Source organism: Nitrosomonas sp., from assembly GCF_019752415.1.
In the GTDB taxonomy this organism is placed as follows: Bacteria; Pseudomonadota; Gammaproteobacteria; order Burkholderiales; family Nitrosomonadaceae; genus Nitrosomonas.
In genome coordinates, this window is the sequence record NZ_JAIEME010000007.1 from 1 (window position 1) to 57,671 (window position 57,671).

45 protein-coding genes, 2 tRNA genes and 1 riboswitch (1 of these 48 running past the window's edge) are annotated in these 57,671 nt (G+C 44.6%); of the genes, 25 read left to right on the top strand and 22 right to left on the bottom strand.

What is annotated here, in order from left to right; genetic code table 11:
* Positions 1-419: 419 nt before the first annotated feature.
* Positions 420-1,448, bottom strand: a complete 1,029-nt coding sequence (gene lpxK / locus K2P83_RS01400) for a tetraacyldisaccharide 4'-kinase (RefSeq protein WP_292926086.1) — start codon at positions 1,446-1,448, stop codon at positions 420-422.
* 180 nt (positions 1,449-1,628) lie between these two features.
* Here lpxK and K2P83_RS01405 point away from each other — a divergent pair, with 180 nt between their 5' ends.
* The gene (locus K2P83_RS01405; RefSeq protein WP_292926087.1) at positions 1,629-2,519 is read left to right on the top strand and encodes an alpha/beta hydrolase; all 891 of its coding nucleotides are present in this window, start codon (positions 1,629-1,631) and stop codon (positions 2,517-2,519) included.
* A 631-nt stretch (positions 2,520-3,150) separates the two neighbouring features.
* On the opposite strand, the gene K2P83_RS01410 is transcribed toward K2P83_RS01405, so the two are convergent.
* The 3 genes from K2P83_RS01410 to gltX form a co-directional block, all read right to left on the bottom strand.
* Positions 3,151-3,226, bottom strand: a tRNA-Glu gene (locus K2P83_RS01410).
* Positions 3,227-3,267: 41 nt separating this feature from the next.
* Positions 3,268-3,343 (bottom strand) — tRNA-Ala (locus K2P83_RS01415).
* 53 nt (positions 3,344-3,396) lie between these two features.
* The gene (gene gltX, locus K2P83_RS01420) at positions 3,397-4,788 is read right to left on the bottom strand and encodes a glutamate--tRNA ligase (RefSeq protein ID WP_292926160.1); all 1,392 of its coding nucleotides are present in this window, start codon (positions 4,786-4,788) and stop codon (positions 3,397-3,399) included.
* A gap of 204 nt (positions 4,789-4,992) precedes the next feature.
* Here gltX and K2P83_RS01425 point away from each other — a divergent pair, with 204 nt between their 5' ends.
* From K2P83_RS01425 to K2P83_RS01450, 6 genes are all read left to right on the top strand, one after another.
* On the top strand, positions 4,993-6,579 hold the full coding sequence (locus tag K2P83_RS01425) for an acyl-CoA ligase (AMP-forming), exosortase A system-associated (protein WP_292926088.1): 1,587 nt from the start codon (positions 4,993-4,995) through the stop codon (positions 6,577-6,579).
* A complete protein-coding gene (locus K2P83_RS01430; protein WP_292926089.1) occupies positions 6,576-7,811 on the top strand; it encodes a pyridoxal-dependent decarboxylase, exosortase A system-associated in 1,236 nt (411 codons plus the stop codon). The genes K2P83_RS01425 and K2P83_RS01430 overlap by 4 nt, the downstream gene beginning before the upstream one ends.
* A gap of 446 nt (positions 7,812-8,257) precedes the next feature.
* Positions 8,258-9,007: a PEP-CTERM/exosortase system-associated acyltransferase gene (locus K2P83_RS01435; protein WP_292926090.1), complete on the top strand. Its 750-nt coding sequence runs from the start codon at positions 8,258-8,260 to the stop codon at positions 9,005-9,007.
* A 30-nt stretch (positions 9,008-9,037) separates the two neighbouring features.
* Positions 9,038-9,523: a substrate-binding domain-containing protein gene (locus tag K2P83_RS01440; RefSeq protein ID WP_292926091.1), complete on the top strand. Its 486-nt coding sequence runs from the start codon at positions 9,038-9,040 to the stop codon at positions 9,521-9,523.
* Positions 9,524-9,617: 94 nt separating this feature from the next.
* A complete protein-coding gene (locus K2P83_RS01445; protein WP_292926092.1) occupies positions 9,618-10,925 on the top strand; it encodes a hypothetical protein in 1,308 nt (435 codons plus the stop codon).
* A gap of 87 nt (positions 10,926-11,012) precedes the next feature.
* A complete protein-coding gene (locus K2P83_RS01450) occupies positions 11,013-13,853 on the top strand; it encodes an EAL domain-containing protein (RefSeq protein ID WP_292926093.1) in 2,841 nt (946 codons plus the stop codon).
* A 50-nt stretch (positions 13,854-13,903) separates the two neighbouring features.
* Here K2P83_RS01450 and K2P83_RS01455 read toward each other — a convergent pair whose 3' ends face one another.
* Positions 13,904-15,301, bottom strand: coding sequence for an MBL fold metallo-hydrolase (locus K2P83_RS01455; protein WP_292926094.1), 1,398 nt, complete (start codon positions 15,299-15,301; stop codon positions 13,904-13,906).
* Positions 15,302-15,324: 23 nt separating this feature from the next.
* The gene (gene bioA, locus K2P83_RS01460) at positions 15,325-16,659 is read right to left on the bottom strand and encodes an adenosylmethionine--8-amino-7-oxononanoate transaminase (protein ID WP_292926095.1); all 1,335 of its coding nucleotides are present in this window, start codon (positions 16,657-16,659) and stop codon (positions 15,325-15,327) included.
* 175 nt (positions 16,660-16,834) lie between these two features.
* Between bioA and K2P83_RS01465 the strand changes: the two genes are divergently transcribed.
* Entirely contained in the window at positions 16,835-18,169 is a 1,335-nt protein-coding gene (locus K2P83_RS01465) for a DUF3422 domain-containing protein (protein ID WP_292926096.1), read from the top strand.
* 94 nt (positions 18,170-18,263) lie between these two features.
* On the opposite strand, the gene K2P83_RS01470 is transcribed toward K2P83_RS01465, so the two are convergent.
* Positions 18,264-20,462: a cytochrome c peroxidase gene (locus K2P83_RS01470; RefSeq protein WP_292926097.1), complete on the bottom strand. Its 2,199-nt coding sequence runs from the start codon at positions 20,460-20,462 to the stop codon at positions 18,264-18,266.
* Between the two features lie 223 nt (positions 20,463-20,685).
* Positions 20,686-21,516 carry an FxDxF family PEP-CTERM protein gene (locus tag K2P83_RS01475; protein ID WP_292926098.1) on the bottom strand — a complete coding sequence of 277 codons (831 nt, stop codon included), beginning with the start codon at positions 21,514-21,516 and terminating at the stop codon, positions 20,686-20,688.
* Between the two features lie 314 nt (positions 21,517-21,830).
* A riboswitch (cyclic di-GMP riboswitch) is annotated at positions 21,831-21,909 on the bottom strand.
* Positions 21,910-22,248: 339 nt separating this feature from the next.
* Between K2P83_RS01475 and purB the strand changes: the two genes are divergently transcribed.
* From purB to dnaJ, 4 genes are all read left to right on the top strand, one after another.
* Complete coding sequence (gene purB, locus K2P83_RS01480) at positions 22,249-23,625, top strand: adenylosuccinate lyase (protein ID WP_292926099.1); 1,377 nt, start codon at positions 22,249-22,251, stop codon at positions 23,623-23,625.
* 139 nt (positions 23,626-23,764) lie between these two features.
* Positions 23,765-24,358: a nucleotide exchange factor GrpE gene (grpE, locus tag K2P83_RS01485; protein ID WP_292926161.1), complete on the top strand. Its 594-nt coding sequence runs from the start codon at positions 23,765-23,767 to the stop codon at positions 24,356-24,358.
* A gap of 68 nt (positions 24,359-24,426) precedes the next feature.
* Entirely contained in the window at positions 24,427-26,361 is a 1,935-nt protein-coding gene (gene dnaK, locus K2P83_RS01490; protein WP_292926100.1) for a molecular chaperone DnaK, read from the top strand.
* A gap of 151 nt (positions 26,362-26,512) precedes the next feature.
* Positions 26,513-27,628: a molecular chaperone DnaJ gene (gene dnaJ, locus K2P83_RS01495; protein ID WP_292926101.1), complete on the top strand. Its 1,116-nt coding sequence runs from the start codon at positions 26,513-26,515 to the stop codon at positions 27,626-27,628.
* A 284-nt stretch (positions 27,629-27,912) separates the two neighbouring features.
* Here dnaJ and K2P83_RS01500 read toward each other — a convergent pair whose 3' ends face one another.
* Positions 27,913-28,269 carry a hypothetical protein gene (locus tag K2P83_RS01500; protein WP_292926102.1) on the bottom strand — a complete coding sequence of 119 codons (357 nt, stop codon included), beginning with the start codon at positions 28,267-28,269 and terminating at the stop codon, positions 27,913-27,915.
* A gap of 131 nt (positions 28,270-28,400) precedes the next feature.
* Positions 28,401-30,206 carry a hypothetical protein gene (locus tag K2P83_RS01505; RefSeq protein ID WP_292926103.1) on the bottom strand — a complete coding sequence of 602 codons (1,806 nt, stop codon included), beginning with the start codon at positions 30,204-30,206 and terminating at the stop codon, positions 28,401-28,403.
* A 708-nt stretch (positions 30,207-30,914) separates the two neighbouring features.
* Here K2P83_RS01505 and K2P83_RS01510 point away from each other — a divergent pair.
* On the top strand, positions 30,915-31,538 hold the full coding sequence (locus K2P83_RS01510) for an FxDxF family PEP-CTERM protein (protein ID WP_292926104.1): 624 nt from the start codon (positions 30,915-30,917) through the stop codon (positions 31,536-31,538).
* 86 nt (positions 31,539-31,624) lie between these two features.
* Here K2P83_RS01510 and K2P83_RS01515 read toward each other — a convergent pair whose 3' ends face one another.
* Positions 31,625-32,278, bottom strand: a complete 654-nt coding sequence (locus tag K2P83_RS01515) for a hypothetical protein (protein WP_292926105.1) — start codon at positions 32,276-32,278, stop codon at positions 31,625-31,627.
* Between the two features lie 121 nt (positions 32,279-32,399).
* The gene (locus K2P83_RS01520) at positions 32,400-33,401 is read right to left on the bottom strand and encodes a LysR family transcriptional regulator (protein ID WP_292926106.1); all 1,002 of its coding nucleotides are present in this window, start codon (positions 33,399-33,401) and stop codon (positions 32,400-32,402) included.
* A gap of 129 nt (positions 33,402-33,530) precedes the next feature.
* Between K2P83_RS01520 and K2P83_RS01525 the strand changes: the two genes are divergently transcribed.
* The 5 genes from K2P83_RS01525 (at position 33,531) to sdhA (ending at position 37,478) form a co-directional block, all read left to right on the top strand.
* Entirely contained in the window at positions 33,531-34,400 is an 870-nt protein-coding gene (locus K2P83_RS01525) for a pirin family protein (RefSeq protein ID WP_292926107.1), read from the top strand.
* 33 nt (positions 34,401-34,433) lie between these two features.
* Positions 34,434-34,814, top strand: coding sequence for a DoxX family protein (locus K2P83_RS01530; RefSeq protein ID WP_292926108.1), 381 nt, complete (start codon positions 34,434-34,436; stop codon positions 34,812-34,814).
* A gap of 162 nt (positions 34,815-34,976) precedes the next feature.
* A complete protein-coding gene (gene sdhC / locus K2P83_RS01535; protein ID WP_292926109.1) occupies positions 34,977-35,366 on the top strand; it encodes a succinate dehydrogenase, cytochrome b556 subunit in 390 nt (129 codons plus the stop codon).
* Positions 35,360-35,713 carry a succinate dehydrogenase, hydrophobic membrane anchor protein gene (sdhD, locus tag K2P83_RS01540; protein WP_292926110.1) on the top strand — a complete coding sequence of 118 codons (354 nt, stop codon included), beginning with the start codon at positions 35,360-35,362 and terminating at the stop codon, positions 35,711-35,713. The genes sdhC and sdhD overlap by 7 nt, the downstream gene beginning before the upstream one ends.
* A 1-nt stretch (position 35,714) precedes the next feature.
* Positions 35,715-37,478, top strand: coding sequence for a succinate dehydrogenase flavoprotein subunit (gene sdhA / locus K2P83_RS01545; RefSeq protein ID WP_292926111.1), 1,764 nt, complete (start codon positions 35,715-35,717; stop codon positions 37,476-37,478).
* A 201-nt stretch (positions 37,479-37,679) separates the two neighbouring features.
* On the opposite strand, the gene K2P83_RS01550 is transcribed toward sdhA, so the two are convergent.
* The 5 genes from K2P83_RS01550 to K2P83_RS01570 all read right to left on the bottom strand — a co-directional run bounded on the left by K2P83_RS01550 (position 37,680) and on the right by K2P83_RS01570 (position 40,985).
* A complete protein-coding gene (locus K2P83_RS01550; RefSeq protein ID WP_292926112.1) occupies positions 37,680-37,838 on the bottom strand; it encodes a hypothetical protein in 159 nt (52 codons plus the stop codon).
* 59 nt (positions 37,839-37,897) lie between these two features.
* Entirely contained in the window at positions 37,898-38,734 is an 837-nt protein-coding gene (locus tag K2P83_RS01555; protein WP_292926113.1) for a BPSS1780 family membrane protein, read from the bottom strand.
* Between the two features lie 44 nt (positions 38,735-38,778).
* Entirely contained in the window at positions 38,779-39,729 is a 951-nt protein-coding gene (locus K2P83_RS01560) for a homoserine kinase (protein WP_292926114.1), read from the bottom strand.
* 83 nt (positions 39,730-39,812) lie between these two features.
* Positions 39,813-40,208, bottom strand: a complete 396-nt coding sequence (locus tag K2P83_RS01565) for a DUF2782 domain-containing protein (protein ID WP_292926115.1) — start codon at positions 40,206-40,208, stop codon at positions 39,813-39,815.
* 57 nt (positions 40,209-40,265) lie between these two features.
* Entirely contained in the window at positions 40,266-40,985 is a 720-nt protein-coding gene (locus K2P83_RS01570) for a TIGR00730 family Rossman fold protein (protein ID WP_292926116.1), read from the bottom strand.
* A gap of 13 nt (positions 40,986-40,998) precedes the next feature.
* On the opposite strand from K2P83_RS01570, the gene polA reads away from it, so the two are divergent.
* A complete protein-coding gene (gene polA / locus K2P83_RS01575; protein WP_292926117.1) occupies positions 40,999-43,746 on the top strand; it encodes a DNA polymerase I in 2,748 nt (915 codons plus the stop codon).
* A gap of 35 nt (positions 43,747-43,781) precedes the next feature.
* Here the strand turns inward: polA and K2P83_RS01580 are convergent, their stop codons facing one another.
* Positions 43,782-46,322 (bottom strand): Rne/Rng family ribonuclease, encoded by a 2,541-nt coding sequence (locus tag K2P83_RS01580; protein WP_292926118.1) that lies wholly within the window; start codon positions 46,320-46,322, stop codon positions 43,782-43,784.
* Positions 46,323-46,797: 475 nt separating this feature from the next.
* Between K2P83_RS01580 and K2P83_RS01585 the strand changes: the two genes are divergently transcribed.
* Entirely contained in the window at positions 46,798-47,811 is a 1,014-nt protein-coding gene (locus K2P83_RS01585; protein WP_292926119.1) for an RluA family pseudouridine synthase, read from the top strand.
* Between the two features lie 46 nt (positions 47,812-47,857).
* Here K2P83_RS01585 and K2P83_RS01590 read toward each other — a convergent pair whose 3' ends face one another.
* The gene (locus K2P83_RS01590; RefSeq protein ID WP_292926120.1) at positions 47,858-48,502 is read right to left on the bottom strand and encodes an arylesterase; all 645 of its coding nucleotides are present in this window, start codon (positions 48,500-48,502) and stop codon (positions 47,858-47,860) included.
* Between K2P83_RS01590 and K2P83_RS01595 the strand changes: the two genes are divergently transcribed.
* From K2P83_RS01595 to K2P83_RS01615, 5 genes are all read left to right on the top strand, one after another.
* The gene (locus tag K2P83_RS01595) at positions 48,501-49,187 is read left to right on the top strand and encodes an ABC transporter ATP-binding protein (protein ID WP_292926121.1); all 687 of its coding nucleotides are present in this window, start codon (positions 48,501-48,503) and stop codon (positions 49,185-49,187) included. The genes K2P83_RS01590 and K2P83_RS01595 overlap by 2 nt on opposite strands.
* Positions 49,188-49,250: 63 nt before the next feature.
* On the top strand, positions 49,251-51,749 hold the full coding sequence (locus K2P83_RS01600) for an FtsX-like permease family protein (protein WP_292926122.1): 2,499 nt from the start codon (positions 49,251-49,253) through the stop codon (positions 51,747-51,749).
* Between the two features lie 18 nt (positions 51,750-51,767).
* On the top strand, positions 51,768-52,979 hold the full coding sequence (gene hemW, locus K2P83_RS01605; protein WP_292926162.1) for a radical SAM family heme chaperone HemW: 1,212 nt from the start codon (positions 51,768-51,770) through the stop codon (positions 52,977-52,979).
* Positions 52,980-53,060: 81 nt separating this feature from the next.
* Entirely contained in the window at positions 53,061-53,864 is an 804-nt protein-coding gene (locus K2P83_RS01610) for a formate/nitrite transporter family protein (protein ID WP_292926123.1), read from the top strand.
* 613 nt (positions 53,865-54,477) lie between these two features.
* Positions 54,478-54,882 (top strand): hemerythrin domain-containing protein, encoded by a 405-nt coding sequence (locus K2P83_RS01615; protein ID WP_292926124.1) that lies wholly within the window; start codon positions 54,478-54,480, stop codon positions 54,880-54,882.
* A gap of 178 nt (positions 54,883-55,060) precedes the next feature.
* Here K2P83_RS01615 and K2P83_RS01620 read toward each other — a convergent pair whose 3' ends face one another.
* From K2P83_RS01620 to K2P83_RS01630, 3 genes are all read right to left on the bottom strand, one after another.
* On the bottom strand, positions 55,061-55,453 hold the full coding sequence (locus K2P83_RS01620) for a surface-adhesin E family protein (protein WP_292926125.1): 393 nt from the start codon (positions 55,451-55,453) through the stop codon (positions 55,061-55,063).
* Between the two features lie 370 nt (positions 55,454-55,823).
* Positions 55,824-56,813, bottom strand: coding sequence for a hopanoid-associated sugar epimerase (gene hpnA / locus K2P83_RS01625; protein WP_292926126.1), 990 nt, complete (start codon positions 56,811-56,813; stop codon positions 55,824-55,826).
* 73 nt (positions 56,814-56,886) lie between these two features.
* Positions 56,887-57,671 carry the 3' portion of a phytoene/squalene synthase family protein gene (locus tag K2P83_RS01630; protein ID WP_292926127.1) on the bottom strand. 289 nt of this gene lie beyond the right edge of the window, so 785 of the gene's 1,074 nt are visible here — the last part of the coding sequence; the start codon falls outside the window, past its right edge; it ends in the stop codon at positions 56,887-56,889.

Consider the following 57,671-nt stretch of genomic DNA (forward strand, 5'->3'; position numbering starts at 1 on the left):
AATTTTCTGACTTAAATTTATCTTGAATTTCAGATTGCTTCATTTGAATCGCCCCTGAGTGACAAAGTTAAACCAGTATAGAAGGCTCACAAAATAAGAGAATAAGCAAAATGCTTATTTTTTATTTAAAAGCAGTGATTCAGGGATTTCTTAGGTGAGAATCGGATCAGTTTGATCGACTGATATTACATGAATTCGCACAATGATCACGCATGGCATTGGTGCGTATAGGAAAAATAGACGCCCTTAATTGCTAAAGTTCAATTATATGCCAACCGGATGTTTAGGCAAATATGCTGTTGAACAAGATGGGCTTGGGAAAGCAAAACAAAATGAGTGGTCGGTGCCACCTGCATGATGCCCTGAACTAGGGTTGACGCCGGTCGAAAATTGACCAGAAAAGCCTGATTGGATCGGATTTATAGTCGACTTTGCAGCGTCGAATTATTCCCAAGTTTCTTCAATATGATGGACTGCAATTCGCTATTTACCCAAGCTTTTTTGGGCGACGCCCAAAGCTTGCTGTCTGCAAAACCCTGGCACTGTAAAGCATTTTCTTCTGGCATGAGTACAACATCTGCTTCAGAAAAATAAATCTCTGGTTGAGTAAACCGGTGATTCTCTACATACGAGTGTAATTCTGCATTTAGGCCTATTCTCTGTATAAAATCAAAAAACCAAGAAGAATTATCCGTGTCTGCAATGGCGTGCACGCGTTTGTTTTTGAAATCTGAAACCAATTGATGGACTAACGGGTTTCGTACATTATAGGCAATTTCATTGATCAGCTTCATATTGTAGGTTTTCCCCCATTTGCTCGTATTAGTATGATGATTTTGTTTTTCATTTGTTACGATAATGCTGGAATTCCCCAAATACTTAAGGTTCATCCGTAATGGGCCGGCAGGCAAGAGCAATCCGTTGCCGAAGCTCTGCTCGCTAAAATCAACGACAACCAGATCAATATCCCGCTCAAGGCGATAATATTGCATGCCATCATTGCAGATGATGACATTGCAAGTTGGATGTGCATTCAGAAGTCTTTTTGCAACTTCGGCTCTGTCATTTCCAACCCAGACAGGACATGATTCTCCACAATGCTGCACGAGTAAAAATGTTTTTCCACCGACACGATGAGGATCACTGTTGGTGGTTACAGCGTCAGGTGGCCCAGGATTATCATAGTTACCCCGTGTGATGATTCCGGGTGAAAAACCATGCGCCAGTAAGCAATCAACAAGCCAGAGCAGCAGAGGCGTTTTGCCACCATCATCAATACTGATACTATCGATCATAATGACAGGCACTGGTAACTTGATCGAAGGCAAAATATCCAGCCAATAGCACAATTTCTTTAGTACTAAGAAGAAACTATAGAAAACACTTAAAGGCCATAACAGAAAGTGTAATGGAGTGATGCGATGCCAATAGAGTTCTGACAATTTCATATTTCTCTTCTATTCAAGTTATAGTTATGGATTTGCATTTTCATTTTAAGCGGTAATCGATTTGGGATTTAAAAAATTTTATATACCGTATATCCGATAGACCAGGTTTATGTGAAGATTGGGCAACATGAGCATTACGCTTCGTTTTAACCTATTTTGTTATAAGCGCAAAAATAAACAATGAAAATATCAATCAATCGATTGCTTGTCCCCACATTATCGGCAGATGGTACGAAAAAAGTTCCACATCATCTTGCGTATACCGATTGGGGTGATGCGCAAAATCCGCATGTTGTCATCTGCGTCCATGGATTAACTCGTAATTGCCGTGATTTCGATTATCTTGCACAGGCTTTGCAATCGGACTGCAGGGTAATTTCCGTGGATGTCGTGGGGAGAGGTCAGAGCGACTGGTTAGAGCATGCACATGACTATGATTATTACCCGCTTTACCTTTCCGACGCGATGGCTTTAGTGGCTCATATTCAGGCGCAATACCAATCAAAGATTACGTTGGATTGGGTGGGTATTTCGATGGGAGGATTGATCGGAATGATTCTAGCGATACAACCGAATCTGCCTTTTACAATCAATAAATTGGTACTGAGTGACATTGGTCCGTTGATTCCTGCGGTTGCTCTGAAAAGAATTGCCGATTATGTGGGTAAAGATCCGCGCTTTTCTAGTTTTGAAGAATTTAAACAGTATATGAAAATGATTTCTGCGTCTTTTGGTCCATTAACTGAGGATCAGTGGAATCATATGGCGATTCACAGTGCACGCGAATATGCAGATGGATCCTTTGGTTTTCGCTATGACCCGAGGATTGCAGTCAGCTTTAAAGATCGTGAAATCAAGGATATTGATTTATGGACGCAATGGGATAAGTTAGCTAATCCAACTTTGGTTTTGCGTGGAATTGAATCGGATATATTAACGGCTGGAACTGCTGTACAGATGCAAGTACGTGGCGCAAAAGCCAAAATTGTCGAGTTGCCCGGTATCGGCCATGCTCCAATGCTGATGGACGACAATCAGATTAGAATCGTCCGGGATTTTATTTTAAAATAGCATGTTGATATGTTTTGAACTTCCAATAACGAATTCTTAGCAATTCCATAAAAAACCAACAAAATTTATTTCCGTCTTTTCAGTGTTCTTTCATTCCTGCCTGTGCTGGAAGATAGTTGATATTCGTGGTGATCTCCCCGCCGTCACCTACCAGGGCGTGAGAATGTGAACATGAAAGAGCCATTGGCACTTCAGTTGCGATGGGATCCCCCACTGCCATCACGGGTACTGTTGGCTACATGAGTGGTGGCTGATCTATAATATTGAGCGATTCCTATACCCTTGGATTCATTTATGTGCCAGCATATTGGGCATATCGATTGCTTGCTCTGTTGCGGTTTCCTATGGCGCTCACCGCTTTCATAGTTTGCCTGAAGCTTGTTTTGAAAAAGATATTCGCCTTAATCTCGCTGATTTTGAGTATAAAGGTGCCAATCCAGTTTGTTTAATTTTGAGCGAAGAGTACGAGTATTCTTTGAGGGTATTTTAATTTAATGTGACCACCCTTGTGACGGAAATTCGACAGACACAATTCCTCTAGGATGTCTAAAGATTCAGATCCCATGTATTACGAACAGATTTTGTGCGGAGAAGAAAAAATTTCAGAATTTATACTACTATCAGTTTTATTTGGCGTCCCCAACGAGATTCGAACTCGTGTTACCGCCGTGAAAGGGCGATGTCCTAGGCCTCTAGACGATGGGGACAAATTTTATGTCGCTATAGCGTTGTTCTATCAGTGATGAACTGGTGGAGATAAGCGGGATCGAACCGCTGACCTCTTGCATGCCATGCAAGCGCTCTCCCAGCTGAGCTATACCCCCTGATCAAAGGAAGGGGGATTATACTGATGCCTTGATTCATTGTAAAGAAAAGATCAATCAGCAAAACTGCTCAGACAATTGTTCATGCGGACGAGCGTTTCTTCACGACCAAGCAATTCCAATACCGCATCTATGGAAGGCGTGTGAACTTCACCGGTCACCATAATCCGAAGTGGCATCGCGATTTTAGGCAATTTGACATCATGATCTTTGGCTGCTGTTTTTATTTCAGCGTGAATAGATTCGCGCGTCCATTCAATATGGTTAAATTTTTCTATCAGAGCGGCTAGAATGGGTTTTGCTTCTGCGGTCAGATGTTGCGTTTTCAGTTCATCGGCGGGCTCCAATGGCCTGTAAAAGTAAACGGCAGCGTCCGCAAGTTCTTCGATGGTATTTACTCTTTCCTTTAGTAAATCGACAACAAGTGCTAAATCAGGACCGCCGGTAACGTGGCAATCATCTTTTGCCAGGAAAGGAATGACCAATTCAGCCAAACGCGCATTATCGGTTTTTTTAAGATACTGCTGATTGATCCAATGTAGTTTCTCCGGATTGAATTTGGCTGGGGAGCGGCTAATCGCCGATAAGTCAAACCACTCAACCAGTTGCTCGCGGCTGAATATTTCTTCATCGCCATGCGACCATCCAAGTCTTGCCAGATAGTTCGTTAGAGCTTCTGGCAAATAACCGTTTTCACGATATTGAATAACTGAGACAGCGCCATGTCGTTTGGATAAACGCTCGCCATTGGCACCCAATATCATGGGGACATGCGCATATTCTGGTAACGGCGCGTTCAGAGCTTTAAGAATATTGATTTGGCGCGGCGTGTTATTCACGTGATCATCGCCGCGAATGACATGGCTGATGTTCATATCCAGATCGTCAATCACTACACTGAAATTATAAGTCGGCACGCCGTCACCGCGTAACAACACCAAATCATCCAATTCACTATTGGCGACAGTAATGCGTCCCTTGATTTGGTCATTAATTGTGACATGGCCTTGCATTGGATTTTTGAATCGAAGCACTGGTTTGACACCGGCGGGCGGCGTTTTTTTGGAATCACGCCAGCGACCATCGTAGCGTGGTTTTAGGCCGGCCGCCAATTGCTGCTCACGCATTTCTTCCAATTCTTCTTTGGTGGCGTAGCAATAATAGGCTTGGTTATTCTGTAACAATTGTTCGGCAACTTCATGGTAACGTGCTAATCGCTGCATCTGATAGAACGGTCCTTCATCATAATCCAGTCCTAGCCATGCCATGCCATCGAGGATTGCTTGTATCGACTGCTGGGTCGAACGTTCTAGATCAGTATCTTCAATGCGCAGAATGAATTTACCGCCATGTTTTCGTGCATAGGCCCAGGAAAAAAGAGCGGTGCGTGCGCCACCAATGTGGAGATAACCGGTCGGGCTCGGTGCAAATCGTGTACGTACCATCATGATTGTTGTGTCTACTGTTATGCTAACTAAGTATAAGGATTCGATAGTTTACGCGATTCCGCAAAGACGGTGTTTCTTTTGCCCAGACTTTGGCCAGTTTGATGCATGTTGATAACAACTTGTGAGCTAAAGCCGATTATAATATTAACAATCTAATTCAATTGATTTTTTCTGCCTGTATGACAATAAAGAATTTGATAAATGACTGACTTAATTCATGATCTGATTTTTCAAGCGGCTGATCGTATACCCGATGCTGAGGCATTATTGTACCGAAATCAAACAATGAGTTATTCCTTTCTGGCCGGAGAAATAGAAACAAAAGCAAATGGTTTGCGTGCAATAGGCTTAAGCCGCGGTGAGCGCGTCGCTGTTTATCTTGAGAAACGCCTGGAAACAGTTGTGGCATTATTTGCTGCCTCTGCGGCAAGTGGTGTATTTGTTCCAGTGAATCCGATATTAAAACCCGAACAGGTGGTTTACATTCTGGTCGATTGTAATGTTCGAGTACTAGTCACTTCATTGGAACGCTTGAAATTACTGCAAGCGGTTTTGTTGTCTTGTCATGATTTGCATACAGTCGTTGTGGTAGATGCTCAGGATGAACTTCCGGTTATTGCCGGACTTCTCGTTATGAGTTGGGAAGCATTGCACGCTGTAAACCGGAATTACACTGCATTCCCCACGATCGATAGTGATATGGCAGCGATTCTCTATACTTCAGGTAGCACCGGTAAACCCAAGGGAGTCGTACTTTCACATCGTAACCTGATGGCGGGTGCAAAAAGTGTAACGCAATATTTAGGAAATCAACGCGATGACCGGATTCTGACCGTGTTGCCGCTGAGTTTCGATTATGGATTGAGTCAGCTCACTACCGCATTTTATGCCGGTGCGACAAATGTTTTGATGAATTATCTGTTGCCACGTGACATTATCCAGATTATCAGAGAACAACAGATCACTGGCCTTGCAGCGGTTCCGCCGCTGTGGATTCAACTGGCTCAGTTGGATTGGGGGCAAGTGTCTTCATTGCGTTATATCACCAGTTCAGGTGGCGCCATGCCGCGCATGGCATTGGAACGATTACGTAAAGCTTTGCCGGTTACGCAAATATTCTTGATGTATGGCTTTACTGAAGCCTTCCGCTCAACTTGTCTGGCGCCGGAGGAGCTGGATCGGCGTCCAAATTCTATCGGAAAAGCAATACCAAATGTTGAAGTACTGGTGTTGCGCGAGGATGGCTCACACTGTGTGCCGGGTGAACCTGGAGAATTGGTGCATCGGGGTGTCTTGGTCGCGATGGGCTATTGGAATGATATGGAAAAAACAGCGATGTGTTTTAAACCGGTTAAACCGCGTCAGTCTGGCCTACCGCTTGCGGAAATTGCCGCTTGGTCGGGTGATACCGTGCAGATGGATGAGGAAGGATTTCTTTATTTCATTGAGCGTCGCGATGCGATGATTAAAACTTCGGGTTACCGGGTCAGCCCGACGGAAGTGGAGGAAGTCATCTGCGCTACAGAATGTGTCGCAGAAGCCATTGCCATCGGTGTTCCACATCCAGTGCTGGGGCAGGCGATTGTGGTGATTGTGACAGCACGGAAAGCTATTCCGTTGAATACAGATAATTTGTTGGCGGCGTGCAAGCTGCATTTGCCCGCTTATATGCAGCCGAAGCATATTGAAGTGCGTGAAGGGAATTTGCCGCGTAATCCGAACGGTAAGATAGACCGCAAATTCCTTTTCTACGAAGTGCAGCATTTATTTATGGGAGACGCGCAATGAACAACTCACCTCCGGAGCATGCGCCGCTTGTGCAGTTTCCTGTGTTGGATGACTGTCTGCAAATAGGCGGTATTGCACTGACTCGGTTGGTGCAACGTGTTGGGTCAACTCCGTTTTATGCGTATGACCGGCAAAAAATAACAGAGCGGATTGTCTTGTTGCGTCAGCATTTACCAGAAGAAATTTTGCTGCATTACGCGATGAAGGCGAATCCTATGCCTGCAGTGGTACAACATTTAGCGGGATTGGTTGATGGAATGGACGTCGCTTCCGCTGGCGAAATGAGAATGGCATTGGATACAACGCTATCGCCTGAGCAAATCAGCTTCGCTGGACCGGGAAAAAAAGAGCATGAACTGCGCAGCGCTATTGCTGCCGGTGTCGTTCTCAATCTGGAATCCGAGCAGGAAATGGAATTGGTCGCGCAATTGGGTCAATATTTAAGCATTATTCCAAATGTGGCCATTCGAGTAAATCCGGATTTTGAGCTCAAATCTTCCGGAATGAAAATGAGTGGTGGATCCAAACCATTTGGCGTAGATGCTGAACGTGTGCCTGATATGCTGATCCGGTTAGGTATGCATCGATTAAATTTTGTTGGCTTTCATATTTTCAGTGGCTCACAGAATTTGAATGCAACAGCGATTCAGGAAATGCATGCAAAAACTTTTCAATTGGGTATTCTGCTTGCAGAGCATGCACCATCACCCGTGCGATTGTTCAATATTGGCGGTGGTTTTGGTGTTCCTTATTTTCCCGGTGATCAGACATTGAATATTGCTGCCATTGGTGAAAATTTACAGCGCCTGATGCCCCAAGTAAAACGGCAATTGCCTGATGCTCGGATCGTGATCGAACTAGGCCGATACATGGTGGCAGAAGCGGGGGTTTATGTCTGCCGGGTTTTGGAACGGAAGGTATCGCGAGGACAAGTTTTTCTAGTGACTGATGGAGGATTACATCATCATTTGGCGGCTTCCGGTAATTTTGGTCAAGTAATCCGCAAGAATTATCCAGTCGCAATCGGAAATAAGGTTCAGGGCGCTGAAAAGGAGGTTGTTTCGGTTGTGGGGCCGCTTTGCACGCCCTTAGATCTGTTGGCCGATCAAATGCTAATGGCAAAAGCATCGGTTGGTGATTTGGTAGTAATATTGCAGTCGGGCGCCTATGGTCTGTCTGCCAGTCCGACAGCATTTCTTAGTCATCCTATACCGATCGAAGTGCTGGTTTAACTTCGAATCACTCACGAGGCGGATTGTTTTATTCGCTTTAGCGCAAAATTAAATCATGCCGTTAAATACATCGAGATTCCACGTATTGCAACGATATGTTGTTTATTGTGCACAGGCTTACATCTTTGTGGCAATTCTTCTGCTAAATAATAAAGATTTATTGAATATTCACTTTAAATATACTTAAATGATTGCTGCAATTAGCATATATTACTTATTGAATGAGAAAGTATTTGCTTTATGCGATTGAAGATAGAAAATGCACTGTAGTTCCCTCGTTTATTCGAATATGACATTGTGCAAATACGGTTTACTATTTTTACTCATTGCCTAGACTAGACAAATTTACTACTACTACTAATTCTTAGTTGAATGATTAAGATTTAAGCTCAATAATCTTTGAATGTGGGTATAGCCGACCACTTATAACTCAACTGGGTAACTTTATGAGTGATATGTATAATAACTTTCAGAAGTATTTTGAAATTGTAGAAGCTAATACAAATGAACTGCTTGAGATTGTTTATCGAATCCGTTATCAGGTATTTTGTGTAGAGCACGACTTTCTTGACGCTTCACTTTACCCAGACAAACTGGAAAAAGACAATTACGATAATCATTCTTCTCATGTTCTTTTACGATTCCGCTCATCTGGAGATTTTATTGGCGCAGTCCGTTTAATCTTATTCGACCCGTTGCAACCTGAAAAATTATTTCCAGTCGAATTATATACGCAACTTGATCCAACGCTTTGTAATATCAAAGCCTTGCCCCGTCAGCATATTGCTGAGATCTCACGCTCTGTTGTTGTGAAACAGTTTGATCGGCGTAGAGGAGAGCGTCGTGAACCTAGAGCAGAAATAACCAATGAAAGTGTTGCCGAAAGAGACCGGCGAGCTTCGGATAGACGTTCTACTCCACACTTAAGTTTATTGCTAATGGCTGCTGTCATGCGTATGTCAGTCAAACATAATATTAGATATTGGATATCCGCTAAGGATCCTGCTCTTAATAGGTTGCTTGGATATAACGGCTTGAGTTTTAATCCAATTGGCCCACCTGTAAATTATCATGGTATGCGTAGGCCTTATTATGCAAATATAGATGATGTATTGACTAGAATGTATAAAGAGCATCATGATGCTTGGGAGGTCCTAACCGATTGCGGTAAATATAGCCCCACTCATATTAACTAGTGGAATTGTATTGAATCAGGAATCCAGTTCTTGAGTTTATTTCATTTCTCTATACGAATAAAATCTTCAAGGCTTTGTTTGTTAAATATTAAAGTCTACTTTTGTTTCGCTCTAGCAATATGTCTTTTAGGCATAAAGGCTGAGGTCAGGGCAAATGATCGCTATGAAATTGTGATTAATACAGGGGTCAGCGAGAAAGCACTCTCAGTCAACTCGTTGCGCTCTATATTTAGCATGCATTTGAAGACTTGGTCTGACGGTACCAAGATTAGAGTCTTTGTATTTTCCGATGATGATCAACTGCATCAAAATTTTTCTAAGGAAAAATTAAACGTATTTCCTTACCAATTAAGATCCACATGGGATCGGTTAGTCTATTCAGGAACTGGCCAAGCACCCATCAAAGTAAACTCAACTGAAGAAATGCTTACTAAAGTAGCTACTACACCTGGTGCAATAGGGTATTTATGGAGAGCGGATATTAATGAAAAAGTTAACGTGCTCGAGATTAAGTAGCCAATTTTTAGGTGCTTTCCCGGGGATAGCGAGACGATGGGTCTTGTTATTTTGTGTCAGCTGTTTTTCGGCGTATGCGCAAGAATCCGTTCAAGTGCAAAAGCAAATTGAATCTATAAAATCACCCGTTAAATGGCTGCAAACATCGGAGTTACCTACAGAAGCAACTGAATCAGCTAGCACGAAGGAAAAGCCCGGATTGGTCAGTACGGCGGTAAATTGGTTTCGAAGAACAGATCTTCCCGCCGATCTGCAGATCCATGGATTCGCCAGCCAGGCTTATATTACGACTTCAGATAACGATGTTTTTGGAAATAGTGATAACGGTGGAAGCTTTGGACTCACAGAATCAGGGCTTAATGCTTCCGTGCGGCCATTGCCGAGAGTATTGCTATCCGCGCAAGTGTTGTCACGCAGAGCAGGCGAGGGCAACACGGGCATGCCACGTCTTGACTTTGGATTTTTGGATTATCGAATATACTCGCATGAGGCCAATCAGTTTGGTATACGCGTTGGCAGATTGAAAAATCCATTCGGTTTTTATAACGACACGCGTGATGTACCGTTTACGCGTCCTAGCATCATGTTGCCGCAATCGATTTATTTTGATAGGGTACGTAATATAAGTCTTTCAGGAGATTCTGTGCAATTGTACGGCGAAGCAGCTGTTTCCAATTGGGGTACAGTTTCGACTCAATTTGGTGTATTTCTACCCATAGTGAGTGACAAGGATACGGAACTTGCATTGATTGGAGCGCTGCAACCGGGTCATCTACAGAGAGATGTGTCGTATATTGGTCGAGGAATTTTTGAAACGAATGACAAACGACTTCGCCTGGGCGTCAGTGGAATATGGTTAAATACATCCTATGATCCTAGTAATAGGTTGGGTGACTTAATTGGCCCCGGTACATTATTACAAGCCGGTGCATTGCAGTTCTCGCCGGTCTACTTCTCAGCCCAATATAACGCAGAGCGCTGGACACTGACTTCTGAATATGCAATTCGTCACTTTAAGTATAATAATAATTTTAACGTTAAGCCGCTGGATGGTCTTGATTTCTTTGGTGAAAGTTATTACTTTCAAGGTGAATACCGCTTTACCCCGAAATGGGTTGGTCTTCTACGGTATGACGCTCTCTTTACTGATAGATCGGATCGGGACGGAAGTCATTGGGCTGCATTGAATCCGACTGCGCGCAATGGTTTAGAGCATTCTCGGTTTGCTAAGGATATCACTGTGGGGTTGCGTTGGAATGCTACGCCGCAATTTATGCTCCGTGCTGAATACCATTATGTCAATGGTACGGGTTGGCTCTCGAGATTAGACAATCCAACCGCTGAAGGTCCACTTAGTCAGCACTGGGATCTTTACGCGATCCAGGCTTCCTATCGTTTCTAAGCAGAAATTCTGATGGAAAATAATTCAGAGAATCAATTAGAAGAAGCACAGTTTACTCCTAATATTCAGGGGCGAAGGTACCGCAGCATGAGATGGAAGATCTCTCTGGGGAGCAGTTTAATACTGTTGGCTGTCGTGATGATGTTCTGCTTTATAAGTTATTTGGGTTTAATGGCCAATTTCGACAATCAGCGGGGTGTCGAATATAGACGGTATTCTCGAGAAATCAATGGCTTGATCAAGAATACTTCGCAGAATTTATATCAGTTGGCTGAAATGATTCCGTTTTTAGACGGGATGAAAAATGTTTTACTCAAAAGTGATGGCGAGGGTATTAGCAGAGCTTTTGATCAACACTGGGCATTGCTGCAATTTCATAATGGTGTTGAGTTTGTTCGTTTTTATACTATTGAGAATCAACTGAATGCAAGCTGGGATAGTTTGGATACGAATATTGATGGCAATAGCGAACTGGCGACCTGGGTAAGCCGAGTCAATCAGTCTGAACGGCCGATTAATCCGCTGCTTTGCAGGGAAAGCTGTATGCAGTATATCGTTGCACCGCTGTTAGTCGAAGGAAAAAAAGCGGGAGTAGTGGTGATGGGAATTTCTTTAGCCGATGTATTTCTGGCCTTCAAACGGATAGCGGGTGCTGATATTGGTTTGTTAATTAAAGAACAGGATAATCTACTACTTCAAAATGATCCCGATTCATTGCATTGGAATATTCATATCTCCGCGCTTACCAACAAAGAAAGAAATCTGGAAATTCTCAATAAGGCTGCCCAGTTTTATCCGGATATATCGTCACTCAATGACGGTATCCAGATCCGCTGGAATGATCAGTATCAACAACTAAAATTATTCTCCCTTAATTCATATGAGCCCGGCAAGGCCCATTTGGTTGTCATTACCGATGTGACGGCTGCAGTGAGTAACATCCATGACTCCATTTGGAAAATTGCATTAATCGGTTTGCTTGGTCTTGTCTTTTCTGAGATTTTATTATTCCTGATTTTTACACGGCTACTTGCAAAACTAAAAGATGTTGCTTTCGTGCTCCCGCTTCTTGCCAGCGGTCAATTTGAGAAATTTCGCCTGTCACTGACTTCAACAGATCGCGCGCCGCGTTTCAGAGACGAAGTAGACACATTGTCTGAAGCCGCCGTATCCTTATCACTCCAGCTGGAAAAACTCGAGCAGGAAGTATCGACCCGGACAACGATGCTGATTGAGCAGAAAAATGCTCTCAGTAAAGAAAGAGATTTTGTGGGGAATTTGCTAGATACGGCACAAGCCATAGTTCTGACACAGAATTCTGAAGGCGGAATCATTTCATTAAATGCGTATGGAGAGATGTTGACTCGCTATACAGAAAGTGAATTGCTGGGTAAATCTTTTCTAAATATTTTGATTCCGGAGTATGAATCACAAGATCTGCTTTCCCGCTTTAAAGAGATACAAGCCGGGCAAAGAATGCAATTACGCCATGAGGCTATTACCCACTGCAAAGATGGAACAACGCGCCATGTAGCTTGGCTACACTCACATCTGTCATGGCAATCTGCAGATGATCCGTCGATTTTGTCGGTGGGACTGGATGTTACCGAATATAAGCGAGTTGAGGGTCATCTGGCTTGGCTAGCCGATCATGATCCTTTGACAAACATGTTTAACCGGCGTCGCTTTAGTGACGAACTGGAGCAAGTGTTAAGCCGTGCAGAACGCTATCAGCATCCAGGTGCCTTACTATTCTTTGATCTGGATCGATTTAAATATATTAATGACACCAGCGGGCATCAGGCTGGTGATTCGTTGCTTAAAATGGTTGCTGGTATGTTGGCTCAGACCATTCGAACAGATGATATAACAGGCCGTTTGGGGGGAGACGAATTTGCTATTATCTTGCCGGAAATTAATGCCAGTGGGGCAATAGAAGTTGCCAAAAAAGTACTGGATCAATTGAGCTTGGCCCAATTAACCATTAGTAATCGTACCCATAAAATTTCAGCCAGTATCGGTATTGCATTATTTCCTGAACACGGTGCTAATATTCATGACTTGCTGGCTGCTGCAGATCTTGCCATGTATCAGGCAAAGGCGATGGGACGGAATGCCTGGTACCTATTTTCTGATAAAGACCGTAGCCGTGAACGGATGCACACATTAGTTTACTGGAAGGAAAAAATTGAGTATTCCCATTTGCATGATAATTTCGTTCTTTACTTGCAACCTATCATGCATGTTAAATCGAAACAAATCTCTCACTATGAGGTATTGTTGCGCATGCAGGAAAAGGATGGCTCAGTACTGTCTCCTGCCGACTTTATTCCTGCCGCAGAGCATACTGGGCTAATTCACGCGATTGATCACATGGTATTACGGAAAGCCATTGCGCAGGTTGCTAAAATATATCAAGCTGGATTCAAGGTTAGCTTTTCAATCAATTTATCCGCTCACGCCTTTAATGATCCCGAACTATTGCCAATCTTGAAACAAGAATTGTTAACGCAAGACATGGACCCGGCATGTGTCATGTTTGAAATTACGGAAACTGCAGCTTTAGAAGATTTGCCCGGTGCACGTGCGCTGATGATAGAAATTAGAGAATTGGGTTGTGGTTTTGTACTGGATGATTTCGGTGTTGGTTTTTCTTCTTTTTATTATTTAAGGGAATTGCCGGTTGACGTGGTTAAAATTGATGGTTCGTTTATCCGCAATTTATCTGAAAGCAGTGATGATCTGATTTTGGTCAACGCCCTATGCAGCGTAGCCAGAGGATTTGGTAAGAAAATTACAGCAGAATTTGTCGAGAGTGCGGAAATACTTGCTCTGATAGAAAAAATGGATATTGATTATGCACAAGGATATTACGTTGGCAAGCCTGCACCAGCGGCTACGTTTTTCATGAAATCAGATTCTGAATAACGAATATGTGTAATTGCCAGTAGCGTAGTATACGCCGACAGTTTACAGGTTTAAAGCGTGACGACTGACAATTGTTCCGGAATGCGTGCCGTCCAATTGAGTTTCTGTTGAATCGCGGTAACCAAAGCAGAAGAATTGCTGAATTCGCCATGTACGACAAAAATATTTTCGGGCATTTTCTGGAAGTGTCGCAACCAGTTGATTAAATCTGCCTGATCGGCATGCGCCGAGAGTCCACCGATGGTATATATGGTTGCCTTGACACGAACATCCTCACCAAAGATCCTGACTTTCCGGACGCCGTCTACTAATCGTCTTCCCAAAGTTCCTTCCGCCTGAAACCCGGTAATCAGTATACTGCACTCGGATCTGTCGAGATTGTATTTGAGATGATGTTTGATACGTCCGGCATCGCACATACCGCTGGCTGAAATAATGATGAGCCCATGTTTCATATGATTAAGCTGCATGGATTCTTCAATATCCTGCACGAAATGTATTTGTGGTTTTCTCACATTCTTATTCATCCACTGCAGCGTATCGGAAGTTTCTTTGTCGAGCAATGCAATATGGTTGAGTGTAATTTCTGTCGCCGCCCGCGCCATCGGTGAATCAACATAAATGTCCATTTCTCCCAGTTTACCTTGGCGATAAAGATCGATCAGCAGAAACAGCAGATCCTGGGTACGGCCAACAGTGAAAGCGGGTATGATCACATTGCCGCCCTTATGAATCAGTGTATGGTTGATCGCATGAACCAATTCATCCAAGGTGTCGGGCATATTCCGATGCAAACGATTGCCATAGGTTGATTCGATCAGCAGAATATCTGCTTGTTGGATGAAAGTTGGGTCGCGTACAATCGGGTGGCCAGGTTGTCCCAAATCGCCCGAGAATACAATTTTCTTGTAATCCGCATGCTTTTTAACCCAAAGTTCAATGATGGATGATCCGAGGATGTGGCCAGCATCGCGGAAACAACAGCGTACAGATGAATGAGGATTAATTTCTGAATCGTAATCCACGCGGATTAATTGCTTGAGAAGCGCTTCCGCTTGAGTGACGGTATATAGCGGGGCGAGCTCCTGCGCTGATCGGCTGTAATGGCGGGATTTATTGCGCCACTCAATTTCTTTTTCCTGAATATGCGCGCTGTCTTTGAGCATAACCTGGAGTAAATCCGCCGTTGCGGCTGTGCAATAAACCGGGCCTCTGAAGCCCCATGCGCTTAACCGCGGTAGTAGGCCGGAATGGTCGATATGGGCGTGGGTTAGTAAAACAAAATCAATCGTTTTAGGATCGAATTTAAAAGCAGTGCGGTTTTTTCTGTCCGCCTCCCGGCCGCCTTGAAACATACCGCAATCAACCAGAAATCGTATTGTTCCAGTTTCGATGAGATAACTGGATCCGGTCACTTCACCGGCTGCGCCTAAGAAAGTAAGTTGCATCGCATTAAATACCCATCATTAATTTATAGCGTATCCAGAACATGTCGTGTGCCATTGATCAATAAGTTTATTTCCTGCTCATTAATGACATAAGGCGGCATGAAATAAACGGTTTTTCCTAAGGGACGTAGTACTAGCTGTTGTTTCAAACCTGCTTGAAAACATTTCGCTGCAAAATCGCGATCATCCGTTTCTACTTCAAAAGCCCATATCATTCCACAATTTCGGAAATTACTGACTTTTGGGTGATCTGCGAGCGGTGCTGCAATTTTATTCAGATAGGCCGATTTAATTTTGTTGGCCTCAATGACATGATCATGTTCAAAAATATCCAGCGTGGCTAATGCAGCCCGGCAAGCTAATGCATTGCCGGTATGCGAATGTGAGTGTAAAAATGCATGTGCTGTTTTGTCATCATAAAAAGCCTGAAAAACCGTATCAGAAGTCATCACAACTGACAGTGGCAAATATCCGCCACTCAGACCTTTGGATAGACATAGAAAATCCGGCGTGATGTCTGCCTGATTACAGGCAAATAGCGTTCCAGTCCGACCAAAACCAACCGCAATTTCATCAGCGATCAAATGTACTTGGTATCGGGTGCAAATTTCTCTGGCGCGTTGCAAATAAATAGGATGATACATGCCCATGCCGGTTGCGCCTTGAACCAGGGGTTCAAGAATGAATGCTGCGGTTCGTGTATGATTTTCCGCCAAATAACGCTCCAGCGCACTCGCTGCACGGATGGCATACGCTTCCGGGGATTCCCCGATTTCCGCGTAACGCCAATCAGGTGTGGGAACATGTGTGCACGGCCGAAGCAATGGCGCATAGGTTTCCCGGAAGATTGCCACATCAGTAACCGATAATGCTCCGAGTGTTTCGCCATGATAATCATTTTGCAAGCTGACAAAATTGTTTTTCTGCGGTTGACCACACAAAAGCCAATAATGAAAACTCATTTTTAATGCGATTTCAACCGCAGATGCCCCATCACTGGCATAGAAGCAATGCCCGAGTCCGCCGGGTGCTATTTTCTTGAGCCGTTCCGATAATAATACAACCGGTTCATGAGTGAAACCTGCCAGCATCACATGTTCTATTTGCTCAAGCTGATCGCGGATTGCCGCGCTGATGTATGGATTAGCGTGACCAAACAGATTGACCCACCAGGAACTAATCGCATCAAGATAGCACTTGCCAGCAGCATCATAAAGCCAAACCCCTTGGCCGCTCACAATCGGAACGAGCGGATAGGTTTCGTGTTGCTTCATTTGCGTGCAGGGATGCCATACCGCTTCAAGGCTTCGCTGCTGAAGTTGTGAGGATAAAGGTAGGCTGCGATTGATATTCGACATGTAATTTTTTAAAACGTAGCACGAAAATTTCGGAAGACAGCTTTCAAACTCATTAAGCTACAAGGATGATCAGTTATTGTAGACTATGAGTGACCATTTTTCAGTGTTTTTGACCTTGCGTAGGATCCTTGGTACATTCAGGCATTTAAAGAAAATTGTTTATTCATTTTTGCGTATGTATCCAAACATTGACATTCATTCATCCGACTTGTTGCCTGACAATGATCCGCAACGGATTCTATTACACAATGAAGTTCATGCGCGCCCGAGCCAGCGGATTCGATTACCCGCACTAGTGATTTATGTTGTGGTCATCAATGATGGCATAACACGCGAGCAAGAGTGTGAGCACTTGCGTCGTCTTCCCGGGCAAGAGACTCTGGTAATTGAACAATTGCAGAATAACTTTCTACGCTTGCGATTGCAAGGCTATACCTTGAGATGGGAACGTCATAGCGAATTTACGCGTTACTCGCTTGTTCAAAATTTACCAGAAGTTGCTCAATTGGGTGCGACAGATCCTGAGTTACTTTCTTGCTTGACCTTACCTCCAGAGTGGTTGGCTGAAATTCCGGGGCGGACTTTCGCTGCGATCAAACTGGCCATGGTGCATGGAGATCTGAACGAGTCCGATGAGTTGCTCATGCAAGCACGCCAGTGGTTTGGAGGAAATGCAGTGGTGGCATCTCGCATCGGTCGAGATGAACACTCGCTTGCGGTGACGGATTTTATGCTGCGTCCTAGCGGTTTTGAGCGCATGTTGGTGATTATGCCACTTAATGCATCAGAGACGCGGGCAGGGCGTGTTTCGCAACGCCTGCTTGAAATTGAAACTTACCGGCTCATGGCGTTAAAAGGTCTGCCAGTAGCTAAACAGCTTATCCCTGAATTGACTAAAGCGGAGCGGCAGTTGGCTGACATTACCGCACAATTGGAAAATAAAGCGGCTTCTGATCAAGAATTACTTGATACGCTCATTTCATTGGCGACGCGTATCGAGCATGCTACTGTTGCACATGCCTACCGTTTTGCAGCAACACAAGCTTACAACAAGTTGGTAACGCAACGTATCGGCGAACTCAGAGAAAAGGCCATACCAGGCACTCAGACCATTGGCGAGTTTATGCAGCGGCGGCTTTCCCCGGCTATCGCGACAGTTGAAGCGACTGCGCAGCGAATGAGTTATCTCTCTGCGCGTATCTCACGTGCTAGTGCATTACTACGAACGCGTGTCGATATACTGACCGAAACACAAAATCAGCAATTACTGGAAAAACTGACTCGTGGGCAAGAATTACAGCTGCGGTTACAAAGTACAGTGGAAGGCTTGTCGATTGCAGCCATTACGTATTACGTTATCAGTTTGTTGCTGTATATAGCGAAAGCCGGCAAGGCTGCCGGTTTACCCATCCACCCTGAAATGACGACCGGACTGATGATTCCTATCGTACTCTGGATAGTTTGGCGCACTACGCGGCGTATCCACGATAAATTTTTTAAGCTGCACTAAATTAAATATCGCGGAAAATATAACCGGAGCATCTCTCTAAGGAAAATATTGATTAACTGCGCGTGCAAATTAATCAGCGTTTTCAAGTACTATTTTAATTCCGATCAAATGCTTGCAACGCTTCTTTTCTTCCTTCGGCTCCAATTGCGGGAATCACCAGGAAGGCATCTGCTGCAAGCGTTTTACTAATGGGGTTTGTTTTAGTAATCGCAACTTTACTTCCTACGTGGCCGTGAGGAACAGGCAATTCAGGATGATCAAACGGTGCTTTTTCGAAGCGCACGCGATCATCCGTTAAGGTTTTAAGAAAATTAAGCAAATCCTCACGTTGTTCCGAAGAAAATCGTACGTCAACCAGAGCAAAAATCTTAGCAAATTCTTTTGGGGGCGTTTCAAAATTACCACCCCGGATATAAAATTCCAATACCTCATCCAATGTGGCCATGCCACCGTTATGCATGTAAGGTCCTGTGAGTTCAATGTTTCTTAAAGTTGGAATTTTGTATGAACCTTTGGATGCACTCAAAAATCGTCTTCGATCTGGCTTGTTTAATTCCGCCATTGCTGCATCAGCCGTTGGAATAAAGATACCTGCTGGATTAAAGCAATTAGCGGTATCCTGTGTTTGCTTTTGTATTCCGTCCGCACGTGTAAATAATAGCGGATGTGGTTTGTCACGATCGATTGCTATGGAAGTATCCAGATCACAAGGCCGTACGTCTGCCACATAAGGATCAACTATCCCATGATTATTACCTGCCAAAAGCTGCATATATTGGTCGGAAAACGATAATGGGTTGCCAAATGGATCGGTATTACCCAAACCAATATCGTTTTCTACTGGAGTTACGCCGGTACCGGAAAAACCGGTATCTTGAAACATCATGCCGCCATTTAAAGATAGAGCGGTTACAACATTAGTGGTACTAATCCGAAAAGTGGAATTCCCAAAAGCATGCGGATTGAGTTTCTGCAAAATACCATTCGTCACGATTGCGGATGAAGTAAAGTTGGGACCAATATGGCAAAGTGCACAATGCGAATCACGAAAAACATCCATCCCGCGCTGAGCTGATTCAGTTAATTCAATAGGTACGCCATGTTCATCAACGGCACTTTGGTCAAAAGGAGAATCATCGGAGATCAAAGTCGACTCATACATTTGGATCGCAAGCGCAAAGAACATAGCAAAATTTGACTCTATTTGCGTATAAGGTGCGGCATGCGTCGCAGAGCTGGGTGGGGGATAGCCAAATTGGCCAGGGTTGAGGGTATAGTCCCAGTACTTGGGATTGAATGCTTGCATGACTAAGCGATAGTAACGTGTATTCAAGCCTTTCTTTAAGTTATCTTTCGTGCTGAACGCTAGGCTGGCAAGTATGCTATCGTTCCAATGCACCTTCTGTTGCTCCAGTGGTCTGCGATTCAGCAATTTACGCCCCAGGTCGGGAAAGGTACGTCCATGGCAAGCCATTTCAGTGTCATCCATAGGTGGGGCAATCGCCTGAGAAGCAAGCGCGGAATTAATGAGTCGTAAGCGTTGTTTGGTGACGGTACCATTGTTACTTCTTACCCAGATGCCAGCATCAGGATCGCGGTCTCCCCAAGGACTGCTACCGTTAAAAATATTGTTGGCGCGACCATCCCAGAAATTGCGAAAATTGAAAACAGCATTGATAACAGTTGGTGTGTTGCGTGGTGTAACCTTACGCGTGCCTATAGCGCCGACATGAAAAACCGGATCAGCGCTACGGTCACACGTATCGTTTTTTTCAGCAAACCACTCGACATCTCGATAAGAGCCGCTAAAAGTGCCCGCGGAAGCAACGACATCATCGCTGCTATAAATTGGAACACTGGTGGGATTCATCGGATCATCGAGTTGATGAAATGGGAAATCACTACTCTTAAGGACGGTATTGGGTCCACGTGGAGATCCATTGCGACCTAGCGAAAATTCTTGCGGTAAATCGCTTCCTCGACCAATTGGCGCAATCTGATTCTTAATGCGCCGATCCGCGCCGGCATTAAAATGACAAGTGGCACAAGCCACGCCATCACTTCCAACATTAATATCCCAAAACAAAGCTTTACCAAGTATGATCGCTTTTTCCTTGTTAATAATGATGGGATCAGGGCCATCAAGCAAGCCGGGTACCTCGGGAACAGGTGCACCTTTTAACGTCATGGGGATAGGACCGAAGCCGTCAGCTTGTAAGACCGAACCAGTAAAAATAGTAAGGCAAAATACCTTGGTTAAGGTACTGATGATTTTTTTTATATCGATTAGCATGATAATTCCCCTCACATTCCTCGTTACACGGCATGTACGTCAAGGAACATCTGATTGTTTGTACATATGTTTGAGTGCTTGTGTGTAGATAACTCTACTTAACACGATTCTCAGCTATATTGCTTGAATCCGTGTTGCAATCTGGCTAAGTTCATCATTCCATGTAGAAAAACGGAGCGAATCTGTGTGAAGCGCCCCGTTTCTGTTATCGCTTTACTGCTAATTAAGCTGCAGCCGTATTCAACGCTTTATGCTGTTTCTTCATGCGCCAACCGACGAGGCCCAGACCTACTAATAACATTGCGTAGGTTTCTGGTTCAGGTACTGCGGTGACAGTCAAGTTATACTCGCCACCTGCAGACGCATGATCAGTACCACCAACATACACAGCATACCAGCCCGCTGCCAAATCATTGAATACGAGCGAAGCAGTGTGCGCACCCACGCTACCACTCACGCCATTTTCGAATGTATTTGTCAGGCTCGTGTCATTTAAACCGGTAACAATGCTCTCACCCCAGCCAGTCGTTCCAGCGGCGTGCGAGGGACCGGAAACTGCGTAGCCCAGGGTTTCCAGAACATTGCCGCCTTGACCGTTCGCCATCCATAGCGTACCAGCATCGCCCATTGCACCTGTTGCATTAAATGAATGGGGCGTACCAAACCCTGCTAAACTGAGTTCTCCACCGAAACCAGTAGTTCCACCATCAAATACCGTTCCACCGGTTGCCCAGACAGTTACGCCAGGAACAAAACCAGAATCTCCGGACACGGTTAGGGTGACATCGACTGAGGAATGATTTTGAAATACGAACCAATCACCCGTATGCGCCCAAGCGGAATAGCTCAGACCTGGATTGTCGGCATAGCCACTTTTCAGTCCAGAATTGGCGGCGGAAATGCTGCTACCCGCAAGAAGATCGTTACCAGCAGTCCAAGCTTGGAATCCCACTGCACCAGCTGCATATACACTCGTGCTTACCAGTGTAGTAGCAGAAATAATTGCTGCGGCAACTAACAGGTTTGTTTTCTTTCGATATGAATTTTTTCGCATTCTCTTTTCTCCAAATATTTAAGGAAATGCTGATTAATTAACTGCACGAGCGAATCACTTCGTTGCGCGGCACTCATTCCCTCGCCTATCATATTGATATGTCTCGGTTGTTGCGTTCCGTGCGCCTCGTGCTTCATCTCGTTCGCCGAATTAATCAGTGTTTCCTTAAGTCACTACTTTAAAGATTACACTGCACCATTGGCTGCTTGTAAAATTAACAAGAGAGCTTCCGGCGTCTCATTTGCTAATGATGATCTGGAGCGTATTGTGAGATTCTGCTACTTTCCGGTTCCAGTTACTCCCCATCATTTGTGGGAGGCAACCCGGCCATCTCTATGAAGAGATCCGTTGGTTTTCCGGACTTGCCTTGCGACAAGGGTGGCTTTGTTTTATAAAAATAATAATATTTATTTATATATTCTAATTTAGAATTATAAAAAATCAATGTGTCAAATTGCCGCACCTTGAGTTGACGTGCTATTTGTCAGAGTTATCTATCGAGAATTGGAGCGGCATCAACAGAAAAATTAATTTCCAAATTATTCTTGATAATATTTTTGGGTTTAATTACTCGTCTTTGGTGAAAAAGTAATTTATTGATGTTTCAGGATGTACTGCATTCTCTATAAAGCAGGTATTCAGAAAACTTTAGTTTGAAGGGATAGCATCTATATCACCATCATTTCAAAGCAGACATGCTAGAATTCCGGCTTCAAAAAATTTGAAAATACTATGAATTTTGCAGCAATTACAGCTTTATCCCCGCTAGATGGCCGTTATCAAACTAAAGTTGAGCCACTGCGAATTTATTTCAGTGAGTTTGCTTTGATTCGTTATCGTGTTCAGGCTGAAGTAGCATGGATTAAAGCGCTAAGTAACGAACCAGGGATTTTTGAGGTTCCGCCTTTTTCATCTGAAACCGGCACACAGCTGGATAATTTGGTGGCAAATTTTTCCGTTGCTGACGGGGAGGCAGTTAAATCCATTGAAGCCACAACCAATCATGATGTGAAAGCCGTTGAGTACTGGTTAAAACAGAAGTTGGCGGAAAATGCTGAAGTTGCCAAGGTAGCAGAATTTATTCATTTTGCTTGTACTTCTGAGGATATCAATAACCTGTCGCATGGGCTGATGCTCAAATCCAGCCGGCAGCAAGTCATGTTACCCGCACTCGATAAAATTATTCATAGATTGATCGAGCTAGCCCTTCAATTAGCGGATGTTCCTATGCTTGCTCGTACGCATGGCCAACCAGCCACGCCGACAACTTTAGGTAAAGAAATGGCGAATGTGGCTTATCGTCTACAACGCGGAAAGAAACAACTCGAAGCAGTTTCTATATTGGGTAAAGTCAACGGTGCAGTCGGTAATTACAATGCGCATTTATCCGCCTATCCAGATTTGGATTGGGAAAAATTTGCACAGTTATTTGTTGAGAAGTTGGGTCTGGAATTTAATCCTTATACGACTCAGATTGAGCCCCACGACACGATCGCAGAATTATTCGATGCGTATGCAAGAATCAATACCATTTTATTGGATCTGAATCGCGATATCTGGGGATATATTTCACTGGGCTACTTTAAGCAAAAAACCAAAGCAGGTGAAGTGGGTTCTTCTACGATGCCGCACAAAGTCAATCCGATTGATTTTGAAAACTCAGAAGGTAATTTGGGTATCGCCAACGCTTTACTACGTCATTTAAGTGAAAAATTACCAGTGTCTCGCTGGCAGCGGGATTTAACCGATTCCACCGTATTGCGTAATATGGGCGTAGCGTTAGGACACACCTTGCTGGCTTATGATTCCTGCGATAAAGGACTCAATAAACTGGATGTCAATCCGGCGCAATTGCTGGCTGATCTGGATAACACGTGGGAAGTTTTGGCCGAGCCTATTCAAACAGTGATGCGGCGCTATGGCGTCGCCAATCCTTACGAGCAACTGAAAACATTAACGCGCGGCAAGAGCGGCATTACCCAAGAAACGCTGCATCAATTTATTGCTGATCTGAGTATTCCTAAAGCAGAGAAAGATCGCCTCCTGAGATTAACTCCAAGAAATTATATCGGTAAGGCATGTACTTTAGCCAAAAAAATCAAAAGTTGATCGAAAAATACAACCAGTAATGCGTAGAACTGATGCGCTAATCGGTTCAATTTGAACAAAGTGTAAATAATTTTTAATTATCGGCTTGAAATTTAAAAATACAACCCCAATATCGCTTGCACAGTCATTAGGAGGTATGATGCAAAGCCCAGAAAACCCACATAATCCAGAAGCCAACTCTGCTGAATTAGCCTACGCTAAAGAGGAGGCCATAGTACCAGGAATTACCAGTGATGCAACCATTCAAACCGGAGAAAACCAAGATCTGCAACCCAGCCTTGAGCATTTATTGAAGGAAGCTGAAATCAGGGCGGCCGAGCATCATGATGCTTGGATTCGTGCCAAAGCTGAAACAGAGAATATTCGAAAACGTGCTCAAAGTGATGTGACTAATGCACATAAATATGCAATCGAGAATTTTTCTGCCGAATTGTTGACGGTAATGGATAGCCTCGATGCTGCGTTGGCAATTGAGAATGCAAGTGTGGAGAGTTATAAAAATGGTATGGAATTAACACTTAAACAATTGACCAACGTGTTTGATAAATTCAACATCAAGGCAATTGACCCCAAAGGAGAGAAATTCGATCCGCATCAACATCAGGCAATGTGTACAGTTGATTCTGAATTGATTCCAAATACAGTGGTTCAAGTCATGCAAAAAGGCTACAAGTTGCATGAACGCATTATCCGTCCGGCACTTGTGTCGGTTTCGAAAGCAAAAGATACTTGAATTCTTCCGGAGTATCTCCACTTTTAGGTCAGTTGACAGACAGAATTAATCTTTAAAAGGATCTTAACATGGCAAAAATTATCGGTATCGATCTGGGTACCACCAACTCTTGTGTATCCGTTATGGAAAACGGGAAACCTAAAGTTATTGAGAACTTAGAGGGTACACGGACAACGCCTTCTATCGTTGCCTATACGGAAGATAATGAAGTTTTGGTGGGCGCCTCGGCGAAACGCCAGGCGATCACCAATCCGAAAAATACGTTGTTTGCGGTGAAACGTCTAATTGGACGCCGTTTTGACGAAGACATGGTGCAAAAAGACATCAAGATGGTGCCTTATAGCATCATCAAAGCAGATAACAATGATGCGTGGGTAGAAGTGCGCGGTAAAAAAATTGCACCACCGGAAGTTTCCGCACAAGTATTGATAAAAATGAAGAAAACAGCCGAAGATTATCTGGGTGAGCCAGTAACTGAAGCTGTCATCACAGTTCCAGCCTATTTCAACGATTCACAACGCCAAGCAACTAAAGACGCTGGACGGATTGCCGGTCTGGAAGTGAAGCGAATTATCAATGAACCAACAGCCGCAGCATTGGCTTTTGGTATGGATAAGAAAGAAGGTGACCGGAAAATTGCTGTCTATGACTTAGGCGGTGGTACTTTTGATATTTCCATTATTGAAATTGCTGAAATTGATGGCGAGCACCAGTTTGAGGTGTTAGCTACCAATGGTGATACTTTCCTAGGTGGAGAGGACTTTGATTTGCGTGTGATTGAATACCTGGTTGATGAATTCAAGAAAGAAACCGGCATTGATTTGAAGAAAGATATGTTGGCATTGCAGCGCTTAAAGGATGCCGCAGAGAAAACAAAAATTGAATTATCATCCAGCCAGCAGACTGAAGTTAACTTGCCGTACATTACTGCTGATGCATCTGGACCTAAACATTTGGCGGTCAAGGTTACCCGTGCCAAATTGGAAAGCCTGGTGGAAGAGCTCATAGAACGTACGGCTGGACCCTGCCGCACCGCGATGAAGGATGCGGGCTTGTCCGCTTCAGACATTGACGATGTCATTCTGGTTGGTGGGCAAACACGTATGCCGAAGGTTCAAGAAAAGGTTAAAGAAATTTTTGGCAAAGAGCCCCGTAAGGATGTTAATCCAGACGAAGCTGTTGCGGTTGGTGCAGCAATTCAGGGTGGCGTGTTGCAGGGCGACGTGAAGGATGTCTTGCTTCTAGATGTGACACCGCTGTCGTTAGGTATCGAAACGCTGGGTGGTGTAATGACCAAACTGATTCAGAAAAATACTACAATTCCAACCAAGGCACAGCAAGTATTTTCTACAGCGGAAGAGAATCAGACGGCTGTTACTATCCATGTGTTACAAGGCGAACGCGAGATGGCGTCGGGTAATAAGAGCTTGGGACAATTTAATCTAAGTGATATTCCCCCATCACCGCGCGGCATGCCACAGATTGAAGTGACATTTGATATTGATGCAAATGGTATTTTGCACGTATCAGCCAAAGACAAGGCTACTGGCAAGGAAAATAAAATCAAAATTCAGGCAAGCTCTGGTTTGTCGGATGATGAAGTCGAACGTATGGTAAAAGACGCCGAAGCACATGCCGAGGAGGATCATAAGGCATTGGAATTGATTTCCAGCCGTAACCAGTGCGATGCCATCATTCATTCGGTTAAAAAATCGTTGAAAGAATATGGCGATCAACTGAGTAGCGATGAGAAAGCTAAAATTGAAACTGCATTGAATGATGCGGAAGAAGTTCTGAAAACTGATAATAAAGACGACATTGATGCCAAAACACAAGTATTGACCGAAGCGGCGCACAAATTGGCAGAAAAGATGTACCAGCAAAACGATCAACAAGGCCAGCAAGCTCAACCTGAGTCAGGGGCTTCATCCAATCAAGGTGAAAAACCGGTGGAAGGCGAAGTGGTTGATGCAGAGTTTGAGGAAGTCAAAAACAAAAAATAAATTTTTATTCTATCTACTCAGGCGCAGAGGCGCAGGAAGAGGATTTTCGAATTCTTCTGCGCGCTCTGCGCTTTGGTGTTTGATATGAAATTTTCAATTTTTCTTAAAAACCACAGCAGTATGAATTTTATCCCGGTAGCAGGAAATCAATATGAGTAAGCGCGATTACTATCAAGTACTTGGTGTCGACCGTGACGCTGATGAAGGTACAATCAAGAAAGCCTATCGTAAATTGGCAATGAAATATCATCCCGATCGAAATGCTGGAGATGTCAAATCGGAAGAGATGTTCAAAGAAGCTAAAGAAGCTTATGAAATATTAACGGATGCTAATAAACGTGCTACTTATGATCAATTCGGGCATGCTGGCGTTGATGCCAGTGCAGCAGGTGGAGGTGGTGCACAGGGATTCGGTGATGCGTTTAGTGATATTTTCGGAGATATCTTTGGCGGGGGACGCGGTGGTGCACGATCAAATGCGCATCGTGGTTCTGATTTACGTTACAACCTGGAGATCTCCCTCGAGCAAGCTGCGCGTGGAACCGAAACAAAGATTCGTATCCCGACAATGGAAAAATGTGAGCCTTGTAATGGCACGGGTTCTAAACCAGGGAGTTCACCAAAAACCTGCCCTACTTGTAATGGTCATGGTCAGGTAAGAATGCAACAAGGATTCTTTTCAATCCAGCAAACATGTCCCAAGTGTCAAGGTGCTGGCAAAATTATTGCGAATCCTTGCTTAGCTTGTCATGGAATAGGGCGAGTGAAGCAGCATAAGACACTGAATGTGAAAGTTCCTGAAGGTGTTGATGATGGTGATCGTATTCGTATTTCAGGTGAAGGTGAAACCGGAATGAACGGTGGGCCGCCCGGCGATCTGTATGTGGTGATCCACTTATCAGCACATTCTGTTTTTCGTCGTGACGGTGATAATCTGCATTGTGAGATACCGATTAGTTTTACTGTAGCCGCATTAGGTGGAGAAATCGAAGTGCCCACTCTAGAAGGGCATGCCAAAATTAAAGTGCCATCCGAAACACAAACGGGAAAGATTTTTCGTTTGCGTAGTAAAGGAATTAAAGGTGTGCGCAGTCGTGAGAAAGGCGATTTGCTTTGTCATGTCGTTGTGGAAACCCCAGTCAAACTGACAGTGCGTCAGAAAGAATTGTTGGAAGAGTTGGAGACAATAAGTCTGAATGATGGCCCACGTCACAGCCCTCGTGCTAAGTCTTGGATGGATAAGGCGCGTGAGTTCTTTTCAGAATGACAAGAGGATGTCGCGTATCCTATACGTGGTCACGGTAGGAGACTCCCAAGATCGAGAAAGCGGACAACAATCATGCGGTGATTTACCTGGCGGTACTTAAAAACCCATTGGATTAGTAGGTTAGCGTGTCAATAAAAACAAAATCAAACGATTTGATCTTTTTCCATCAAAGAACTGGTGAGTGCTGTAGTTTGCGCTAAGGAAAAAAGAACCAAAAACTGGCAGGTAGCCATTGTTTCGGATTTAAGACAGCGACCATCAGTTATTTTTCTCAAATACAAAAATTATTTAATCTCTGCGGCCATGGCTCGATGAGAATTCGCCATATCCATATTAGCTTTTACAGCTTGGTCGTATAAGTTAATTAGGTTTTCACAATGGGACTGCAATGCTAGTCCATCTTTTCCATAGTTAAAAGTTACTGTTCCATATGATTCAAGCATTTTCTTATGTTCTTTTACCTTCGCCCGCATTTCCTTGGCAGCAGCCTCATAATATTTAACCAGTGCTTCATGGTCACAACGCGTTGTAGCTCGCAGAATAGCTTCCTGTGTATCTGTCGGAATACGATTAGTCTGTGCGCATGAAGTTAGAAAACCCAGTAAGCCAAAAACAATTAAAAGCAAAGTATTAATTCTCACAGCATGTCCCTATATCTATAGCCAAAATATCCTGATAGAAATAGTACTATATTTGTTATTACTCACACCAATGAATTGCGCTTCCTCAAGCAAATAATTGATCTGCACTACCTCGCATTCCGCAGATACTTTCATTGCATCGGCCTTCGCACTTCACGAAACCAAACCCGGTATTGTTCCATTTTCGCGCGTTGCTCCGCCGGTGCATAGCGGCGGCAGGTGGCATATTCTTCCGTATCCGGCTTTGCACCCCAACGTATTTCTGCGCAGTCGTTTGGGTTATAAGCCATTTCATAGGCTGGTTTGCGTGCCAATACCTCGGCCACGGAAAGCTCCCACGAACTGCCGTCTGTGCGTGTGTAGCGAATGCTTTGCTCCTGGATGCGTTTTGTGTGGTATTGCTCAATCTTGGCCTTGGCTTCTTCGGGGTTTTTGTCCTTCAGTACAAACAATTCGGGGTGGCGCACGATTTTCTCGGGCAAACCGTTTAGCACGTTAATCGCGATGATGAGGCGCATATCACGAGAAGGGGTGGAATAATCCTCCCAGGGGCCGAGGGTCTGAAAAATTGCTGCGCCGCTGGGCATGGAGATGACGCTGCGCGGGTTTTTGCGGAAGTATGCTTCACCATTGTTCACGGAATTGACGCGCGTCTCGATTTGCTCGACCAAGGCCGTCAACGTCGCTTCGTAAACTTGCACGGGATCAAGGCCGCTAGGGTTGATGAGATTGGCAAGCGTGGCGTAGAAATCATCGGGCGTGAGGTAATCTTGCTCCAACGAAAAGGTAGTGAATTCGGGGTGGTCGATTAGCTCGTCATTGGCGAGTATCCGCCACTTGCCCGGAGACGTGGAGATCAAAGGTCGGAAAGCCTTGAAACCCGGCCCTGCGTTTTCGGTGTTGGCGAAAAGCAGAGTGCCTTCCCAGATTTGCTTGCGCGCGACCGAGTTGTCAGGCTGCGCGTCAACGGCCAGTAGCATACCAGGGCGATCGGCCGTCTGCGGCACCCACTCGACCAGCACTAAAATATGTCCGTAGGGGTCGGCATAGACTGTTCCCGGCCACAGGGTTTTTCGGCTAAGCGAAATCGGATACAGATCGGTGGATTCATCGGCAAGCCCAGTGCGCGCCGAGCCGGAATGAACGGTGTCGACCAATCGCCTGCTGAATTTCTTGAAATTAGCCTGCGAACTGATGCCGCGCGTAAATTCGGTTATGATGGTGGGCGTGCCGCAATACGGTGGCGCTTTGGCCGAGCCGCGCCCGCAGGCACGGAAAGCAATTGGCAAACCGGTCTTCCAGGCAAAATACGCCCGCAAGGTGTAAGGCAGGTCAGCGCAATCGGGGGTTAGCGGCAAATTATTATCTTCGTTGATACCGAGATAGTTGTGCAGAAAGTTGCGCTCGACGTTGCGCAGGAACGGTTCCAGGGAATTGAAACTGAGATTTTCCTCGGGCGGTGCGCCAAATAATGCTTCAATCCAGGCGGAATAAAATGCTTCGGTGGCAAGGTTCCAGGCTCGAAGTCTTTCCTGTTGATCTGATCCACCAAGCGTAAGCGTATGGCAGGCAATAAGCTTACCATTCCGATTTGCTTCTATGCGATATCGTCCCTCATTAAGTTTTTCCAATACGGCGATCAGGCTCCAAGGCGGACCACCACGGCGTTGGGATTGCAGTGACATACGCTGGTCCTGACTGTCGATCAATACTAATTCAGATGCCGGACCATCTGTAGATACGGCCATGATCTTGAACGGTTCATCGATCTTAGGATTGAGAGGAGAAACCCAAATGTGTGTCGCGCCGGTTGCTTCGCATGCAGTGTCTTCAGCATGGACTGCCGGGATGCTAACCCATGCCAGCAAGCATACAAGGAAACAATTCGCGGACAGGATTAGTAAGTCCGAAAAATAGCCTAATCGGTAAGAACGCATAGACGCTCCTGCAATAGTTTTCTCGAAAGGTAGAAATAGAGAACTCTCGCAGCAGATTGTACCTCCTGTTGCACAATTTCAATTACTTTTATCATTTTTACCAAATCGCCTTTAGGCATTGCACTTCGAAATTGAATCTGCGTGATTTAAAGTATAGACAGATATACATGCTTAAGACTAATAGTAACAATCTGTTGATCCAGTATTCAAATTTCAGAGGTGTGCGTCAAAATGGAATCCACGTGTTGTTTAACCAGCGGCTAGATTTGACAGTAACTAATTGATCCCTTATAGAATTCATAGTTATATTGTATGCAGGGAAGCTCTCTCCATCTTCCGTTTCATGGAGTCCATAGTTCCATGAAAATTAGCACACCTTTCCCAATAAGCCTTCGTCTCTTCGGGAAGTAATTTAACTCAAGCTTCATTTTTGATTTTTGATCATTGTTGCTTTGGATAGCAATGTAAGTGCCTATAACCTGTCCAGTTTGCCACACTCATTTACTGTAGAGAATTCAAATGATTTATCACGCTGCATAGTACAAATGTACTGGCAATAGGCGAGTTAATGTACTAATAAAAAAGGATAATGTTCCTATAGCTGAAAAAATATATATGTTTAGAATGCAGGCTGTGCGGAAATGATTAGAAGCTATAAATTATCAATGCTTACCGCCTAAGTGTGAGACGTTATTTATACACTTGTAATTGGAACTGATTGAATTAATTTTTTGTAACTCACCCGGAGATTTGAAAATGAAAAATAACTTTAAACTGAAATTACTGGCAGCAGCTGTTTTGATGGCAAGTGGCGTAGCACACGCAGGCAGTGCTTTCCTGAATGGTAGCCCAACAGGAGGTAACGGATCAGAAGCAAATCCATATAACTTTGGTGTAGTGGGCGCATCTGTAAGCGCACTCTTTGTAAATATTGGTGGTCCTGCAAATGGATTTTTCGAAGAATATGCAAACTTCACTATCCCAACACTTTCAAGTACTTCCGGATCTTCGAATGCGTACGCATTAAATTTCATGGGTATTAATGTGCTAGATATTCAAAATTTGGTAGTTGAAGTATGGGATAACACGCATCCAGGGGGCTCAACTTTGTACGCCACATTGGTTGGAGACAATTTAACCCATGCATTTGGTAATTTAGCTGCTGGTCAATATCATCTTGATATTAGCGGTCAGTTTGGTCCGAACGCTTTTGGCGGGCAATATTCAGTTGCGATGCAAGCATTGCCTGTACCAGAACCAGAGACATACGCGATGCTCCTGGCTGGTCTTGGTTTAGTTGGTTTCTCGGCGCGTCGTCGCAAAATCGCTTAATTAAATTGATACGAGAGACCACAGAGAAATAATACTTCTCTGTGGTTTTTCTGTGAAATCAGTATTCACTTTTTGGTTTTAACAAATTATTTGATAACATTTTCGCTCTTTAACTCAAACGTCCCTGTATGTTTGCCATTGACTGTATATTCATAAGTGCCGGCTGATTGACCATACACTTGCAGCGGCAAAACGAGCGTGTATAGTTTATCATCTGTAGTACAGGGAGCTTCTGTATCAGTTCCCGAAAATCGATTGTAAAATGCTACTGTTACTTCGAATCGGAGACGATATTGCGGTTTATCCATATATTTAGTGTGTCCTTGATTAACAATCAGAACATTTCCACATGAATAGTTGAAATATCCGCTTAATTTAAGAAAAACCTGAATTGGCTGTTCGCCCGTCACGACAAGGTCTACCTGCTCTACGATATCTTCATTTAATGGAACTGCATCAACCCCCATCAATTTGTACGCATCAATCGCTGGATCATAATGTAACCGAATGTTGTGATACAAAACGTTGTGATCAAACGTAACGATACCTGGTATTGAAAGTATGCCATCGTGATAAAAGTTATCTGGCTCTGCTTTTCCCACGTGACTTGTATCTCCTCTACCAAGCATTCCATAATAAATTGGATTGCTTTGCACGGAAATTGGAATTAATACCATTAATCCCAGAATCAAAATGGAAAATATAAAATCAATCGTTTTTCTTTTTTGATGATTATTCATGGCGACTAATCGAAGTGTGTATAAGATGATTTAAAGTATACACAGATACTTAGACTAGCGGCGCAAAGCGTGAAGACAGATCGCTACTTGAGAAAACAAACGGGATCGAGATCCGATAAAGTCAGCTCTCTTCTAATTTGGTGTGATTAAACTGATTATTATTGTCTTGCAGCATGATCGAATCGGTGCTTCTTAACGCATGCTTATCGTGTTGCAAACACAAATCCCAATAAGGCAATCCTTCAAATCGTTTGATGAGAAAATCGACAAATGCCCTGACGCGTTGCGAAAGATGGCGTGTTTGCGGGTAAATGGCATAGGCAGCGAGTTGTGAGAGCTGGTATTTGGTCAGTAGCGGGATCAATCTGCCACTTTCAATTGCTTTATACACGATAAATGTTGGCATCAGCACGATGCCCAATCCATCAACGGCGGCATCGCGAAGAAACTCGCCATTACTGGCTTTTAGATAAGGGGTTATTTTGGTTGTAATCAATTGACCTTCGGCATCATACAAACTCCAGCTCTCAAAATTGCTGATCAGGTTGTAGACCAAACATCGGTGTTTGATTAATTCTCTCGGTGATTGGGGCGTGCCATTGCGTTCGAGGTAATCCGGGCTTGCGCACATCACGGCTTGAATCGGGGCAAGCCGGCGTGCAATCAGACTGGAGTCCGGCAAGCTGGCGATTCGAATGGCCAAATCAAAACCTTCTGCAAGAATATCCACTTGGCGATCATTAAAATCCAGGTCGAATTCAATGTCTGGATGCGCCTGCAAAAATACATTGATCGCAGGGCCCAGATGCATTAAACCAAAACTCAGTGGCACAGCCACCTTCAAGTTGCCTTTTAAGGCGCCGTGGAATTGTGACGTGGCATGCTCTGCTTCGAGGATGTCGGCGAGGATGCGTACAGATTGCTGATAAAAAGCGCGCCCGCTCTCGGTCAGATTCATTTGTCGGGTAGTGCGATGAAATAGCTCAACACCGAGATGTTCTTCGAGTTCTTTCAAACGCCGGCTAACCACTGACTTGGCTACGTCCATGCGATCCGCCGCGCCGCTAATGCTACCGGCCTCAACGACACGCACAAACGCGTTCATATTTTCAAATCGATCCATTGGATAGTCTAATTGTTGCTTATATAAGAACAGTCATTTCTTGTGGCGGCTATTTATTCTTATTATTGCAACTATGATAATACTTCGAGCAAACACGTCATAAAGATTATTACCGAAAAGGAAAAAATAATGAATACAGTCGTTAACGAGACAAGATTTATTCCCGCAGTGGCAGTACCGGAAGGTGCCGGTGTTACGGTGCACCGCACGATTGGCACACCGGCATTGCGCAATTATGATCCATTCCTGTTGCTGGATCACATCAGCAGCAATAACCCGGAGGAATACATTGCCGGTTTCCCGTCTCATCCGCATCGCGGGTTCAGCACATTTACGTACATCATCGATGGTCATATGGCGCATCAGGACAGTATGGGCAATACCGGCGATCTGGGTCCCGGCTCCGCGCAGTGGATGAAGGCCGCCAGCGGTGTTATTCATTCCGAAATGCCGAAACAGGAAAATGGTTTGTTACGCGGATTTCAACTGTGGATTAATCTGCCTGCAGCGAATAAGCTGGATCATCCTGAGTATCAGGAATATTCCGCAGCGGCTTTTCCTGTGGTGGAAACACCGGATTATAGGTTGAAAGTATTAATCGGCCGCTTTGCCGATGCGAGCGCACCGATCGTGGATAGCATTACCGATGTGTCTTATTTGGATGTGCAGGTGCAGCCCGGCAAGCATTTTCAGCATCATCTGCCGGTGGAGAACAATAGTTTCCTGTATGTGTTTGAGGGTGATGGGCAACTCGATGAACAAATGGCGCCACTGCATTCCCTCGTGATATTGGAGTCTGATGTTCGTTCGTTCAATTTTGTTGCAGGAAAAGCGGGCGCACGTTTTGTTGTCGTGAGCGGTAGACCGATCAATGAACCAATTGTTCAGTATGGCCCGTTTGTGATGAACACTCGAGAACAAATTGATCAGGCGATGAAAGATTTTCAGTCTAACAATTTTGTACGTGATCGTGCATGGATCAAACGCGATAAAAAATAAAATAAATAATCAACCAATTTTAAGGAGATTCAAATGGAAAAAATCAGTCAATTCGTAGCACGCTTATTTCTTGCGCAAATCTTTCTGTTTTCCGGTGTTTTCAAAATCAGCGGATATGAGGGCACGCAAGGCTATATGGAAGCGATGGGCGTGCCGGGGATGCTATTGCCGTTGGTGATAGTAATTGAAGTGGGCGGTGGTTTGGCGATCGTTGCGGGATGGCAGACCAAGTTAGTCTCGATTGCATTGGCAACATTTACGGTTGTCGCTGCTGTAGTCTTTCACAATAACTTTTCCGATCAGATGCAGATGATTATGTTTATGAAGAATATTGCGATAGCGGGCGGTTTTATATTATTGGCTGTTCATGGTGCGGGTGGATACAGTCTGGATAGCCGCCGTAGCAAGTCATAAGAAATTCAGATAATCTACATTGTTCTTTAACCCGGCGGCTTGCAGCTGGGTTTTCATTGGTGATAGCTTGTATCATGCGGCATAACAGACTAAACTTGGCTCCGGTAATAAGCGTTTAAGCCGAATTTTGGCGATAGAATTTTCTACTTTAGAATTTCCCGCATGGAAGCGAAATTGCAAAATAAACGCCCCAAGCATCTGAATCTCTTCAAGATCAGGCAGCCTTTACCGGCTGTGGTTTCAATTCTGCACCGCATCAGTGGTGCTTTGCTGTTTTTTCCCGGTATTCCATTATTATTGTATAGCCTGCAAATGCTGTTGCAATCGCAGCAAAGTTTTGAAGCTTTACAGGAATGTTTGCGCGATCCGGTTATTAAAGTGGCGTTGTTACTCCCAATATGGTTTTTCCTGCATCATTTGTGCGCAGGCATTCGCCATCTGGCATTGGATCTGCATATCGGCGTCACGTTGCCGCAGGCGCGGATGGGAAGTATGTTGGTAGTGGCGGCGGGCATCCTGCTTACTGCTTTGATTGGGGTGATGCTATGGTAAAGCAACCCAGGCGTGCCGTAACGGGCGCACACTACGGTTTGAAGGATTGGCTGGTGCAGCGCGTGACAGCCGTTTTGATGACGCTTTATCTCATAGGGCTGGCCGGTGTTTTATATGTTGTCGCACCGCAAGATTACGTAGCATGGAAAGGCCTATTCAGTCACCAAGTGATGCGCATCGCGACCTTTGTATTTTTCATTTGCGTTTTCTGGCATGCCTGGATCGGGATGCGTAATATCCTGATGGATTATGTGCACCCCGTGGCAATCCGCTTGACCGTGCAAATTCTGGTAATTACCGCCTTGCTGTTTTATCTGGTGTGGACTGCTGACATATTGTGGAGTTGATGTGGCAATAACCAAAAGAAAATTTGATGTAGTCATTGTTGGCGCAGGTGGCGCTGGGATGCGCGCTGCGTTGCAGTTGTCCGAGGCAGGATTAAAAGTGGCGGTGCTGTCCAAGGTATTTCCTACGCGCTCGCATACCGTTTCAGCACAAGGGGGAATTGCTGCTTCGCTGGGAAATGTCACGGAAGACAACTGGCACTGGCATATGTATGACACCGTGAAAGGATCGGATTATCTGGGTGACCAGGATGCCATCGAATTCATGTGCCGCCAGGCCAATGAAGTCGTCTATGAACTGGAACATTTTGGCATGCCGTTCGATCGACTGGAAAACGGCAAAATTTATCAGCGCCCGTTTGGCGGACAATCCCAAAATTTTGGTGGCGCGCAGGCAACGCGTTCTTGTGCCGCTGCTGACCGCACCGGGCATGCGCTATTGCATACACTGTATCAGCGCAACGTCAGCGCCAACACGCAATTTTTCATAGAATGGATGGCACTTGATCTGATTCGTGATGAGCAGGGCGACGTGTTAGGTGTGACCGCGATGGAAATGGAAACGGGTGAGATCTTGGTCTTGCAGGCTAGAGCCACCTTGTTTGCTACCGGTGGCGGCGGGCGGATTTTTCAGGCCAGTACCAATGCCTTGATCAACACAGGTGATGGTCTCGGGATTGCCGCGCGGGCTGGCATTCCGCTGGAAGATATGGAATTCTGGCAATTTCATCCCACCGGCGTCTACGGTGTGGGCGTGTTGATCAGTGAGGCTGTGCGTGGCGAGGGCGGTTATTTGCTGAATAGGAACGGCGAGCGGTTCATGGAACGTTATGCGCCCAACGCCAAGGATCTGGCCAGTCGTGACGTGGTTTCACGCGCGATGACGACGGAAATGAAAGACGGGCGCGGTTGCGGCGAGGAAAGTGACCATTTGTTGCTAAAGCTCGATCATTTGGGCGCTGAAATCATCAAAACCCGGTTACCGGGTATCCGTGAACTGGCGATTAAATTTGCCCATGCCGATCCGATCAACGAACCGATTCCAGTCGTGCCCACCGCGCATTACATGATGGGCGGTATTCCAACCAATTACTTCGGTCAGGTGGTGGCACCGTATAAAACCGGCCCGGAAGAAATTGTCTCCGGTTTTTACGCGGTGGGAGAGTGCGCTTGTGTCTCCGTGCACGGCGCCAACCGCTTGGGCACTAATTCGCTGCTCGACCTGGTGGTATTCGGCCGAGCCGCAGCCAATCAGATCATTGAAGATTTAAAAACCAATCCGCATCACAAGCTGCTGCCGGAGAATGCTGCGGATAAAACACTGACTCGCCTAACTCGCCTGGAGAGTCAGAAAGACGGCGAGAGCGTTGCGCAGGTGGGTGCTGCCTTGGCTAAAACAATGCAGACCTATTGCGGAGTTTTCCGTTTTGAAGACATGCTGCAAAAAGGTGTGGAAAAAATTCTTGAAGTCGGCGAGCGGGTTGGCCATACGGAAATCAAGGATAAAAGCAAAGTGTTCAATACCGCACGCATTGAAGCGCTGGAGTTGGATAACCTGAAAGAAGTGGCTACTGCAACCATGATCTCCGCCGAAGCCCGGCGTGAAAGCCGCGGCGCGCATGCGCGCGATGATTATCCCGACCGGGATGATGTGAAGTGGTTAAAACATACGTTGTTTTTCAGTGAAGATAATCGATTGGATTATAAACCGGTGCGGTTGAAACCGATTACGGTGGAATCTTTTCCACCGAAAGCAAGAACTTATTAGATTTCATAACTTTGTTATGGTTCTGAAGACAGCAGCCTTTTCTATTTTTGGGATGGTTGCCTAACCAATTCCGAGAAGCTACTAACAGCTTTTATCCAATCGGTATCGTCAGCGTGAGCCAAGCATTCCAGCCTCCTGGCCATTTTTTGGCTCTTTTTCCCATGGCGGAAACTGCGAATTTATCGGATTTCTTGATGGAAATTAAACTGCCGGGCCATGGGTTTTGGTAGATAACAGTTTTTCTCGGGTAGTTTTTCCAGAACAACTGTTGTTTGATACTTTTTCAGGATCGACTGTTAATAGAATCTCCAGCAGATTTAGGCTGTTGGCGGCGTTCCTCGCTGCAAAAGAATCGCTCATGATCTTTAATCGCCTCATTTCTCGGCACAGATAAATTACACTGAGCTGTATCACTCTATTCAAGTTTTATTTTCTGTATTATTGGATTCTTCTTTGATTTCATTTTCTTTTGTCGAGGACTCATCAACATCAGTCCAGTTTATTTTTTGGTTATCTGGTTCGGATGAACCATTGTTGAATCGCAGTGGTTCAGCCAGGAAAATGTCTTTGTAGCTGACATAAATTGAAGTGAAAATAGTGGGAATCAGGATAACAAGCCCGAGACCATAAGGCATCAGGCTAAGAACAGTGAGCACAATGAGCGTAACGCCGTACAACTGAAACGGGATAAAGTTTTTCAGACAGGCAAAAAAGCTTCTTTGCATTGCCACAATCGGCGGGACATTATGAAATATCACCAGCAAAGGTGAAAACCAAGAAGCCATCATGAGTGGAATGGAAAGTGTTAATGCAATTAATGAAGATGTGAGCATATTGCTCATCACACTCATTAGTTCGCTTTCATCGACCCTTTTTCCGTATAACAGCATATCCGTCATCTGAGAACCTCCGATTAGCATAACCAGGCCAATGATCAGGATTTGCCCAATGAGATAGATGCCGCCAATGGTAATAAGTGGCGCCGGATTGGTCTTGAAAGAAACGAATAAGTGTTTCAATTCAATCGGCTTGCCTTGTTCCATATCCTTGCAACCCAGCATGATTCCGGCCAGAAATACCGGTGAAATTAATGTAAAAACAAACTTTCCAAGTATGGGTATGAACGACATTGCCATCGCAATCAGCATCAAGGTAAAGCAAACAAATACCCAAGCCAGCGGGGCTTTGCGGAACAAGTAGAAGCCGCTTAAGATCCATTGCAATCCCTGTTTTCCGTGGACTTGATGAATTTCCATTGATGTTTCTCCAGTTAAGTTCGATAAACAGTTTAATTTAATTTCTATATCCAGAGCTGTCGCAGTTTGTCTGGATCTGTTGCGTGATTTTTCAATATTTCTCTAAAATGCACAGGATCTTTGGCGTGCGTCAACTCTCCTGGACGTGGCAAATGGTAATCATAGAGCCTGGAAATCCAGAAACGTAGTGCTCCTGCACGCAACATAACGGGCCAGGCATTTCGCTCGGCAACGGATAATGGTCGAACCGTATGATAGGCTTCAATGAGTGAAAATGTGCGCACTCTGTCCAAAGTTTTTTCTTCGGTCATGCACCAGTCGTTGGCAACTATAGCCAGATCATATAGAAAAGTGTCATTGCAGGCGAAATAAAAATCGATAACCCCACCAATTTTATGGCCGGTAAACAAAATATTGTCCCGGAACAGGTCAGCATGGATAACGCCAGCGGGTAATATTTCGGTTTGTTGTGCTAACTGAAAACCAAGTTCTGAGCTGAGTAACGATTTATCATCTGAAGATAAGAATGGCGAGATCTCAGGAACTTTGGCTTGCCACCATGCTAATCCGCGTGGATTATTCATTTTTCCAGGATAGGATTTTCCGGATAAGTGCATTTTTGCCAATACACTACCAACTTCTGCACAGTGTTCTACGTTTGGGTGTGTTAATGATTGCCCCGGCAGGCAGGTAACGATAGTAGCCGGTTTACCGTTTAGCTCGCCGAGCAGCTCGTGATCTAACCTAGGAATCGGAGCCGGACAGGGGATATCATGTTGCGACAAATGCGCCATCAAATTCAAATAATATGGTAATTCGTGATTAGTTAATTTTTCGAACAAGGTCAATACAAATTTGCCTTGTGTGGTCGTGACAAAATAATTGGTATTCTCAATGCCCGAGGAAATACCTTGCAGGGTGATGAGCTGACCAAGCGCGTAATCTTTTAACCAAGCCGTGAGCTGGCTATCAGTAACTGGTGTGAAAACAGACATGGGTTAACAGGATAAAAAAACGAAAAAAAAGCAAGCGCTGAGGAGTTTCATGGGGTTACGTTTAATTTCGCTTTATATTACAGTTAAAATTTGAACAGTTGCCACATTGGCGGACTGACATCAATGCCCGCTTCACCCGCATGCGTGTGCGAACCTCTGCCAGTATTTTTTTTCAGGTAGTATGGTGGGCCGATACGTGGGATAACTTTGATCATGAGAAGCTCACCATTAATTCGGTGCTCTTCAATGGTATCTTCTCCACGTTTTATAATGGTTACTTGTGTTTCCAGTTCAGGATCCGGTTGAATATCGGGTGGAAGTGGTGGCGGATCGGTCAGGTCATGGGGTAACTCGGGAATTTCTGGCAATGGTATTAAATTATCCGGCTGCGAAGATTTCTTTGGCTGTTTCGGCTGCTCAGTTTGCGCCATAACAGGTAGTGTAGAACTTAACAGCAGTATAAAGATAAGTCGGTACATATTAGTTGCCAATAGGTCAGGATTATTTTGTATTCTACCTAAAATCATAGGCGACGGTTAAAGATTGAGTTGAATTTCTCTTTCAGCAGCAGTGGGTTCAAATCCACTGGTTTCATAATATTGAAAAATTGCATTAACTACCTGACTGGGTTCATCAATGATCTGGATCAAGTTCATGTCTTCCGCTGAAATAAAGCCTTCGGCAATTAATGTCTTTTGGAACCAGTCAAGCAACCCGCGCCAGAAATCCGAATAGACCAAAATGATGGGCATTTTCCGGGTTTTTCCGGTTTGCACCAGTGTCAGTGCTTCCATTAATTCGTCCAATGTGCCGAAGCCACCGGGCAGCACTACGTAGGCAGTGGCAAATTTAACAAACATATATTTACGCGCAAAGAAATGCCGGAAGGTCTGACTGATATCCTGGTAAGCATTACGATGCTGTTCGTGGGGTAACTGAATATTTAAGCCGATACTGGGTGATTTTCCGAAGTAAGCGCCTTTATTCGCAGCTTCCATGATACCAGGCCCGCCACCGGAAATAACTGAGAAGCCGGCATCAGAAAGTTGTTTGGCAATTTGCTCGGCTAATTTATAGTGTGGACTGTCGGGATTGGTACGAGCACTGCCAAAAATACTGACGGCAGGTTGAATGGTATCAAGACGTTCAGTTCCTTCAACAAATTCTGCCATAATTCCAAACAGGCGCCATGACTCTTTTGCTGACCAGGGTTTATCCACAGATAGGTGAGTGGCCGGTTTATCTCGTAGGCTCATAGGAAATTTGTAAATGAAAAAATTGTTGCTGGTTGATGGCTCGTCCTATCTATATCGCGCTTTTCATGCATTACCTGATTTACGCAATCGTAACAACGAGCCGACGGGTGCAATTCACGGTGTGCTCAATATGCTGAGGCGCTTGCACAAGGACTACCACGCGGATTATAGCGCGTGTGTGTTTGATGCAAAAGGTAAAACTTTCAGGGATGAATTATACCCTGCTTATAAAGCGCATAGACCGGCTATGCCGCACGACCTAGCTATTCAAATTGAACCTTTGCATGCCTGCATTCGTGCATTGGGCTGGCCAATGTTGATTGTTGATGGCGTGGAAGCCGACGATGTCATTGGTACCCTGGCAAAACAGGCAGTTGAGGGAAATATGCAGTGCATCATCTCAACTGGGGACAAAGATATCGCGCAGTTGGTCAACGCAAACATAACGCTGGTTAATACTATGAGCAACGAAGTACTTGATGAGGCGAGTGTAGTTGATAAATTTGGCGTAACGCCGGAACGCATGTTGGATTATCTGATGCTAATCGGCGATACGGCCGATAACGTTCCAGGTGTGCATAAAGTGGGACCCAAGACTGCGGTCAAATGGCTTACACAATATGGATCGCTGGACAATATCATTGCACATGCTGATGAATTCAAGGGATCGATTGGCGACAATTTACGTAACGCTTTGGATTGGTTCGATACAGCGCGGCAGTTGATTACGATTAAATGTGATGTGGATCTTCCAGTCAGAATCACCGATCTTGCATCTAAGCCTCAGGATACCGAGCAACTTATCCTGCTCTATGAACAACTGGACATGAAGGCATCATTACGTGAATTACGTCAGCAACAAAGTAATGCAAATCAACCGGAATCAGGTGGTTCCAACGAAAATCTGGCAGCAGCGGCGGCGGATAATGGAAACAAGGATACCGTTCAGACGCATTCAGGAACATATCAGACTATCTTTACAGAGGATGAACTGAATGATTGGCTAATCAGATTGGATACTGCGCAATTGGTGTCCGTGGATAGTGAAACGACCAGCTTAAGTCCAATGCAGGCAAAGCTGGTGGGCATTTCATTTTGTATTGAAAATCACCAAGCTGCGTATCTGCCTCTGATGCACAATTATACCGGTATGCCGCAGCAACTTCCGCTTGATGCAGCTTTGAATCAACTTAAGCCATGGCTTGAGAATTCGCAAAAACCTAAATTGGGTCAGAATTTAAAGTACGATAAACATGTTTTTGCCAATCATGGCATTCAATTGAACGGTATTGCGCATGATACGCTGCTCCAGTCATACATTCTGGAGTCTCACCGCCCGCATAATATGGATAATATGGCAATGCGGCATCTGGATATTAAAACAATTAGTTATGATGATGTTACCGGAAAAGGTGTGAACCGCATCGGTTTTGATGAAGTGGCGATTGATGTTGCTACCCAGTATGCAGCAGAAGATGCGGATATTACCTTACGATTGCATCAGACATTGTATCCTGCCATTCATAGCGACGAACGATTGGATTATATCTATCGTGAGATCGAAATGCCGATTTTGGACGTGTTATTTGAAATTGAGCGTAACGGTGTTCTGTTGGACTATAAGTTGCTGCAAAAACAAAGCCATGAATTGGGTGAAAAATTACACGTTTTGGAACAACAGGCTTACACAATCGCCGGACAACCTTTTAATCTCAATTCCCCTAAGCAGATACAGGAAATCCTGTTTAACCAGTTGAAATTGCCTATCATCAAGAAAACACCTACTGGCGTTCCTTCTACCGATGAAGATGTCTTGCAGCAGCTTGCGCTGGACTATCCCTTACCCAAATTGTTGCTCGATTATCGTAGTCTTGCCAAGTTAAAGTCGACGTATACCGATAAACTGCCGCTGATGATGGACCGGAATACCGGCCGGGTGCATACCAATTATGCACAAGCGGTCGCCGTGACAGGACGTTTAGCCAGTTCAGATCCTAATTTGCAGAATATTCCGGTGCGGACTAGCGAAGGCCGCAAGATTCGGGAAGCGTTTATTGCTCCACCAGGCCACCGGATTATTTCAGCTGATTACTCACAAATTGAATTAAGGATTATGGCGCATATTTCTCAGGACGAAGGATTTTTAAAGGCATTTGCAGCTGGTGAGGATATTCATAAAGCGACTGCCGCGGAAGTATTTGGAATTCCGTTGGAACAAGTGGGTCAGGAGCAACGCCGGTATGCCAAAGTGATTAATTTTGGTCTGATATACGGTATGTCCGAATTTGGCCTGGCGGCACAATTAGGTATTGAGCGTAGTGCTGCCCGCGCTTATATGGAACGATATTTTGCGCGGTATCCTGGGGTGGAAAACTATATGCGGCATACCCGGGAAAAAGCCAGGCAACTGGGTTATGTCGAAACCGTGCTGGGACGCAGATTATGGTTGCCCGAGATTAATAATGCTAACGGAAATCGCCGCCAAGGCGCGGAGCGCGCTGCTATCAATGCACCAATGCAGGGAACCGCAGCCGATATTATCAAACTGGCGATGCTCGCTGTGCGTAACTGGTTGCACAAGGAACAGTTATGCAGCAAGCTGATTATGCAGGTACATGATGAGCTGGTTCTGGAAGTGCCGGATGATGAAATTGTGTTAATAAAAAATTCGTTGCCGGAATGTATGTGCAATGTTTTGCAGCTTGATGTGCCTTTGCTGGTAGACATTGGTGTCGGAGACAACTGGGAACAGGCACATTAGGTTAAATGTGCCTGTTGATTATTGCAGGCGCTATATTATTCGCGTGTTTCAACTTGCATTAAGGGTTCCGCTTGCGTGTCGACAGCTTCTTTGATTCTTTTTCTCGGCCGTTTAGGTACGATAATTTCTTCAGTAACCAACTCTACTTTTTCAGGTGGTGTTTCTATCATCACTAAACCGCTTTTTGTAAAATCCGGAAGTTCCTTAACTGCAATGGGCTTTGGTGATTTGGTATCGGCAGCTAGTGGCGCTTGTTCGCCATCAGTAGTCGGTGGTATGGACTGGGTTGCCATGGGTGTTTCAACAGTTGTTTTCTTTACGGAATGTTTCGAGGCTGCAACCGTTGATTTCTCTTTGATTGGTATTATTTTCTCAACATTCGGCTGTAGATCCGCGGAAGAATTCTTGCTATCAATTGGGGTATCTGGTGATTCCTCAGCGGCTAAATTCTGATCATCGATAGAACTTTTAGGCACGGATTGATTCCGGTTCTTATTGCTGCGATGCCGGCGTGTACGCCTGTGGTCATCGGATTTTATATTCGAGTTTTCAAGATTTTCTTGTTCGATAATCGAAAGGTCTTCTGATAGCGTGCTTGTCACGGAATCTGGATCGGGCGGTTGAAGAAATTTCTTTTTATTGCTTTTTCTTTCTGCTACCGCTACGCGCTGACTCGGTTGCTCGGTTACAGTAACTTCCTGCTCGCTGGCGACATTAGTTAGATCACTTAAATCGCTTTGTCTAACTTGATTTGCAGAAATATCTTTAGTGCGTTCATTCCTATTATTGCGTCCGCGGCGACTTCGTGAGCGTCCACGGTCTTGAGGTGCTTTAGTTCTATCAATGTCAGTCTGTCTTTTTTCTTCAGGATTGGGTTTTATTTCTTCCATATTGGCAGGCTTAAACCAACTAAAAAATTTATCCAGAAGCGATGTGTCACGCGATGAATTTTCTTCCCTGATGGGTGCTGGTTGCGCGAGCTTTATGCCTTGAACAGCAGCTTGAAGCCGGACAGGCTTGTTTTTCTGATCGAGTGATATCTGGCTATTCTCCTCGGTTTTTTTCTCGACTAGTTTATAACTGGATACCGTTTCGTTTGATCTGATATCATCGTGACGTATGCGAGTGATGGTGTAGTTAGGGGTTTCGATATGGATATTGGGTATCAGAACAATACTAATTCTTTGTCGTACCTCGATATCATAGATCTCTCCACGCTTCTCGTTGAGTAGGTATGTGGCCACGTCGACTGGAAGTTGGACATGCAACGCGCTCGTGTTTTCTTTCATGGCTTCTTCTTGGATGATTCTTAGCACATGCAGTGCCGATGAATCGGTGCCACGAATGAATCCTGTTCCATTGCAACGTGGGCATGGAATATAGTTACTTTCACCCAAAGAGGGGCGCAGGCGTTGACGTGATAATTCCAATAAGCCGAAACGCGAAATTTTTCCAACCTGAATGCGCGCTCGATCTTGGCGCAATGCTTCATGTAATCTGGCTTCGACTTCCCGCTGATTGCGCTGTACATCCATATCGATAAAGTCGATGACGACCAGTCCGCCTAAGTCACGTAATCTTAATTGACGTGCAATTTCATCCGCTGCTTCAAGATTGGTATTCAATGCAGTATGTTCGATATCCAATCCGCGGATGGCCCGAGCTGAGTTAACATCGACCGATACCAGCGCCTCGGTATGATCAATAACAATCGCGCCACCTGAGGGTAGTGAAACCTGTCTTGAATAGGCTGTTTCGATCTGATGCTCAATTTGGAAACGTGAAAATAACGGCACATCATCGTGATACAATTTAAGGCGATCCACATTGGCTGGCATGACATGTACCATGAATTGGCTGGCCTGCTCATAGATATCTCGGCTGTCAATTAAAATCTCACCGATCTCTTGACTGAAATAATCACGAATTGCACGAATCACAAGACTGCTTTCCTGATAAATCAAGAAAACGCCACTTTGATTATTGGCAGCTTCTTCAATGGCATGCCAAAGTTGTGTCAGGTAGTTCAAGTCCCATTGCAGTTCTTCTGTGCTTCGGCCAATTCCGGCAGTTCGGGCAATAATACTCATGTCCCCAGACACTTCAAGCTTAGCGATGACCTCACGCAAGTCATTGCGTTCCTCACCGGTTATGCGGCGAGATACACCGCCGCTGTTTGGGTTATTGGGTATTAAAACCAGATACCTACCAGCTAGTGAAATGTAGGTGGTCAGTGCAGCGCCTTTGTTTCCGCGTTCATCTTTATCAACTTGAACGATCAGTTCCTGGCCTTCCTGCAGGAGATCCTGGATACGACCATTGCTAGACCCCGCGCTTTCATTGAAACAGGAAGGAGCGATTTCCTTGAATGGCAAGAAACCGTGACGTTCGCAGCCATAATCTACAAATGCAGCTTCCAGACTGGGTTCTATTCTTGTAATGACAGCTTTGTAGATATTACTTTTGCGTTGTTCCTTGCTGATTGATTCTATGTCAAGGTCAACCAATGTTTGGCCATTGACAATTGCAACGCGCAACTCTTCCGGTTGGGTCGCATTAAATAACATTCGTTTCATGTACAAACCTTACGTGTTCTAATTATGGGCACACTATCCACAAATTGTTCGGATAGATTTTTCTGGTATACGTAGTTGTAATGACGAGATTTTGGTCTAATAGTTTTATTATAATATTTATTAATCAATTATTTATTTCTTTCTATTAATGTGTTTTAGTGTGTTAATTTATTCTGGATGAAATTTTTTGTAATCTTGAACAGAATAAAACCTATTTATTCTGTTCTAATACATAAGTTATAAGATTTATTAGCACCCCTTAAGGTAACAGATTTTACATAAAGTTCCAAACAGAACTTTGTTTTATGTTAATTTTTGTTAATGCACCTTCCTTTCTTGGTGTTTTTATTACTAATCAGTATCTTATAAGAAAATCCTGTTATCTTTCGTAATTATTTGTTAATTCTTACAGAAAGAAACTTAAAATGAAATAAGTAAAATTATTATATTTCTTTACAACAGCCTGTAAACCAACTTGAAAGTTACACATAAAATTAAATATTCAAATAATAATATTCCATCCTTTGCGGCGGTTGTCAAAGAATGTATCGAAGAAGAAGAGAACGACCAACGAGTTGATAATTTTTTATTTAAGCGCTATAGGAATGTGCCAAAAAGCCACTTGTATCAGCTATTAAGAAGCGGGCAAGTGCGTGTTAACGGGAAACGAATAATTGCCAGTTATCGATTGCAATTGGGCGATATCGTCCGAATTCCACCAATCAAGATTACTGAAAAAGATTCTTACCGGCGGACCGCAATTGCACCATCAAAATTTTTTACCTTCACGACATTGTATGAAGATGACGTGTTACTGGTGATTGATAAACCCGGTGGATTGGCAGTTCACGGCGGAAGCGGAATCAGTTTTGGCGTGATCGAGCAATTACGTGCCCAGAATCCGTCTTGGAAATTTTTGGAATTGGTACACCGCCTGGATAGAGATACTTCCGGTGTTTTGTTGCTCGCAAAGAAACGCACAGCACTGGTTGAATTGCATCGGCAGATTCGTGGAGGCTTAATGGATAAGCACTATTTGGTGATGGTTGGAGGGGAATGGCATAATGCTAAGCAACACGTTAAGCTGGCTCTTAACAAGTATGTTGCTGCGAACGGTGAACGGCGTGTTGCAGTATCAACCGGTGAGCACGCTGATAGCAAATCGATGCTGTCGCACACGATATTTAAGCTGCAAAAAACCTGGAAGAATTTTAGCTTGCTGGATGCTGAACTAAAAACCGGCCGCACACATCAAATTCGTGTTCATCTCGCGCATCTTGGGTTTCCAATTATTGGCGACGATAAATATGGTGATTTCGAGATCAACAAACAGCTGGCTAAAACGCGTGGACAGAACAAACTAACACGAATGTTCCTGCACGCGCATACCTTGCAAATCACGCATCCCAATACGGGGGAGCGTATGCAACTGCAAGCGCCTTTGTCCAAAGATCTGAAGATATTTATTGATGCCCTGGAAAATCCTTGATCGTTTAGTTTTCGGTTCGATTTAGTCGAAGTGCTATAATGCACGGCTAATTATCTGGGTTGGTGGCGATTTGTTCGGTTTTAATCATGGTTTGCAGAACTTCCCAGATAGTTTCTACAATTTTTTTCTGTGCGACTTCGTTGGGGTGTATTCCATCAGCTTGAAAAAATTCGTGTTTTTCTCCAAAACCGGCTAGCAGGAAAGGTATTAATCTAGTTTGATAATTTTCAGCCAATTGCGGGAAAATGGCTTGGAACTTTCGTGTATAAGTCATGCCATAATTGGGAGGTAATTGCATGCCGACAAGTAGAACTTGAGAATTGTGTTGCTGACATATTTCAATAATGGTTGCCAGGTTTTCATAGATGGAATTTATAGAAGCGCCGCGCAAACCGTCGTTAGCACCAAGCTCAAGTATAACTATCTCAGGACGATGTGTTTCAAGTGATTGTTTGATTCGATTGCGTCCTCCAAGCGTTGTTTCACCGCTGATACTTGCGTTTATGATTTGATAATCAGTGAATTTAGACTGTAATCGTTGTGTGAGTAACGCAACCCAGCCAGCATCGATTGGCATGCCATGGCTAGCAGAAAGGCTATCACCAAGAACCATGACAGTTTTGGGTGACGCCGCTGTAGCAGGAGCAATGAAAGTAAAAAGAAACATCAGAATAATCAGGAAATTTTTCATGTTAGATAACGATATTAAACAACCCATTCTTTGGACCAAGGCACTTACTAAGCAGGTTAATACCGGCGACAAACAATTAACCATATTGCAGGATATTGATTTGCAGGTTAACGCCGGTGAAGCTGTTGCAATTATAGGCGCTTCCGGCTCGGGTAAATCTACTTTATTAGGATTGCTGGCAGGATTGGATTTGCCGACTTCGGGGAAAGTTCACCTGGATGCGATTGATATTTTCACTCTGGATGAAGATAGCCGGGCTGCCTTGCGCGGCAAGATTCTGGGTTTTGTATTTCAGTCGTTTCAATTACTTCCTGCATTGACCGCGATTGAAAATGTGATGTTGCCGCTTGAACTCTCTGCAGCCGGAAACGCTGAGACAACGGCGCGGAGATTACTGGAGCGGGTTGGGCTTTCAATGCGCTTGCATCATTATCCGAAACAATTATCCGGAGGCGAGCAACAGCGGGTTGCCATTGCACGTGCATTTGCAACAGACCCCAAATTATTATTGGCCGATGAACCTACGGGGAATCTCGACTCTGCTACCGGTATACAAATTATTGAGCTCATGTTCGAACTCAATCGTGAACATGGTACAACATTGGTTTTAGTTACTCATGATGAAGTGCTGTCACGGCGGTGTTCGCGCCAAATCCGTTTGGCGGATGGTAAGCTTGTGCAATAGTTGCTAAGACACTCAGCATTGCTGGTATTCACTCTATATTTTGGCAAGGTAATATTTCTCTCCATGAATCATTTTAAGTTGTCTTTTCGCATGCTGCATCGTGATTGGCGCGCAGGCGAACTCAATGTATTGGTTTTTGCACTAGTTATCGCAGTCAGTGGAATGGCCACCGTAGGTTTTTTTGCAGATCGGGTGGAGTTGGCACTTTCGCGTGAGAGCAATCAATTGCTGGGTGCGGATTTGCTGGTTATTTCGAGTAAGCCCTTGCCCGAACATTATGCTGATGAGGCTAGCCGCCTTGGATTATCCGTCTCATCGCTGACTAAATTTCCCAGCATGATCTCTAACGGTGAGAACAATTTGCTAACCGAGATCAAGGCGGTCACGGAAGGTTATCCATTGCGCGGGCGCGTGCATCTGGCCAGCAGGTCGGCAGAAACACCAGAAATTCAGGTGGTAGCAAGAATTCCACAACCAGGTACCATCTGGGTCGATGATAAAGTCATGACACGACTTGAACTTAGAGGTGGTGACCTAGTGGATGTGGGCGATATCCAGTTAACGGTAACCGAGCTGGTCGTGCGTGAGCCGGACCACTCGGTGGGATTCATCAATATGGGCGCGCGTGCCATGATCAATGCAGCCGACTTGCCGGATACTGGTTTAATTCAGGAAGGCAGCCGTGTCTCCTATCAGTTGCTCGTGGCGGGAGAAATAAAAGCGGTGCAGCAATTTCGTGATTGGGTAAAACCTCAGCTTACTAAGGCGCAGAGAATTGAAGGCATCCGGGATGCACGTCCTGAGATTAAAGCAGCATTGGAACGTTCAGAAAAATTCTTAAGCCTGGCGGCCCTGGCCAGTGTTGTTCTGGCAGCGGCAGCGATCGCGCTGGCTGTGCGCCGCTTTACCCAGCGCCATCTGGATGGCTGCGCAGTGATGCGTAGTCTGGGAGCCAGCCAGAAACAGCTATTTTATCTGTACTTGTATTATTTTATTGTATTGGGTGTTATCGCCAGTAGTATTGGATGCTTGATTGGTTTTGCGGCCCAGGAGATTCTGACGCACTGGTTAACCGGTATCGTCGACACTGAATTACCATGGCCCAATTGGCTGCCAGCGCTGCAAGGTCTGCTGGTAGGGTTGGTGCTGTTACTGGGTTTTGCATTACCACCCGTGCTGAATTTGCGTAGCGTTCCGGCTTTGCGGGTATTGCGCAGAGATATCGGCTTATCCAATGCGCACAGCATAGCTGGCTATTTATTGGGACTGGTAGCTTTATCGCTTTTGTTTATCTGGAAAGCGCAAGATCTGAAACTGGGTCTCTATATTGTCATTGGTTTTGTCTCGGCCATTGCCATTTTTGGTTGTTTGGGCTGGATTCTGATCAGGGTATTGTCGAGCCTCCGGCATCAAGCCGGCGGGGCCTGGCGTTATGGTTTGGCCAGCATCAGCCGCCGTGCAGTTTCAAGCGTATTGCAGGCAGTGGCACTGGGATTGGGTTTGATGGCATTGCTGGTGTTGACGCTGATTCAGGATGATTTGATCGACGATTGGCATACCAGCTTGCCACCCGATGCGCCGAATCATTTTCTGGTCAATATTCAACCGGATCAATTGCAGCCGCTGGAGGAATTTTTCCAGCAATATGGGACTGAGCATCCGCCAGTTTTTCCGATGGTAAGAGGCCGTTTGGTCAAGATTAATGGGAAGGATGTGTCACCAGAGAATTACGCGGATGACCCGCATGCTGAAAGGCATATCCGACGCGAATTCAATTTATCATGGGCGACTCAACAAGCGCTGGATAACCAAGTTGTTCAAGGTAAATGGTGGGATGCGGATAGCAGTGAAGCGGTTATGTCGATTGAAGATGGTATTGCTAAAACAATCGGTGTCAAGTTAGGTGATGAACTGACTTATGATATTGCGGGTAGTCCTTTCTCAGCCAAGATTACTAGTGTGAGAAAAGTGGACTGGGATAGTTTCCGGGTTAATTTTTTTGTTGTCGTGCCACCTGGTTTGCTAGATAACTATCCGGTCAGTTATATCACCAGTTTTTATGTGGCGCCGACAGAAATTGCCATGATGCATGAACTGGTCAGAACCTTTCCAAATATTCTGGTGGTCGATGTGGCAATCGTCATTAACCAGGTGCAGCAAATGATCCATCAGGTCTCGCAAGCAATTGAATTTGTTTTTGTGTTTACCGTACTCGCCGGTTTTTCCGTGTTGTACGCAGCGATTGCCTCCACGCAGGATGAACGCATCTATGAAGCGGCCATCTTCAGAGCGCTTGGTGCCAGACGAGAACAATTGTCGCGTGCTTGGGCGGCGGAATTTGCGATATTGGGCGCATTGGCCGGATTGTTTGCTTCGGCCGGTGCCAGTGTATTGGGGTATGTTATCGGTAAGCATGTTTTGCATCTCGACTACACCTTTAATCCCTGGATTTGGTTGATCGGTACATCAATCGGCGTTGTTGGTGTTTTAGTGGCCGGTATGCTGGGCACGCGCTCAGCATTATCCAGCCCGCCGTTATTAACTTTACGCAAAATTGGCTAATCAAGTTTCTTGACTTCGATGATTTCACCGGCATCAATCCTTGATTCGCAATCGCCCAAGCTCAACTCACTGCCGCCGCTGAGTTTGTATATTCATATTCCGTGGTGTCTGAAGAAATGCCCTTATTGCGATTTTAATTCTCATGAAATTCGCGGGGAGGGTAGCCAGGCGCCTGAGGAAGAATATGTTGCAGTATTAATACGGGATCTCGAGTTTGCTCTGCAAGATATTTGGGGGCGGCGACTGAACAGCGTATTTTTTGGTGGCGGTACACCCAGTTTATTTAGCGCCAAAGCGATAGATGCAATCTTGACGGCAGTGCGCACACTATTGCCGCTGGAACATTTTGCTGAAGTGACTCTGGAAGCTAATCCCGGAACATTCGAAGCGCAGAAATTCGCCGATTTTAGTGCCGCAGGCATCAACCGCCTGTCGATCGGCGTACAAAGTTTTAATGCGCAGCATCTGAAAGCATTAGGACGTGTGCATGATGATCAGGAAGCCCATCGTGCAGTGGACATTGCGCTGAAGAATTTCGACAATATCAATCTTGACCTGATGTACGCGCTGCCCGGGCAAACCTTGGAAGAAGCGCAAGCTGATATTGAAATGGCGTGTTCTCTCGGAGTTACGCATATTTCCGCTTATCATTTGACGCTGGAACCGAATACGCTGTTTCATCGCTTTCCCCCCAATCTTCCCGATGATGAACAAGCCGCTGCGATGCAGGAAATGATCGAGCAAACGACTGCAAGCCAGCAGTTCAGGAATTATGAGACTTCGGCCTTTGCACGGGTAGGGAAAGAGTCACGCCATAACATGAATTACTGGTTATTTGGTGATTATCTCGGCATTGGTGCGGGCGCGCACAGCAAAATCAGTTTTGCCGATAAGATTGTGCGGCAGATGCGCGCTAAGCAACCGAAAGAATATCTGGCCAAAGCCAATGCAGTAGAATCGTTAATCCAGACGCAACAAATACTAACCCCCGCAGACCGGGCGTTTGAATTTATGATGAACGCGCTGCGACTCACCGGCGGGTTTGAAACGGCTGTGTTTCAGGAACGTACCGGCTTACCGATTAGCGCCGTTCAGAAGCAATTGGATGAAGCCGAACAACGTGGTTTGCTGGTACACGATAATCACCGCATTAAACCCACCGTACTAGGCAGGCGCTTTCTCAACGATCTGCTGCAGCTTTTTTTACCTGAAACGCCAAACCTGGAATAACGCTCGTCATCGGTTCAGCGTGATTATGCGCTAAAATCGCACGCTTCTGATTTGAAATTATTTGCACAAGGAGTCAATACCGTGGCGTATGTGAAACCGGAAGAAATCGTCGAAAACATGTTGGAGGCGGGTGCAAAGAAAGCCAGTTTGCCGGTCAAGCAGTTGCTGATTCGTGGTTTTCTGGCAGGTGCCTTTCTCGGTTATGCCACCACGCTGGCAATTTTGACGGCAACGCAAACCGGCTGGGGCATCGTCGGAGCTTTGGTGTTTCCGGTGGGGTTTGTCATGATCGTTCTGCTCGGATTGGAACTGGCAACCGGCAATTTCGCACTGATTCCGATCGCCGTCAAAGACCAAAGAACACCCTTCAGTCATTTGTTCAGGAACTGGACGTGGGTGCTGACCGGCAACCTGATCGGCAGCGTCACGTATGCATATTTGTATTGCATCGTGGCGACCAAAATGGGAACGATCGACCCGGAAACCATCCCCGCGTTGCAACGAACCATCTCCATCGCCGAAACTAAAACACTTGAATACGCCAATCTCGGCCTGAATGGTACGATTACCGCCTTCACCAGCGCAATGCTGTGCAACTGGATGGTAACATTGGGTGCCGTCATGGCATTCACTTCCACCGCCACAATCGGCAAAATCGCCGCGATGTGGCTGCCTATCATGACCTTCTTCGGCCTCGGCTACGAACACGCCATTGTCAACATGTTCGTGATCCCTGCCGGTATCTTGCTGGGCGCGGATATCACTATCGCGGATTGGTGGTTGTGGAATGGGTTGCCGGTGATTGCGGGGAATTTATTCGGCGGGATGATTTTTACTGGGTTTATGTTGTATTGGAGTTATGGTCAATCAACTAATCAATCTTAATTCTTTTGATACCAGTTTTGTTTCTACAATTTTATTCTATTAAATTTGTACATTCTATTTCTGAAGGAAAAATATGTACTTAAAAGAATTGTCCAGAAGAATTCAACAGTTAGTAGAGCAGTCCCAAGTTGCTCTGTCTACTAAGAGATCAGACCAATATACATGTGACTATGTTGATTCAGGTAAGCTAGCTGGGCTAAGGGCGTCAGTATTGTCATTTATAACTATGGTGTATGGTAAAGAGCACTCCCATTATTCAGAGTTTAATCAGCTACTGATGGCACATATGTATACACAAAATTGGATCAAAAGTCAGTCACTGCGTGGCTTGATCTAAGAAATAAAGCCGCTCATGGAAAATATACCGAATATGAGAAAGAACAAATGGTGTTAATGATGCGAAGTGTTACTGATTTTTTAGCAAGAATGACAGCAAGGTAAGGTAAGGTGAGGAGAGGAAATGCCCTCTATTTCAAAACATAATCTTGTCGGCTTAGCCTGGAATGTAAAATTAAAAACTAATTATTGTGATCATTGCATCGAAAGTAGTACTAAAAATAAAAGCGACCTCAGTCTTGAAAGTTTTCTTTTTTAACCATCTTTTTCATACAGCATGCCACGAACCGGCGCTTTACTTTCGTTATCACGGGAACACCATACATCGCTGGTGATGGCACGTGCTGCCCGGAAAGCGGCGGATGCCAATGACAGCACCACTTGCTCAGAAGTGCTGGCGCGGATTGAAGCGCATTGGCATATGGTGTTGGCTGAGCACTTTGCGCAAGAAGAGCTGTTGATCCGGCTTGCGGCAAATGCGCTGGATTTAGAAACTGCCGCACGTATTCTTGCTGAACATACGGAGTTGCATAAGCTTGCCTGTGGGCCTTGTCTATTGGAGCCTGCTTTGCGTTTGCGCCAATTCGGTGATTTACTAGCCGCGCATGTGCGATATGAGGAGCGTGTATTGTTTCCACAACTACAATCGCACCCTAGTCAAACGACGTGCTCGCGGTTTTAGAAACGTTAAAAACTACATCAACATGATCTATTTCTTGTGCGGAAGATTAACTGTCTCTTACCCACGGTATTTCACATAGACCTGCAAATATTAAAGAGAATATAGATTGTGGATCTAAGTAAGCGCGAATTACATTGCATTTAATGGCTGATACTTTGTTAGCGAGATAACTGAGATTCTATTCGCCACAAGCTACTTTCCACTCTGTTTCATCAATACTGCCAGGTTGCACTGCTTCCCATTTCTTAGGTTGGCTATATGAACGAATAAGTTCGCCACTTTCCATATTCCAGCCAAATAACGAGAACGCAAGAATTCTCATTTGCTTTTCCTTGCAATCGTACTCGCGCCGGATCTTTTCAGATAAAAATTCAACACCAGAGACTTTTTGAACTATTTTATAGTCAAATAAGGTCCACATTTTAACCTTTTCACCTACCTTGCGAATCGAAGCCATATCAGCGTAAGCAGTGTAACCACCTTTTATATCACTTTCGCCCACTTTGGTCCATTCAGCCATCGTACTGGTGCTTATAAAAGCTAACATACAAATAAATAATAGTTTTTTCACAGTTTATTTCTCGAATTTTATTATGAGAATAGGGTTTTGTAATGTGGCTAGTTAAGCTGAGTATTGATCTTTTAAGTAAGCTCTGATTAGTCATTTATTTCAGTCTTGGTTCCAAAGCTATCGGTAAAGTAGCTAATATTGGCATTTTTGTGCAATTAATAACAGTAATTTTTAGTAGATTGCATACTAGTCTGTCTCCCTGATGCTAATTTCCAAGGGTATTGTGCGGAATTAACCCATAGTTGACATCAACACCTTACAAACATGGTAGAGATAAGTTAGAGCAAACTGACCACATCAGATTGAATGTTTTTGTTAGCGGAGCACTGAAGTTTAATGCGTTCCATAAGAATATTAACCAACAAGTCACTCAGTTGTAGTAATTGTTTTCTTTAAACCATTTAACAGCATCTTTAAGTGCCTCAATCGAGGGTCGGTACTGATAGCCTAATTCCCGGTGTGCTTTTTCACTGGAGAAAAACATTAGTTTTTTTGCCATATGAATACTATCCAGGGTAGCCCGTGGTTCAGTGTGTGTGAAAGATGCAATTTTTTCCATGAACCACGCCATTGGAAGCATTAAACCAATCGGTATATTAATGCGATTCTGTTGTGTTCCATTGATTGCATCAATGGTCTGCAGGATTTGCAGCAAAGACATATTATCGCCACCCAGTATGTAACGCTCTCCTGGCTTCCCATGCTGATAAGCCAGTAAATGACCATAGGCAATGTCGTCGACATGCGCAATATTTAATCCGGTATTCACATAAGCCGGCATTCGGCCCATTAATGTATCCAGCACAATACGGCCTGTTGGTGTCGGGCGAATGTCTCCGGGGCCAATCGGAGTTGATGGATTGACGATGATTAACGGTAACTGGTGCTCGTCGGTCAATTGTTTCACCATTTGTTCAGCCAGATATTTAGTGCGCTTGTAATATCCTGTGATAGCGGTGAAATTGGATGGTGTATCTTCATTAGCAGATGACCCATCTTGTTTTAAACCTAACGTTGCTACGCTGCTGGTATAAACAATACGCTTTATGCCTTCCTCAGTCGCTGCTAGGATCAGCGCGCGTGTGCCATTGACGTTGATTTCATGCATGGTTTCAGGATCAGGAACCCAAAGACGATAATCCGCAGCCACATGAAACAGATTTTCGCAACCTTTAATGGCACGTTTTAGCGACTGATGCTCCCGTAGGTCGCCTTCAGTAATCTCAACAGGGAAGTTTTCCAGGTTTCTCCGGTCACTATCCGGTCTCACCAATACACGAACTTCATGCCCCGCTGTTAGCAAACATCGCATAACGGCAGAGCCAAGAAATCCTGTTGCACCAGTGACCAATGATTTCATAATATATTGTATTTTTATGTTGTTCTTAAGTTAGGTTCATTTAATATTATAATAACCCGGTAGAGATAAAAGGCTATTGATTATTTGTTTTGTCTCTCAAATAAGTATCTTCGTGGATAGCTACTTCAGGAAGTTTGCTGGATGTGAGCTTGAACAGTAACTTTAAAATCCAATCCTGGCTGACAAATAAACTGGTTGTTGCAATGGTAGCTCTAACACTGCGGCGACTTATTTTAACTTGAGTTCCTTCAGAAAAATCCCGGTGCTGATTAATTTTATTTAAAGTCAGGACTGCCATACCGATTGCCCATAAACAGAACCGGCGAATTCCTTTTTCTTGGGGGGGAATCAAACTGGTATATAGCAGTGCATCTTGTAAATGACCTTTGGCTACGCCCAATAACTCCGCTAATCCGGCCTGAAAATTTGTATCGGACATACCCGGCTGCAAATCCGTGAGATTAAATCCATTCTTCAGAAAAATATCTTTCGGAAGCCAGCAAACGCCGCGTTTACGATCATCCCAGATATCTTTGAGGATGTTTGTCATTTGCAATCCCTGTCCGAAGGATACGGAAAGTTTCATCAAAGTAGGTTTTTGACTATTAATTTCCTCTGAATAATCGCAAAATAATTCGGTTAACATTTCGCCGACTACCCCGGCAACGTAATAGCAATATTGATTCATTGCGGACAGATCTTTGAGTCCTTCCAGAGATTCTGTTTCCTGATAGTCGGCCATGCCCTGTGCCATGATTCGAACACAACGCTCCAGTGCATTGCGCTGTGTAGGATTGAAGCTATGTGTAATGCGGATAACCGCTGGTGTATTTTTGATTAAATCATGTTCTTCTGGAA

Coding starts and splice junctions, on each gene's coding strand:
- lpxK (WP_292926086.1), bottom strand. CDS start 1,448: ATGAAATTGTCAGAACTCTATTGGCATCGCATCACTCCATTACACTTT.
- K2P83_RS01405 (WP_292926087.1), top strand. CDS start 1,629: ATGAAAATATCAATCAATCGATTGCTTGTCCCCACATTATCGGCAGAT.
- gltX (WP_292926160.1), bottom strand. CDS start 4,788: ATGGTACGTACACGATTTGCACCGAGCCCGACCGGTTATCTCCACATT.
- K2P83_RS01425 (WP_292926088.1), top strand. CDS start 4,993: ATGACTGACTTAATTCATGATCTGATTTTTCAAGCGGCTGATCGTATA.
- K2P83_RS01430 (WP_292926089.1), top strand. CDS start 6,576: ATGAACAACTCACCTCCGGAGCATGCGCCGCTTGTGCAGTTTCCTGTG.
- K2P83_RS01435 (WP_292926090.1), top strand. CDS start 8,258: ATGAGTGATATGTATAATAACTTTCAGAAGTATTTTGAAATTGTAGAA.
- K2P83_RS01450 (WP_292926093.1), top strand. CDS start 11,013: ATGAGATGGAAGATCTCTCTGGGGAGCAGTTTAATACTGTTGGCTGTC.
- K2P83_RS01455 (WP_292926094.1), bottom strand. CDS start 15,301: ATGCAACTTACTTTCTTAGGCGCAGCCGGTGAAGTGACCGGATCCAGT.
- bioA (WP_292926095.1), bottom strand. CDS start 16,659: ATGTCGAATATCAATCGCAGCCTACCTTTATCCTCACAACTTCAGCAG.
- K2P83_RS01465 (WP_292926096.1), top strand. CDS start 16,835: ATGTATCCAAACATTGACATTCATTCATCCGACTTGTTGCCTGACAAT.
- K2P83_RS01470 (WP_292926097.1), bottom strand. CDS start 20,462: ATGCTAATCGATATAAAAAAAATCATCAGTACCTTAACCAAGGTATTT.
- K2P83_RS01475 (WP_292926098.1), bottom strand. CDS start 21,516: ATGCGAAAAAATTCATATCGAAAGAAAACAAACCTGTTAGTTGCCGCA.
- purB (WP_292926099.1), top strand. CDS start 22,249: ATGAATTTTGCAGCAATTACAGCTTTATCCCCGCTAGATGGCCGTTAT.
- grpE (WP_292926161.1), top strand. CDS start 23,765: ATGCAAAGCCCAGAAAACCCACATAATCCAGAAGCCAACTCTGCTGAA.
- dnaK (WP_292926100.1), top strand. CDS start 24,427: ATGGCAAAAATTATCGGTATCGATCTGGGTACCACCAACTCTTGTGTA.
- dnaJ (WP_292926101.1), top strand. CDS start 26,513: ATGAGTAAGCGCGATTACTATCAAGTACTTGGTGTCGACCGTGACGCT.
- K2P83_RS01505 (WP_292926103.1), bottom strand. CDS start 30,206: ATGCGTTCTTACCGATTAGGCTATTTTTCGGACTTACTAATCCTGTCC.
- K2P83_RS01515 (WP_292926105.1), bottom strand. CDS start 32,278: ATGAATAATCATCAAAAAAGAAAAACGATTGATTTTATATTTTCCATT.
- K2P83_RS01520 (WP_292926106.1), bottom strand. CDS start 33,401: ATGGATCGATTTGAAAATATGAACGCGTTTGTGCGTGTCGTTGAGGCC.
- K2P83_RS01525 (WP_292926107.1), top strand. CDS start 33,531: ATGAATACAGTCGTTAACGAGACAAGATTTATTCCCGCAGTGGCAGTA.
- K2P83_RS01530 (WP_292926108.1), top strand. CDS start 34,434: ATGGAAAAAATCAGTCAATTCGTAGCACGCTTATTTCTTGCGCAAATC.
- sdhC (WP_292926109.1), top strand. CDS start 34,977: ATGGAAGCGAAATTGCAAAATAAACGCCCCAAGCATCTGAATCTCTTC.
- sdhD (WP_292926110.1), top strand. CDS start 35,360: ATGGTAAAGCAACCCAGGCGTGCCGTAACGGGCGCACACTACGGTTTG.
- K2P83_RS01550 (WP_292926112.1), bottom strand. CDS start 37,838: ATGAGCGATTCTTTTGCAGCGAGGAACGCCGCCAACAGCCTAAATCTG.
- K2P83_RS01555 (WP_292926113.1), bottom strand. CDS start 38,734: ATGGAAATTCATCAAGTCCACGGAAAACAGGGATTGCAATGGATCTTA.
- K2P83_RS01560 (WP_292926114.1), bottom strand. CDS start 39,729: ATGTCTGTTTTCACACCAGTTACTGATAGCCAGCTCACGGCTTGGTTA.
- K2P83_RS01565 (WP_292926115.1), bottom strand. CDS start 40,208: ATGTACCGACTTATCTTTATACTGCTGTTAAGTTCTACACTACCTGTT.
- K2P83_RS01570 (WP_292926116.1), bottom strand. CDS start 40,985: ATGAGCCTACGAGATAAACCGGCCACTCACCTATCTGTGGATAAACCC.
- polA (WP_292926117.1), top strand. CDS start 40,999: ATGAAAAAATTGTTGCTGGTTGATGGCTCGTCCTATCTATATCGCGCT.
- K2P83_RS01580 (WP_292926118.1), bottom strand. CDS start 46,322: ATGAAACGAATGTTATTTAATGCGACCCAACCGGAAGAGTTGCGCGTT.
- K2P83_RS01595 (WP_292926121.1), top strand. CDS start 48,501: ATGTTAGATAACGATATTAAACAACCCATTCTTTGGACCAAGGCACTT.
- K2P83_RS01590 (WP_292926120.1), bottom strand. CDS start 48,502: ATGAAAAATTTCCTGATTATTCTGATGTTTCTTTTTACTTTCATTGCT.
- K2P83_RS01600 (WP_292926122.1), top strand. CDS start 49,251: ATGAATCATTTTAAGTTGTCTTTTCGCATGCTGCATCGTGATTGGCGC.
- hemW (WP_292926162.1), top strand. CDS start 51,768: ATGATTTCACCGGCATCAATCCTTGATTCGCAATCGCCCAAGCTCAAC.
- K2P83_RS01615 (WP_292926124.1), top strand. CDS start 54,478: ATGCCACGAACCGGCGCTTTACTTTCGTTATCACGGGAACACCATACA.
- hpnA (WP_292926126.1), bottom strand. CDS start 56,813: ATGAAATCATTGGTCACTGGTGCAACAGGATTTCTTGGCTCTGCCGTT.